45 protein-coding genes and 3 tRNA genes (1 of these 48 running past the window's edge) are annotated in these 57671 nt (G+C 66.6%); 29 read left to right on the top strand and 19 right to left on the bottom strand.

Going from position 1 to position 57671, the window contains the following annotated elements; translation table 11 throughout:
* The 13 genes from dnaA (at position 1) to ACEL92_RS00065 (ending at position 22608) form a co-directional block, all read left to right on the top strand.
* Positions 1–1533, top strand: a complete 1533-nt coding sequence (gene dnaA / locus ACEL92_RS00005) for a chromosomal replication initiator protein DnaA (RefSeq protein WP_374023646.1) — start codon at positions 1–3, stop codon at positions 1531–1533.
* A 536-nt stretch (positions 1534–2069) separates the two neighbouring features.
* Entirely contained in the window at positions 2070–3269 is a 1200-nt protein-coding gene (gene dnaN / locus ACEL92_RS00010; protein WP_374023647.1) for a DNA polymerase III subunit beta, read from the top strand.
* Positions 3270–4427 carry a DNA replication/repair protein RecF gene (gene recF / locus ACEL92_RS00015; protein WP_374023648.1) on the top strand — a complete coding sequence of 386 codons (1158 nt, stop codon included), beginning with the start codon at positions 3270–3272 and terminating at the stop codon, positions 4425–4427.
* Entirely contained in the window at positions 4424–4984 is a 561-nt protein-coding gene (locus ACEL92_RS00020) for a DUF721 family protein (protein ID WP_374023649.1), read from the top strand. Before recF ends, ACEL92_RS00020 begins: the two co-directional genes overlap by 4 nt.
* 257 nt (positions 4985–5241) lie before the next feature.
* Positions 5242–7275, top strand: a complete 2034-nt coding sequence (gene gyrB / locus ACEL92_RS00025) for a DNA topoisomerase (ATP-hydrolyzing) subunit B (RefSeq protein WP_374023650.1) — start codon at positions 5242–5244, stop codon at positions 7273–7275.
* 38 nt (positions 7276–7313) lie between these two features.
* Positions 7314–11090, top strand: coding sequence for an intein-containing DNA gyrase subunit A (gene gyrA / locus ACEL92_RS00030; protein WP_374023651.1), 3777 nt, complete (start codon positions 7314–7316; stop codon positions 11088–11090).
* Positions 11091–11196: 106 nt separating this feature from the next.
* A complete protein-coding gene (locus ACEL92_RS00035; RefSeq protein ID WP_374023652.1) occupies positions 11197–12102 on the top strand; it encodes a DUF3566 domain-containing protein in 906 nt (301 codons plus the stop codon).
* 59 nt (positions 12103–12161) lie between these two features.
* Positions 12162–12235, top strand: a tRNA-Ile gene (locus tag ACEL92_RS00040).
* Between the two features lie 151 nt (positions 12236–12386).
* Positions 12387–12459, top strand: a tRNA-Ala gene (locus ACEL92_RS00045).
* Between the two features lie 352 nt (positions 12460–12811).
* On the top strand, positions 12812–19180 hold the full coding sequence (gene pks2, locus ACEL92_RS00050) for a sulfolipid-1 biosynthesis phthioceranic/hydroxyphthioceranic acid synthase (RefSeq protein WP_374023653.1): 6369 nt from the start codon (positions 12812–12814) through the stop codon (positions 19178–19180).
* Positions 19181–19248: 68 nt separating this feature from the next.
* Complete coding sequence (locus tag ACEL92_RS00055) at positions 19249–20637, top strand: acyltransferase (RefSeq protein ID WP_374023654.1); 1389 nt, start codon at positions 19249–19251, stop codon at positions 20635–20637.
* Between the two features lie 16 nt (positions 20638–20653).
* On the top strand, positions 20654–21910 hold the full coding sequence (locus tag ACEL92_RS00060) for a glycosyltransferase (RefSeq protein WP_374023655.1): 1257 nt from the start codon (positions 20654–20656) through the stop codon (positions 21908–21910).
* Positions 21911–21921: 11 nt separating this feature from the next.
* Positions 21922–22608 carry a GAP family protein gene (locus ACEL92_RS00065; protein WP_374023656.1) on the top strand — a complete coding sequence of 229 codons (687 nt, stop codon included), beginning with the start codon at positions 21922–21924 and terminating at the stop codon, positions 22606–22608.
* 14 nt (positions 22609–22622) lie between these two features.
* Here ACEL92_RS00065 and ACEL92_RS00070 read toward each other — a convergent pair whose 3' ends face one another.
* Positions 22623–23672 carry a rhamnan synthesis F family protein gene (locus ACEL92_RS00070; protein WP_374023657.1) on the bottom strand — a complete coding sequence of 350 codons (1050 nt, stop codon included), beginning with the start codon at positions 23670–23672 and terminating at the stop codon, positions 22623–22625.
* A gap of 57 nt (positions 23673–23729) precedes the next feature.
* Positions 23730–25457 carry an AMP-binding protein gene (locus ACEL92_RS00075; protein ID WP_374023658.1) on the bottom strand — a complete coding sequence of 576 codons (1728 nt, stop codon included), beginning with the start codon at positions 25455–25457 and terminating at the stop codon, positions 23730–23732.
* Here ACEL92_RS00075 and ACEL92_RS00080 point away from each other — a divergent pair.
* Together ACEL92_RS00080 and ACEL92_RS00085 are read left to right on the top strand one after the other, a co-directional pair.
* On the top strand, positions 25456–26343 hold the full coding sequence (locus tag ACEL92_RS00080) for a phthiotriol/phenolphthiotriol dimycocerosates methyltransferase (RefSeq protein WP_374023659.1): 888 nt from the start codon (positions 25456–25458) through the stop codon (positions 26341–26343). The genes ACEL92_RS00075 and ACEL92_RS00080 overlap by 2 nt on opposite strands.
* Positions 26344–26468: 125 nt before the next feature.
* On the top strand, positions 26469–29642 hold the full coding sequence (locus ACEL92_RS00085; RefSeq protein ID WP_374023660.1) for an AAA family ATPase: 3174 nt from the start codon (positions 26469–26471) through the stop codon (positions 29640–29642).
* A gap of 35 nt (positions 29643–29677) precedes the next feature.
* Here ACEL92_RS00085 and cwsA read toward each other — a convergent pair whose 3' ends face one another.
* On the bottom strand, positions 29678–30112 hold the full coding sequence (cwsA, locus tag ACEL92_RS00090) for a cell wall synthesis protein CwsA (protein ID WP_374023661.1): 435 nt from the start codon (positions 30110–30112) through the stop codon (positions 29678–29680).
* Positions 30113–30242: 130 nt separating this feature from the next.
* On the opposite strand from cwsA, the gene ACEL92_RS00095 reads away from it, so the two are divergent.
* Complete coding sequence (locus tag ACEL92_RS00095; RefSeq protein ID WP_374023662.1) at positions 30243–30791, top strand: peptidylprolyl isomerase; 549 nt, start codon at positions 30243–30245, stop codon at positions 30789–30791.
* A 22-nt stretch (positions 30792–30813) separates the two neighbouring features.
* Here the strand turns inward: ACEL92_RS00095 and ACEL92_RS00100 are convergent, their stop codons facing one another.
* Both ACEL92_RS00100 and crgA read right to left on the bottom strand, forming a co-directional pair.
* Positions 30814–31239, bottom strand: coding sequence for a PH domain-containing protein (locus ACEL92_RS00100; protein WP_374023663.1), 426 nt, complete (start codon positions 31237–31239; stop codon positions 30814–30816).
* A 155-nt stretch (positions 31240–31394) separates the two neighbouring features.
* A complete protein-coding gene (gene crgA, locus ACEL92_RS00105; protein WP_025738162.1) occupies positions 31395–31676 on the bottom strand; it encodes a cell division protein CrgA in 282 nt (93 codons plus the stop codon).
* A 118-nt stretch (positions 31677–31794) separates the two neighbouring features.
* On the opposite strand from crgA, the gene ACEL92_RS00110 reads away from it, so the two are divergent.
* Together ACEL92_RS00110 and ACEL92_RS00115 are read left to right on the top strand one after the other, a co-directional pair.
* Positions 31795–32538, top strand: coding sequence for a DUF881 domain-containing protein (locus ACEL92_RS00110; protein WP_374023664.1), 744 nt, complete (start codon positions 31795–31797; stop codon positions 32536–32538).
* 26 nt (positions 32539–32564) lie between these two features.
* Positions 32565–33251 (top strand): aminodeoxychorismate/anthranilate synthase component II, encoded by a 687-nt coding sequence (locus tag ACEL92_RS00115; protein WP_374023665.1) that lies wholly within the window; start codon positions 32565–32567, stop codon positions 33249–33251.
* On the opposite strand, the gene pknB is transcribed toward ACEL92_RS00115, so the two are convergent.
* The 7 genes from pknB to ACEL92_RS00150 all read right to left on the bottom strand — a co-directional run bounded on the left by pknB (position 33229) and on the right by ACEL92_RS00150 (position 43078).
* Positions 33229–35103: a Stk1 family PASTA domain-containing Ser/Thr kinase gene (gene pknB / locus ACEL92_RS00120; RefSeq protein WP_374023666.1), complete on the bottom strand. Its 1875-nt coding sequence runs from the start codon at positions 35101–35103 to the stop codon at positions 33229–33231. The two genes, ACEL92_RS00115 and pknB, sit on opposite strands and share 23 nt — an antisense overlap.
* Positions 35100–36431, bottom strand: coding sequence for a serine/threonine-protein kinase (locus tag ACEL92_RS00125; protein WP_374023667.1), 1332 nt, complete (start codon positions 36429–36431; stop codon positions 35100–35102). The genes pknB and ACEL92_RS00125 overlap by 4 nt, the downstream gene beginning before the upstream one ends.
* Positions 36428–37906 (bottom strand): D,D-transpeptidase PbpA, encoded by a 1479-nt coding sequence (gene pbpA, locus ACEL92_RS00130; protein ID WP_374023668.1) that lies wholly within the window; start codon positions 37904–37906, stop codon positions 36428–36430. The genes ACEL92_RS00125 and pbpA overlap by 4 nt, the downstream gene beginning before the upstream one ends.
* Positions 37903–39312: an FtsW/RodA/SpoVE family cell cycle protein gene (locus tag ACEL92_RS00135; RefSeq protein ID WP_374023669.1), complete on the bottom strand. Its 1410-nt coding sequence runs from the start codon at positions 39310–39312 to the stop codon at positions 37903–37905. Before ACEL92_RS00135 ends, pbpA begins: the two co-directional genes overlap by 4 nt.
* Complete coding sequence (locus tag ACEL92_RS00140; protein ID WP_374023670.1) at positions 39309–40826, bottom strand: PP2C family serine/threonine-protein phosphatase; 1518 nt, start codon at positions 40824–40826, stop codon at positions 39309–39311. The genes ACEL92_RS00135 and ACEL92_RS00140 overlap by 4 nt, the downstream gene beginning before the upstream one ends.
* The gene (locus ACEL92_RS00145; RefSeq protein WP_046183038.1) at positions 40823–41290 is read right to left on the bottom strand and encodes an FHA domain-containing protein; all 468 of its coding nucleotides are present in this window, start codon (positions 41288–41290) and stop codon (positions 40823–40825) included. The genes ACEL92_RS00140 and ACEL92_RS00145 overlap by 4 nt, the downstream gene beginning before the upstream one ends.
* A 135-nt stretch (positions 41291–41425) precedes the next feature.
* Positions 41426–43078, bottom strand: coding sequence for an FhaA domain-containing protein (locus ACEL92_RS00150; protein WP_374023671.1), 1653 nt, complete (start codon positions 43076–43078; stop codon positions 41426–41428).
* 242 nt (positions 43079–43320) lie between these two features.
* Here ACEL92_RS00150 and ACEL92_RS00155 point away from each other — a divergent pair.
* From ACEL92_RS00155 to ACEL92_RS00165, 3 genes are all read left to right on the top strand, one after another.
* A tRNA-Leu gene (locus ACEL92_RS00155) sits at positions 43321–43403 on the top strand.
* A 212-nt stretch (positions 43404–43615) separates the two neighbouring features.
* Positions 43616–45559, top strand: a complete 1944-nt coding sequence (locus ACEL92_RS00160) for a TNT domain-containing protein (protein WP_374023672.1) — start codon at positions 43616–43618, stop codon at positions 45557–45559.
* A 2-nt stretch (positions 45560–45561) separates the two neighbouring features.
* Positions 45562–46041 carry a hypothetical protein gene (locus ACEL92_RS00165; RefSeq protein ID WP_374023673.1) on the top strand — a complete coding sequence of 160 codons (480 nt, stop codon included), beginning with the start codon at positions 45562–45564 and terminating at the stop codon, positions 46039–46041.
* Positions 46042–46153: 112 nt separating this feature from the next.
* Here ACEL92_RS00165 and ACEL92_RS00170 read toward each other — a convergent pair whose 3' ends face one another.
* The 4 genes from ACEL92_RS00170 to ACEL92_RS00185 form a co-directional block, all read right to left on the bottom strand.
* Positions 46154–46483, bottom strand: coding sequence for a GNAT family N-acetyltransferase (locus ACEL92_RS00170; RefSeq protein ID WP_374023674.1), 330 nt, complete (start codon positions 46481–46483; stop codon positions 46154–46156).
* Positions 46470–47453 (bottom strand): pirin family protein, encoded by a 984-nt coding sequence (locus ACEL92_RS00175; protein WP_374023675.1) that lies wholly within the window; start codon positions 47451–47453, stop codon positions 46470–46472. The genes ACEL92_RS00170 and ACEL92_RS00175 overlap by 14 nt, the downstream gene beginning before the upstream one ends.
* 27 nt (positions 47454–47480) lie before the next feature.
* Positions 47481–48863: an acyl-CoA dehydrogenase family protein gene (locus ACEL92_RS00180; protein ID WP_374023676.1), complete on the bottom strand. Its 1383-nt coding sequence runs from the start codon at positions 48861–48863 to the stop codon at positions 47481–47483.
* Between the two features lie 89 nt (positions 48864–48952).
* Positions 48953–49369 carry a WhiB family transcriptional regulator gene (locus ACEL92_RS00185; protein ID WP_374023677.1) on the bottom strand — a complete coding sequence of 139 codons (417 nt, stop codon included), beginning with the start codon at positions 49367–49369 and terminating at the stop codon, positions 48953–48955.
* 145 nt (positions 49370–49514) lie between these two features.
* Between ACEL92_RS00185 and ACEL92_RS00190 the strand changes: the two genes are divergently transcribed.
* The 6 genes from ACEL92_RS00190 (at position 49515) to ACEL92_RS00215 (ending at position 53665) form a co-directional block, all read left to right on the top strand.
* Positions 49515–50282: a helix-turn-helix domain-containing protein gene (locus ACEL92_RS00190; protein WP_374023678.1), complete on the top strand. Its 768-nt coding sequence runs from the start codon at positions 49515–49517 to the stop codon at positions 50280–50282.
* Positions 50279–51097 (top strand): C40 family peptidase, encoded by an 819-nt coding sequence (locus ACEL92_RS00195; RefSeq protein ID WP_374023679.1) that lies wholly within the window; start codon positions 50279–50281, stop codon positions 51095–51097. Before ACEL92_RS00190 ends, ACEL92_RS00195 begins: the two co-directional genes overlap by 4 nt.
* Before the next feature lie 16 nt (positions 51098–51113).
* Entirely contained in the window at positions 51114–51476 is a 363-nt protein-coding gene (locus tag ACEL92_RS00200) for a DUF4226 domain-containing protein (RefSeq protein ID WP_374023680.1), read from the top strand.
* A gap of 145 nt (positions 51477–51621) precedes the next feature.
* Positions 51622–52989 (top strand): DUF4226 domain-containing protein, encoded by a 1368-nt coding sequence (locus ACEL92_RS00205; RefSeq protein ID WP_374023681.1) that lies wholly within the window; start codon positions 51622–51624, stop codon positions 52987–52989.
* Positions 52990–53039: 50 nt separating this feature from the next.
* The gene (locus ACEL92_RS00210; RefSeq protein WP_374023682.1) at positions 53040–53357 is read left to right on the top strand and encodes an ESX-1 secretion-associated protein; all 318 of its coding nucleotides are present in this window, start codon (positions 53040–53042) and stop codon (positions 53355–53357) included.
* Positions 53354–53665 (top strand): DUF2694 family protein, encoded by a 312-nt coding sequence (locus ACEL92_RS00215; protein ID WP_374023683.1) that lies wholly within the window; start codon positions 53354–53356, stop codon positions 53663–53665. Before ACEL92_RS00210 ends, ACEL92_RS00215 begins: the two co-directional genes overlap by 4 nt.
* A 14-nt stretch (positions 53666–53679) precedes the next feature.
* Here the strand turns inward: ACEL92_RS00215 and ACEL92_RS00220 are convergent, their stop codons facing one another.
* Positions 53680–53823: a hypothetical protein gene (locus ACEL92_RS00220; protein WP_167374087.1), complete on the bottom strand. Its 144-nt coding sequence runs from the start codon at positions 53821–53823 to the stop codon at positions 53680–53682.
* 82 nt (positions 53824–53905) lie between these two features.
* On the opposite strand from ACEL92_RS00220, the gene ACEL92_RS00225 reads away from it, so the two are divergent.
* Both ACEL92_RS00225 and ACEL92_RS00230 read left to right on the top strand, forming a co-directional pair.
* A complete protein-coding gene (locus tag ACEL92_RS00225; protein WP_374023684.1) occupies positions 53906–55786 on the top strand; it encodes a DUF5631 domain-containing protein in 1881 nt (626 codons plus the stop codon).
* Positions 55787–55856: 70 nt separating this feature from the next.
* Positions 55857–56177: a DUF2710 family protein gene (locus ACEL92_RS00230; protein ID WP_374026412.1), complete on the top strand. Its 321-nt coding sequence runs from the start codon at positions 55857–55859 to the stop codon at positions 56175–56177.
* Between the two features lie 181 nt (positions 56178–56358).
* Here ACEL92_RS00230 and ACEL92_RS00235 read toward each other — a convergent pair whose 3' ends face one another.
* Positions 56359–57132, bottom strand: coding sequence for a TIGR03084 family metal-binding protein (locus tag ACEL92_RS00235; RefSeq protein WP_374023685.1), 774 nt, complete (start codon positions 57130–57132; stop codon positions 56359–56361).
* Positions 57132–57671, bottom strand: the 3' end of a protein-coding gene (locus ACEL92_RS00240; RefSeq protein ID WP_374023686.1) for an MFS transporter. Its footprint extends 780 nt past the window's final position; only the last 540 of its 1320 coding nucleotides appear in the window; the start codon falls outside the window, past its right edge; it ends in the stop codon at positions 57132–57134. The genes ACEL92_RS00235 and ACEL92_RS00240 overlap by 1 nt, the downstream gene beginning before the upstream one ends.

Consider the following 57671-nt stretch of genomic DNA (forward strand, 5'->3'; position numbering starts at 1 on the left):
TTGACCGATGACCCCGGTTCAGGTTTCACGACCGTATGGAACGCGGTCGTCTCGGAGCTCAACGGGGAATCCACCCCGGACGGCGTGGCCGCCAACCGCACCACCCTCATCACTCCTCTCACCCCGCAACAGCGGGCGTGGCTGAATCTGGTCCAGCCGCTGACCATCGTGGAGGGGTTCGCCCTGTTGTCGGTGCCCAGCAGTTTCGTCCAGAACGAGATCGAACGGCACCTCCGCGCCCCAATCACCGACGCCCTCAGCCGGCGCCTCGGGCAACAGATCCAGCTCGGAGTGCGCATCGCGCCCCCCGACGACGACACCGGCGAAACCCTTATTCCGCAAGCGGAACCGTACGCCCAACCCGAAGCACCGGCCGCGGACGACGACGTCATCGATGTCGACGAGGCTGACGAAAACGGCGAAGTCACCGACAGTGCCCAGCAGAGTTGGCCCAACTACTTCACCGAGCGCCCGCACCCCACCGATCCGGCCGTCGCCGGTGGCACGAGCCTGAACCGTCGCTACACCTTCGATACGTTCGTCATCGGGGCGTCCAATCGGTTCGCCCACGCAGCGGCCCTGGCGATCGCCGAAGCACCGGCGCGGGCGTACAACCCGTTGTTCATCTGGGGTGAGTCGGGTCTGGGCAAGACGCACCTGTTGCATGCCGCGGGGAACTACGCGCAGCGACTCTTCCCGGGGATGCGGGTGAAGTACGTATCCACCGAGGAGTTCACCAACGACTTCATCAACTCGCTCCGCGACGATCGCAAGGTCGCCTTCAAGCGCAGTTACCGCGACGTCGACGTGCTGCTGGTCGATGACATCCAGTTCATCGAGGGCAAGGAAGGTATTCAGGAGGAGTTCTTCCACACCTTCAACACGCTGCACAACGCCAACAAGCAGATCGTCATCTCCTCGGACCGGCCACCCAAGCAGCTGGCCACCCTCGAAGACCGCCTGCGGACCCGGTTCGAGTGGGGCTTGATCACCGACGTCCAGCCGCCCGAACTCGAGACCCGCATCGCCATCTTGCGCAAGAAGGCGCAAATGGAGCGGCTCGCGGTTCCCGACGACGTCCTCGAACTCATCGCCAGCAGCATCGAACGCAACATCCGCGAACTCGAGGGCGCCCTCATCCGGGTCACCGCGTTCGCCTCGCTGAACAAGACCCCGATCGACAAGGCGCTGGCCGAGATCGTCCTGCGCGACCTCATCGCCGACGCCAGCACGATGCAGATCAGCGCGGCGACGATTATGGCCGCCACGGCCGAGTACTTCGACACCACGGTGGAAGAACTCCGCGGACCCGGGAAAACGCGTGCACTGGCGCAGTCACGCCAGATCGCGATGTATCTATGCCGCGAGCTCACCGACCTCTCGCTGCCCAAGATCGGGCAGGCATTCGGCCGCGATCACACCACTGTCATGTACGCGCAGCGCAAGATCTTGTCCGAAATGGCCGAGCGGCGTGAGGTCTTCGATCACGTCAAAGAGCTCACGACCCGCATCCGCCAGCGCTCCAAGCGCTGACTCCAGCCTTCGCTGCGCACCCCTCGCGACATTTTTTCCAAAAAACTTCTCGCACGTCTGTCACACCCGCCACACCAAGGGGTTGTGCGCAGGACTGTGCACAACGCGATCAAACACCCGTGGACTACGCGGCGCCGCGTGCACAACCGCCAGCACTCCCCAAGGGCCCAACACCGGACTCACAGTTGTTCACCCCGTAATCCACAGGCCCATCGCCGCCCTAGCTGCGTCGCAGCGCGGCTGTCCCCAGAATGCACAGCCCTTATTACTAGTACTGAGATCTCTTCGTCGTTTCTTCTTTGAAATACAGCGCTGGGGAGGCTCGGACGAATACCCCGCACGGATCCGCCGGTGGCCGGGCTTGTCGGGGTTCTCGATTAGCTTTCAAGATGGCCCCGGACGATCTACGGTTGTTCTTCGACTGCCGTTGCGGTCGTCGATGGCATGACGTGCCAGTGGCGTTCGTAGCGGAGCCCGTGCTAGCGGACGCGGCTAGCTACTGGACTTTTGAAACTCTCGGTAGGTGAAGGGACGCTATGGACGCGGCGATGACAAGAGCTGGCCTCAGCGACTTGAAGTTTCGTTTGGTGCGGGAGTCCTTCGCCGACGCGGTGTCGTGGGTGGCGAAAAACCTGCCGACCCGGCCGGCGGTGCCGGTGCTCTCGGGAGTGTTGTTATCCGGGTCCGATGAGGGCCTGACGATCTCCGGGTTCGATTACGAAGTCTCCGCCGAAGCGCAGGTTGCAGCCGAAATCGCTTCTCCGGGAAGCGTTTTGGTGTCAGGAAGGTTGTTGTCGGACATCACCCGGGCATTGCCCAACAAGCCGGTCGACTTCTACGTCGACGGCAACCGGGTCGCGCTGAACTGCGGAAGTGCCAGGTTTTCGTTGCCGACCATGGCGGTCGAGGACTACCCGACGCTGCCGGGCCTGCCGGAAGAGACCGGGACGTTGCCCGCAGATCTTTTCGCGGAGGCCATCAGCCAGGTCGCGATCGCGGCCGGCCGGGATGACACGTTGCCGATGTTGACGGGGATCCGGGTCGAGATCTCGGGCAACACGGTGGTTTTGGCCGCCACCGACCGGTTCCGCCTGGCGGTGCGGGAGCTGACGTGGTCGGCGTCGTCGCCGGACATCGAAGCGGCGGTGCTGGTGCCGGCGAAGACGTTGGCCGAGGCGGCCCGGGCGGGTGCCGACGGTTCAGAGGTTCGGTTGTCGCTGGGTGCGGGCAGCGGCGTCGGCAAAGATGGGCTGCTCGGCATCAGCGGCAACGGCAAGCGGAGTACGACGCGGCTGTTGGACGCGGAGTTCCCGAAATTCCGTCAACTGTTGCCCGCCGAGCACACGGCGGTGGCGACCATCGATGTCGCCGAGCTGACCGAGGCGATCAAGCTGGTGGCGTTGGTCGCCGATCGGGGTGCGCAGGTGCGGATGGAGTTCTCCGAGGGCTCGCTGCGGTTGTCCGCAGGGGCCGATGACGTGGGACGCGCCGAAGAGGACCTTGCCGTCGATTTCGTGGGCGAGCCGTTGACGATCGCGTTCAACCCGACCTATCTGACCGACGGGCTGGCCGCGGTTCATTCCGAACGGGTGTCATTCGGTTTCACCACACCGGGCAAGCCGGCATTGCTGCGCCCGGCCTCCGCTGACGACAGTTCGCCCACCGGCAATGCTCCCTTCGCGGCGTTGCCGACGGATTACGTCTATCTGCTGATGCCAGTTCGGTTGCCCGGATAGGTGTACGTCCGGCATTTGGGACTGCGCGATTTCCGGTCCTGGGCGCACGTCGACCTCGAATTGGAGCCGGGCCGGACGGTGTTTGTCGGTTCGAACGGGTTCGGAAAAACGAATCTTGTTGAGGCGCTGTGGTTTTCGACAACATTGGGCTCGCATCGGGTGGGCACCGATACCCCCTTGATCAGGGCCGGTGCCGAGCGCGCGGTGGTGTCGACCATCGTCGTCAACGAGGGTCGAGAATGCGCGATCGATCTCGAAATCGCGGCCGGGCGCGCAAATAAGGCGCGGCTGAATCGTTCCCCGGTGCGCAGCACCCGGGAGGTGATCGGGGTTTTGCGTGCCGTGCTCTTTGCTCCCGAAGACCTGGCCCTGGTGCGGGGGGACCCCGCGGAGCGGCGGCGCTACCTCGACGATCTGGCGATTGTGCGGCGGCCGACGGTGGCCGGGGTACGGGCCGATTACGAAAAGGTGCTGCGCCAGCGTACGGCGCTGTTGAAGTCCGCCGCTGGAAGTCGGCACCGGGGTGACCGCGGCGCCCTGGACACCCTCGACGTGTGGGACAGCCGGCTGGCGCAACACGGCGCCGACTTGATGGCCGCGCGGATCGACCTGGTGAACCAGTTGGCGCCCGAGGTGGAGAAGGCCTACCAGCTGCTGGCGCCCGCCTCGCGGCCCGCGTCGATCGCCTACCGCACCAGCCTCGGCGCGCCCGCAGCGGCCGACGGAGCGGCCGGCGACCGTGATTTCCTCGAGGCCGCGTTGCTGGCGGCATTGGCCGAGCGCCGCGATGCCGAGTTGGAGCGCGGCATGTGTCTGGTGGGCCCGCATCGCGACGACCTCGAACTGTGGCTCGGTGACCAGCCCGCCAAAGGCTTTGCCAGCCATGGCGAATCATGGTCCTTCGCGATCGCGTTGCGGCTGGCTTCGTACGAATTGTTGCGGGCCGACGGCAGTGAACCCGTGCTGTTGCTCGATGACGTGTTCGCCGAATTGGACGTGGCCCGTCGCAGGGCGTTGGCGACGGTGGCCGAATCGGCGGAGCAGGTATTGGTCACCGCCGCGGTGGTCGAGGACATTCCCGCGGACTGGGCGGCCAGGCAGATACCGATCGATCTGCGCGACGACGACCTCGGGCGGGTCTCGGTGGTGAGGTCATGACGGACAGCGACGACCAGCACGATGCCACGGCCGGCGACCCGGGTGTGCTGCGTGGCATCGACTTGGTCAGGCGCACCCTCGAGGAAGCGCGCGCAGCGGCCCGTGCGCAAGGCAAAGATGCCGGACGGGGCCGCGCGGCCCCACCGCCGAACCGCCGTGTCGCGGGCCAGCGCCGAAGCTGGTCGGGGCCCGGACCCGACGCCCGCGATCCCCAACCCCTGGGCCGGCTCGCGCGGGACTTGGCCAGGAAGCGCGGCTGGTCGGCGCAGGTGGCCGAAGGCACCGTGCTCGGAAACTGGGCATCCGTGGTCGGCCACCAGATCGCCGACCACGCGACGCCGACCGCGTTGAGCGACGGGGTCCTCAGCGTGGCCGCCGAATCCACCGCCTGGGCCACGCAGTTGCGGATGATCCAGTCGCAACTGTTGGCCAAGATCGCCGCTGCTGTCGGCAACGGTGTGGTGACGCAGCTGAAAATCACCGGGCCGGTCGCGCCGTCGTGGCGCAAGGGGCCGCGCCACATCGCGGGAAGGGGCCCGCGGGACACCTACGGCTAGCCCCGCGGATAGGCGGCGAAAGAGCCCCGGATACGGATTCATCCACAGGCCGCTCAAAGCCGCTAGGACGACGCGAAGCGCCTTGATGCACGTCGGGACGCGGCGGGAATAGAGAAATCGCCCGCACGGCGCGGTTAGCCAGGTAGAAACGCGCCCAGAGAATCGGTGCGGACGGCTCATCACGGTAGACTGGCTGTATGCGGCTGATGCGGTGACTGGAACCGCCCGCAGGAAACCCCAAGGAGAGCATTCCGACCGTGGCTGCCCAGAAGAAGAAGGCGCAAGACGAATACGGCGCGTCAGCGATCACCGTACTCGAGGGGCTGGAGGCGGTCCGCAAACGCCCCGGCATGTACATCGGGTCCACGGGTGAGCGCGGTCTACACCACCTCATCTGGGAGGTGGTGGACAACTCGGTGGATGAGGCGATGGCCGGTTACGCCACCAGGGTCGATGTGCGGTTGCTCGACGACGGCAGCGTGGAGGTCGCCGACGACGGGCGCGGCATCCCAGTGGCCATGCACGCGACCGGCGCCCCCACCGTCGACGTCGTGATGACGCAGCTGCACGCCGGCGGCAAGTTCGGCGGCGAGAACAGTGGCTACACCGTCAGTGGTGGGTTGCACGGCGTCGGTGTGTCGGTGGTCAACGCGCTGTCCACCCGGCTGGAAGTCACCATCAAGCGCGACGGGCACGAGTGGTTTCAGTACTACGACCGAGCCGTGCCCGGCACCCTGAAGCAGGGCGAGGCGACCAAAAAGACCGGAACCACGATCAGGTTCTGGGCCGATCCGGAAATCTTCGAAACCACCGAGTACGACTTCGAAACCGTGGCCCGGCGTCTGCAGGAGATGGCGTTCTTGAATAAGGGCCTCACCATCAACCTGACCGACGAGCGGGTGGAGCAGGACGAGGTCGTCGACGAAGTGGTCAGCGACACCGCCGAGGCGCCCAAGTCCGCGGAGGAGAAGGCCGCGGAAAGTGCTGCCCCGCACAAGGTCAAGCACCGCACGTTCCACTACCCCGGTGGCTTGGTCGACTTCGTCAAGCACATCAACCGCACCAAAAGCCCAATCCAGCAGAGCGTCATCGACTTCGACGGAAAGGGCACCGGCCACGAGGTCGAAATCGCCATGCAGTGGAACGGCGGTTACTCGGAGTCGGTACACACCTTCGCCAACACCATCAACACCCACGAGGGCGGCACCCACGAAGAGGGCTTCCGCAGCGCCCTGACCTCGGTAGTGAACAAGTATGCTAAAGACAAGAAGCTGCTCAAGGAAAAGGACGCCAACCTCACCGGCGACGACATCCGGGAAGGCCTGGCGGCGGTCATCTCCGTCAAGGTCGCCGAGCCCCAGTTCGAGGGCCAGACCAAGACTAAGCTGGGCAACACCGAGGTCAAGTCGTTCGTGCAGAGGGTGTGCAACGAACAGCTGACACACTGGTTCGAGGCGAACCCCTCCGAGGCGAAAACCGTTGTAAACAAGGCGGTCTCGTCGGCGCAGGCGCGGATCGCGGCGCGCAAGGCCCGGGAGTTGGTGCGGCGCAAGAGCGCCACCGACCTCGGCGGGCTGCCCGGCAAGCTGGCCGACTGCCGCTCCACCGACCCACGGAAATCGGAACTCTATGTGGTCGAGGGCGATTCAGCAGGCGGCTCGGCCAAGAGCGGCCGCGACTCGATGTTCCAGGCCATCCTGCCGTTGCGCGGCAAGATCATCAACGTCGAGAAAGCCCGCATCGACCGCGTGCTGAAGAACACCGAAGTCCAGGCCATCATCACCGCGCTGGGCACCGGCATCCACGACGAGTTCGACATCGCCAAGCTGCGCTACCACAAAATCGTGCTGATGGCCGACGCCGACGTGGACGGCCAGCACATCTCCACGCTGCTGCTGACCCTGCTGTTCCGGTTCATGCGTCCGCTGATCGAAAACGGGCACGTCTTCCTGGCGCAGCCCCCGCTGTACAAACTGAAGTGGCAACGCAGCGACCCCGAGTTCGCCTACTCCGACCGCGAACGCGACGGGCTGCTCGAGGCCGGGCTGAAGGCCGGCAAGAAGATCAACAAAGAGGACGGCATCCAGCGCTACAAGGGTCTGGGTGAAATGGACGCCAAAGAGCTGTGGGAGACCACGATGGACCCCTCGGTGCGGGTGCTGCGCCAGGTCACCCTCGACGACGCCGCCGCGGCCGACGAGCTGTTCTCCATCCTGATGGGCGAAGACGTCGACGCCCGCCGCAGCTTCATCACCCGCAACGCCAAAGACGTTCGCTTCCTGGATGTCTGACGTCCTCGTCAGGCACGCCAACCCACAAAGGGGATTAGATGACTGACACCACGCTGCCGCCCGGCGACGAGGCCGGCGACCGCATCGAACCGGTTGACATTCAGCAGGAGATGCAGCGCAGCTACATCGATTACGCGATGAGCGTGATCGTCGGGCGCGCGCTGCCCGAGGTGCGCGACGGCCTCAAGCCGGTGCACCGCCGCGTGCTCTATGCGATGTATGACTCCGGGTTCCGCCCGGACCGCAGCCACGCCAAGTCGGCGCGCTCGGTCGCCGAGACGATGGGTAACTACCACCCGCACGGCGATGCTTCGATCTACGACACGTTGGTGCGCATGGCGCAGCCGTGGTCGCTGCGGTATCCGCTGGTCGACGGGCAGGGCAACTTCGGTTCGCCGGGCAACGATCCGCCGGCGGCCATGAGGTACTGCCTAACGGGTGACGCACTGGTGCGATTGCCCTTTGGGCAATCCGTACGGATCGGTGATGTCGTCCCGGCCGCCCGGGCCAACTCGGACAACAGGGTCGAGCTGAAGGTCCTCGATCGGCATGGCAACCCTGTGCTGGCCGATCGGCTGTTCCATTCGGGCGAGCATCAGACGTACACGGTCCGCACGGCCGAGGGCTATGAGGTCACCGGCACGTCGAACCACCCGTTACTGTGCCTCGTCGACGTCGGCGGTGTGCCCACGCTGTTGTGGAAGCTGATCGAAGAAATCCGCGCCGACGACCATGTCGTGTTGCAGCGGACTCCCCCGGTCGAATTCGGCCCCGCCGACTGGCACGACGTGATGGAAGCTCTCCTGCTGGGTGCGTTCATCAGTGAGGGCTTCGTCTCCGAGGCGCGGGCCGGATTCAACAACTGCGACCGGGACTACTTCAACATCGTCGTCGCCGCCTACGACGCGGTTGTCGGAGGACGGCGCTACATATCGTCGCGGACGATCGCTTCCGGCTCGATGTTGCACGAGCTCGACATTCAAAACCTGACGGAGCTGAAGAAGACGCGGCTCGCGGACCTGTGCGGACAACGGTCGGCGGCCAAGGTGATCCCGGACTGGCTGTGGCAGTCTCCGGCGGCGGTCAAGCGGGCGTTTCTGCAAGCCCTTTTCGAGGGGGATGGATCATGTTCCGCATTGCCGCGCAACACGATTCAAATCTCCTACTCGACGCGCAGCGAGAGACTGGCGGTCGATGTGCAGCAGATGCTGCTGGAGTTCGGAGTCGTCTCGAAGCGCTATCGGTTTGCTGTCGGAGAGCACAAGGTCGTCATCACCAACCGCGCCCAAGCCGAAATGTTTGCATCGCAGATCGGTTTCGGTGGGGCCAAGCAAGCCAAGCTGACGGGAATTCTTGCCGCGATGCCGGTATGCGCCGGCTGGGACGATGACCACGTCCCAGGACTCGCGACATTCATTCGCAAGCACTGCGGTAGCCGGTGGGTCGACAAGGATTGGCTGAATCGCCACAACGTGGACCGCATCCAGCGCTGGCGGACTGGCGCAAATGAAATCCTCTCGCGTATCGCCGATCCCGACGTTCGGGCCATCGCAACCGATCTGACGGACGGCCGGTTCTACTACGCGCGCGTGGCCTCAGTGAGTGAGGCCGGCGTACGACCGGTATACAGCCTGCGCGTCGACACCGACGACCACGCCTTCCTCACGAACGGCTTCGTCAGCCACAACACCGAAGCGCGACTGACGCCGCTGGCGATGGAGATGCTGCGTGAAATCGACGAGGAGACAGTCGATTTCATCCCCAACTACGACGGCCGGGTGCAGGAACCGACGGTGCTGCCCAGCCGGTTCCCCAACTTGCTGGCCAACGGCTCCGGCGGCATCGCGGTCGGCATGGCGACCAACATCCCGCCGCACAACTTGCGCGAGCTCGCCGAGGCCGTGTTCTGGTGCCTGGAGAACCACGAGGCCGACGAGGAAGCCACCCTGGCCGCCGTCATGGAGCGCGTCAAGGGCCCCGACTTCCCCACCGCCGGCCTGATCGTGGGCAGCCAGGGCATTGCCGACGCCTACAAGACCGGCCGCGGGTCGATCCGGATGCGCGGCGTGGTCGAGGTCGAAGAGGCCAGGGGCCGAACGTCTTTGGTGATCACCGAGCTGCCGTATCAGGTCAACCACGACAACTTCATCACCTCGATCGCCGAGCAGGTTCGCGACGGTCGGCTGGCCGGCATCTCCAACGTCGAGGACCAGGGCAGCGACCGCGTCGGGGTGCGCATCGTCGTCGAGATCAAGCGCGACGCGGTGGCCAAGGTGGTGCTGAACAACCTCTACAAGCACACTCAGCTGCAGACCAGCTTCGGCGCCAACATGTTGGCCATCGTCGACGGGGTGCCGCGCACGCTGCGGCTCGACCAGATGATCCGCCACTATGTGGCGCACCAACTCGACGTCATCGTCCGGCGCACCACCTATCGACTGCGCAAGGCCAACGAACGCGCCCACATCCTGCGCGGCCTGGTCAAAGCGCTCGATGCGCTGGACGAGGTCATCGCGTTGATCCGGGCGTCGGAAACCGTGGACATCGCCCGGGCCGGCCTGATCGAGCTGCTCGACATCGACGAGATCCAGGCGCAGGCGATCCTGGACATGCAGTTGCGTCGCCTGGCGGCCCTGGAACGTCAGCGCATCATCGACGACCTGGCCAAGATTGAGGCCGAGATCGCCGACCTGGAAGACATCCTGGCCAAGCCCGAGCGCCAGCGCGGCATCGTCCGCGACGAGCTCGCCGAGATCGTCGAGAAGCATGGCGACGACCGCCGCACCCGGATCATCGCCGCCGACGGTGACGTCGCCGACGAGGACCTGATCGCCCGCGAGGACGTCGTCGTCACCATCACCGAGACCGGCTACGCCAAGCGCACCAAGACCGACCTGTACCGCAGCCAGAAGCGCGGCGGCAAGGGTGTGCAAGGCGCCGGCCTGAAGCAGGACGACATCGTCAAGCACTTCTTCGTGAGCTCGACGCACGATTGGATCCTGTTCTTCACCACGCAGGGCCGGGTCTATCGCGCCAAGGCTTACGAGCTGCCGGAGGCGTCCCGGACGGCGCGCGGTCAGCACGTTGCGAACCTGCTGGCCTTCCAGCCCGAGGAGCGCATCGCCCAGGTCATCCAGATCCGCAGTTACGAGGACGCCCCGTACCTGGTGCTGGCAACCCGCAACGGCCTGGTCAAGAAGACCAAGCTGACCGACTTCGACTCGAACCGATCGGGTGGCATCGTCGCGATCAACCTGCGGGACAACGACGAGCTCGTCGGCGCGGTGCTGTGCTCGTCGGACGACGACCTCCTGCTGGTGTCGGCCAACGGCCAATCCATCCGGTTCTCGGCGACCGACGAGGCGCTGCGCCCAATGGGCCGCGCCACATCCGGCGTTCAGGGCATGCGGTTCAACACCGACGATTACCTGTTGTCGCTTAACGTGGTTCGCGAGGGCACGTACCTGTTGGTGGCGACGTCCGGCGGTTACGCCAAGCGCACCGCGATCGAGGAGTATCCGGTGCAGGGCCGCGGCGGCAAGGGTGTGCTGACGGTGATGTACGACCGGCGGCGCGGCAAGTTGGTGGGCGCGCTGATCGTCGACGACGACAGCGAGCTCTACGCCATCACGTCCGGGGGCGGGGTCATCCGCACCGCGGCGCGTCAGGTCCGCAAGGCGGGACGACAGACCAAGGGTGTGCGCCTGATGAACCTGGGCGAGGAGAACACGCTGCTGGCCATCGCGCGCAACGCCGAGGAGAACGCCGACGAAGTCGTCGAGGAAGCGGAAGGCGCCGCAGACGCAGACAGCTAGTCGCTGACAATGCGGACGGTTCGTCGAACGGCCGGGCAATTAGACTCGGCCCGACCAGACAAATGCGACGCCCCAGCGGCCGTGGCAGGAGAGCTAAGGAGTCGGGGTGACCTCACCGAACGAGCCGGGCGCCCCCAAACAGGGCGACGGCCTTAATGGGGATGGCTCGGCCGAGCGCACCGGCGCCCACCGCGCCACGCCGCCCGGCCGCGCTCCGGACGCCGGGGATGCACCGCCGTGGCAGCGTGGCGGCGGCCGGCCCCCGCAGGCGCCGCAGCGGCAGACCGAACACCCGACCGAGGCCCGCCCGTCAGGCCCGCCCGGGGGTGTCGAGTCCCGGCTGAACCGGTTCATCTCCGGCACCGCGGCGCCGGGCGCCGCTCCCCCACCGCCGGCCAAGACCCCGTCGCACGACAGCGACGCCCCGCAGGGGCGCGGTGACGGGCCGCCGGCGGAGGCTTACGCCAGCGAGTTGCCGGACCTGTCCGGCCCGGTACCGCGGGGACCGCAGCGCAAGACGTCACCCGACCGCACGCCGGAGTCGTCGAGCCTGTCGGGATCCGGCCGGTCGTCGGCCGCGGAGAACCGGGATGGGCGCGATGGTCGCGACACCCGCGAGAGCCGGACCCAGGTGTCACGGCGACCGCGCGGACCGGTGCGGGCCAGCATGCAGATCCGCCGGATCGATCCGTGGAGCACGCTGAAGGTCTCGCTGCTGCTCGCGGTCGCGTTGTTCTTCGTCTGGATGATCGCCGTCGCGTTCCTCTACCTCGTCCTCGGCGGGATGGGCGTGTGGTCGAAGCTGAACAGCAACGTCGGTGACCTGCTGAACAACACCAGCGGCAGCAGCGGCGAACTGGTCTCCAGCGGCACCATCTTCGGCGGTGCCGTGTTGATTGGCCTGGTCAACATCGTGTTGTTGACGGCGATGGCCACCATCGCCGCGTTCGTCTACAACCTGACCACGGATCTGATCGGCGGCATCGAGGTGACGTTGGCCGACCGCGACTAGCGTTTTTGGGGGTGGGGCGGCAATTGCGGTAATCTCGTCGCTCGGCCGTACGCGTGTACGGGCCTATAGCTCAGGCGGTTAGAGCGCTTCGCTGATAACGAAGAGGTCGGAGGTTCGAGTCCTCCTAGGCCCACAACCATGTGCCCATCAAGACGTTGCGTAAGACTCGCCCTGCCAATCACACTGATCGCTGTGGTGGCGGCGGTGGCGTGGTCGCGGCGCGGGGTCGAGGTCTGGCACGTGGCGGTGGCTGACCCCGCGGGACAGCCACCCGTTCACGTCGAGGGGCCTTAGCTCAGTTGGTAGAGCACCGCCTTTGCAAGGCGGGTGTCAGGGGTTCGATTCCCCTAGGCTCCACAAATCGCGGCGGGCCGACGTGCGTCCGATGCCAGGCAAGCCCACGTCTGATGTAACTCACGAACCAGTCCCAATCGGCGCCGGTTTTGCGTCCCGGATCGGTAGCGATCCCGCTAGTGTGTAAGCACTGATCACGGGTCCAGCAAACCTCAGCCGCCGCAAGGCGGCTGACCTGCTAAAAGCCCCCGTCCGACCACACACCCTCAATATCGACGCCGCAGTAGGCAGCCCGGCAACCGGCAGGTTACAGCCCGGCGGCAAGGCAGCCGACAGCATGACTGCGCCTTTGCTCTGAGGAGGAAACGGTTTTGTTCGGGCCAATACGCAATGGTGTGCGGGCAGAGGACGGGCCATGTCTTCGCACCCCGTAGTCACCCCCGTCGCGGTCATCGGCATGGCTTGCCGCCTGCCCGGCGGCATCGAATCTCCGGACCAGTTGTGGGAGGCGTTGCTGCGCGGCGACGACCTCGTCACCGAAATTCCACCTGACCGATGGGACGCCGACGAGTTCTACGATCCCCAACCGGGGGTCCCCGGTCGCTCCGTGTGCAAATGGGGCGCGTTCCTGGACGACGTGGCCGGCTTCGACCCCGAGTTCTTCGGCATCACCGATACCGAAGCGACCGCGATGGACCCGCAACACCGACTGCTGTTGGAAACGTCGTGGGAGGCAATGGAGCACGGCGGCCTGGCTCCGGAGACGCTGGCCGGCTCGCGCACCGGCGTCTTCATGGGTCTGATGCACGACGACTACCAATTCGTCCACGCCGAGGCCAACGCCCTGGAGGGCGCGTACGGCTACCTGGGCAACAGCTTCGCCATGGGCTCCGGGCGCGTTGCGTACACGATGGGGCTGCGCGGTCCAGCGATCACGGTGGATACTGCCTGCTCGTCTGGGCTTGCAGCGGTGCATATGGCGTGTCGCAGCTTGCATGACGGCGAAAGCGACATTGCGCTGGCGGGCGGCGCCTCGGTGTCGTTCGAACCGCGCAAATCCTGTTCGGGTTCCGCCATCGGGATGCTGTCCGCGACGGGACGCTGCCGGGCGTTCGACATCGCCGCCGACGGATTCGTGGCCGGCGAGGGCTCCGTCGTGCTGTTGCTCAAGCGGTTGCCGGATGCTGTGCGCGCCGGCGACCGAATACGGGCCGTGCTCCGCGGAACGGCCGCGAACCAGGACGGCCACACGGTGAACATCGTGACGCCTTCACGGGCCGCGCAGGTCGAGGCGTACCGGGCGGCGTTGGCGGCGGCGGGTGTGGACGCCCCCACCGTCGGGATGGTGGAAGCACACGGTCCCGGGACCCCGGTGGGTGATCCCGTCGAATACGCCAGCTTGGCGGAGGTGTACGGCGTCGACGGGCCGTGCGCACTTGCGTCGGTCAAGACGAACTTCGGGCATACCCAGTCGGCAGCCGGGGCCCTGGGGTTGATGAAGGCCGTGCTGGCGCTGCAGCACGGCGTGATCCCGCGCAATCTGCACTTCACCCAGCTGCCCGACGAAATGGCCCGAATCGAAACCAAGCTGTTTGTGCCGCAATCGAATACACCGTGGCCCGGCAACGGTCAGCACGGACCACGGCGAGCGGCGGTGTCGTCGTACGGGTTCTCGGGCACCAACGTGCACGCGATCGTGGAGCAAGCACCGGTCGCACCGGGTGCCGCGCCGACCACCCCGGCGATCGATCGCCCGCTGGTTTTCCCGCTGTCCGCCACGTCGGCCGGCGCGCTGCGGCACACCGCGGGGCGGCTCGCGGACTGGGTCGACAAGCACGCGCCGGGGCTCGCCGCGTCGGACGTCGCGTACACACTTGCCCGGCGCAGGGCGCATCGGACGGTGCGCACCTCGGTCATCGCCGGCACGCTCGCCGAGCTGACCGAGGGCCTGCGGGGGGTCGCCGCCGGTGACTTCCCCTACCAGCCGGCGGTTGGGCAGGACGACCGAGGACCGGTCTGGGTGTTCTCCGGCCAGGGGTCGCAGTGGGCGTCGATGGGCGCCGAGCTGCTCGTGACCGAACCGGTATTCGCCGCGACGGTCGCCGCGGTGGAGCCGCTGGTGGCGCGGGAGTCGGGATTTTCTGTCACTCAAGCGATTTCGGCACCCACAACCGTTACCGGGATCGACCGGATCCAGCCCGCCCTGTTCACGATGCAGGTCGCGCTGGCGGCCACGATGAGGGCCTACGGGGCGCGACCCGGGGCCGTGATCGGCCATTCGATGGGCGAGGCCGCGGCCGCGGTTGTGGCCGGGGCGTTGGCACTGGAGGACGGCGTACGCGTGATCTGCCGCCGCTCGCGGCTGATGGCGACAATCGCCGGTTCCGGCGCGATGGCGTCGGTGGAACTGCCGGCCGAGCAAGTCCTTTTGGAACTGATGGCTCGCGGCGTCGACGACGTCGTGCTGGCAGTGGTGGCCTCGCCACAGTCCACGGTAGTCGGCGGCGTCGCGCAGACCGTGCGAGATCTGGTTACCGCGTGGGAGCAACGCGAGGTCCCGGCGCGCGAGATCGCCGTCGACGTGGCCTCGCACTCCCCCCAGGTCGATCCGATCCTCGACGAGCTGTCCGACGTCCTTGCGGAGCTCGATCCCAGGACACCCGCCGTGCCCTTCTACTCCGCGACCGCCTTCGACCCGCGCGAGCAGCCCGTGTGTGACGCCTGGTACTGGGCGGACAATCTGCGCCACATGGTGCGCTTCGCCGCCGCCGTGCAGGCGGCGTTGGAGGACGGCTACCGGGTGTTCGCGGAGTTGGCCCCACATCCGCTACTCACTCATGCGGTCGAACAGACCGCGAGCAGCCTCGGTATGCCGCTGGCCGCCCTCGCCGCCATGCGCCGCGAGCAGGAGCTTCCCCACGGGCTGCGGGCTTTCCTGGCGGACCTGCACAGCGCCGGCGCGGCCGTCGACTTCTCCGTGCTCTACCCGGAGGGCCAACTGGTGGACGTTCCGCTCCCGGCATGGAGCCACCGCCCACTACTGCTGAACCGCGGCGGTCAGGATTCGCGGGCACGCGGCGCGTGGACCGTCCCTGTGCACCCACTGATGGGACCGCACGTTCGACTGGCCGAGGAACCCGAGCGCCACGTCTGGCAAGGCGAGGTCGGAACCGAGGCGCAGCCGTGGCTGGGCGACCACCGCATACACAACGTGGCCGTTCTTCCGGGGGCGGCGTACTGCGAAATGGCACTGGCCGCCGCTCGCACGATGTTCGGCGAGAAGTCCAAGGTCCACGACATCACTTTCGAGGCGACGCTGCTCCTGGGCGACGAGACCCCGGTCTGCGCGGATGCCTCGATGACCGCGCCCGGCGTCGCCGACTTCGTCGTGCAGAGCTTTCAGGAGAGCACGCCGACTCGGCGGGCGACGGCGGTGCTGCGGGCGGCGGGACGGGAGGACCGCCCACCGGCGTACGACGTCGCGGCGCTGCTCGCGACCCACTCATGCCGGCTGGATGGGGCCGAGTTGCGGAAGCAATTCGACGACCACGGGTTGCAGTACGGCGCGGCCTTCGCCGGACTCGCCGCCGCGCACATCGGGGACGAGAGGAGCGGCACGGTGCTGGCGGAGGTCGCGCTGCCCGGCGCCATCCGCTCGCAACACAGCGCTTACGGCGTGCACCCGGCCTTGCTCGACGCCTGCTTTCAGGCGGTTGCAGCGCACCCCGCGGCCCGAGTGGCGGGCAGCGCCGGTCTGCTGTTGCCGCTTCGCGTGCGCGGTATCCGGCTCTACGCCCCGACCCGCGGCGCGCGCTACTGCTACACGAAGGTGTCCACCGCCGACGGGGCCGGGATAGAGGCCGACCTCGAGGTGCTTGACGAACACGGGACAGTGCTGCTGGCCGTGAGCGGACTGCAAGTCAGCACAGGGGCCGGCGAGGGAGCCCATCGCGATCGCGTGCTGAACGAGCGACTGCTGACCATCGAGTGGACGCAGCGAACGCTGCCCGACGTGGAGCACATCGAGCGGGAATCACGCTTGCTCATCAGCACTTCCGCGACCGCGGACGTGATGGCGACCAGCCTGGCCGATGCGTTGAAATCCGAGGGAACCCACTGCGCCACCATGACCTGGCCGCAGCACGGCGATCACCGGGCCAACGCGGACCTGCTGGGCGCGCATCTTGGCGCTCGGGAGGTCGGCGGCGTGGTCGTCCTCACCGGCCCGAGAAACGGCAACCCCGATGAACAGTGCGCCCTGCGCGGCGGGGACTATGTGCGTCATCTGACGCGAATTGCCCGCAAGATCACGGAATTCGACCAAGAACCGCCGCGTCTCTTCGTCGTGACGCGCAATGCCCAGGCCGTTGCGCCCGGGGATGTGAACAACCTGGAACAGGCCGGGCTCCGTGGCCTGGTGCGAGCGATCAGCACCGAATATCCGTATCTGCGCGCCACCCTGATCGACATGGACGAGGACACGGACGCCGAGCAACTGGCCAGGCAACTGCTGGGTCCGTCCGACGAGGACGAGACGGCTTGGCGAAACGGCCAGTGGCACACCGCGCGCGTGACCCCCGTGCCGCTGCGGCCCGAGGACCGGAGAACGGCGGTGGCGGATCATCCCCGCGACAGGATGCGCATGCAGATCCGCACGCCTGGCGATCTGGAAACACTGGAATTGGCTGCGTTTCAACGAATTCCGCCGGGGCCGGGGCAGATCGAGGTCGCGGTCACCGCGTCCAGCGTCAACTTCTCCGACGTCCTGAGCGCCGCCGGCCAGCTCACCGGTGGCGACGGCGATGCACTGCAGTTGGGGGTGGACTTCGCCGGCATCGTCACCGCTGTCGGCCCCGACGTCGCCACCCATCGGGTCGGCGACCATGTCGGCGGGTTCTCCGCAACCGGTTGCTGGGCAACTTATGTCACCTGTGACGCCCGGCTGGCCGCGACGCTGCCGGCCGAACTCACCGATGACCAGGCGGCCGCGGTGACCACCCCGCACGCCATCGCCTGGTACGCGCTACACGATCAGGCCAGGATCGCCAACGGCGACCGGGTGTTGATCCACTCCGCGGCGGGCGGCGTGGGGCAGGCGGCGATCGCGATCGCTCGCGCTGTGGGAGCCGAAGTCTTCGCCACGGCCGGTAGCGAGCGGCGGCGTGAGCTGTTGCGCGACATGGGGATCGACCATGTCTATGACTCGCGTCGCATCGAGTTTGCGGAGCAGATCCGCCACGACACCGGTGGATACGGTGTGGACATTGTGCTCAACTCGCTATCGGGGGCGGCGCAACGCGCCGGCTTGGAGGTGTTGGCCGCCGGCGGACGATTTGTGGAAATCGGCAAGCGGGATGTCTCAGCGAACACCCGGCTGGAGCTCCCTCCATTTCATCGCAACCTCACGTTCCACTGGGTCGATCTGGCGCTGATGTCCCAGAGCCACCCGAAGCGGGTCGGCGCGCTGCTGAGCACGGTGTACCGCCTCGTCGCAGCGGGCGAGTTGCCGGTACCGGACACCTCTCACTTCGCGCTCCGTGATGCCGCCGCGGCTCTCGGCGCGAAGAGCGAGGCCGAGCACACCGGCAGGGTCCTGCTCGATGTGCCGCAGACCGGCCACAGCAACGTCGTGGTACCACCCGACCAGAGCCCGACCTTCCGCAACGACGGCTCCTACATCATCACCGGCGGCCTGGGTGGCATCGGGCTCTTCCTTACCGAAAAAATGGCCGCGGCCGGCTGTGGCCGCATCGTCCTGAGCTCCCGATCGCAGCCGAATGCCAAGGCGTTGGAGACGATCGAACTCATCCGGGCGATGGGCACCGACATCGAGGTGGAATGCGGCGACATCGCCGAATCCGGCACGGCGACGCGGTTGGTGGCCGCGGCGACTGCCACGGGCCTGCCATTGCGAGGGGTGTTGCACGCCGCCGCAGTCTTCGAAAACGCGATGCTCGCGACCACGAGCGACGAGCTCGTCGACCGCAACTGGGCGCCGAAGGTGTTCGGGGCGTGGAACTTGCACCAGGCGACGGCCGCTGTCCCCCTGGACTGGTTCTGCCTGTTCTCCTCGGCGGTGGCTCTTGTGGGCTCGCCTGGCCAATCGGCGTACGCCGCGGCAAACAGCTGGCTGGACGCGTTCGCGCGGTGGCGCCGAGCCCGGGGCCTTCCCGCCACGGCGATCGGGTGGGCGTTATGGGCCGAGGTCGGCCGCGCCGCCGAACTCAGGTCGGCGACCGGTGAAGACCTGGCTCTCGGGCAGGATGGCGAAGGCACCGCGATCGCCCACTGGCGCGACACCGCTTTCACCGCCGACGAGGGCGCCTACGCGTTTCAGGCACTCCTGGGGCACGAGCGCCCATACGCCGGGTACGCAGACCTGACCGGCACCCCATGGTTCGCCGCGTACGCGCAACGCAGCAGGTTCGCCGAATTGTTCCGCTCCAGGAGCCAAAGCACTTCCGACGCAAGCCAATTGCTGGCCGAGTTGAAGGTGCTGCCGCGGGAGGACTGGTCCGTGAGGCTGCGTCGCATGGTCTCCGACGCGGTCAGCCTGATTCTGCGGCGCACGATCGACCCGGATCACCCCCTTTCGGAGTATGGCCTCGACTCGATGGGCAACCTCGAGCTGCGCACCCGCATCGAAGCGGAAACAGGGGTACGCGTCACTACCAACGACATCACCACCATTCGGGGTCTGGCCGAGCTACTGTGTGAAACCCTCGCTGCCACCGCCGACCTCGGTACTGGCACAACCGGACTCAAGGGGGAAGGGTGTTCGTAGGTGCGGGGCCGGCGCAAGGGCTGTTCGTGGGAACGGTCAACGACTGGGCACCGGGGTCGGGTCGAATCGTGTCCTGGGAAGCGTCACCCGCCTCACTCGACAATGCCCGGCGCGCGCCGATAAGCGATGTGCCGCTGAGCGCCATGCAGGAAGCCCACCTGCGCGGCTTTTCCCGTTACGCCGCCAGGGGCCTCGACTACGCCCGGCTGGTCATCGGGTGCGGTGACGAACCCGGCCGGTGCGACGTTCGTGCTATGAGCTACGTCATCAACGCACACCTGCGCCGACACAAGACGTATCACAGTTGGTTCGCATACGAAGGCGCGGAACGCATTGTGCGCCATACCATCGAAGATCCCGCCGACATCGAATTCGTTCCGATCCGGCGTGACGCGATGACACCGACCGAGTGGCGTGAGTTCGTGCTGTCCACCCCCGATCCGGTGCAATGGGACTGCTTCAGGTTCGGCGTCATTCAGCGCGCGGACCGCTTCACGTTCTTCGCGATCATCGATCACCTGCACTGCGACCCCACGATCATCTCGGGGCTGTACACGGAGATCGTGATGAATTACCGCGTCCTGATTACCGGGGGCGCGCTCGGCGCTTCGCCCCCTCCTGCCAGCCACGACGATTTCTGCGTGCGAGAAAAGCAACACCTGGCCGGCCTGACGGCATCCTCCCCCGAGGTGCGGAAGTGGATCGAATTCGCCGAACGGAACGACGGAACGCTGCCGGATTTCCCCCTGCCGCTGGGCGACTTGTCGGTGCCGTCCGGCGGAGACCTGGTGGTGCAGCGGCTGATGGACCAGGAACAGACCGCCGCGTTCGAATCCCTCTGCATCCGCGCGGCCGCGCGTATCAGCGGCGGACTGTTCGCCTGTGTTGCTCTCGCACAATACGAGTTGACGGGCGCGACAACGTATTACGGGCTAGCGCCGATCGACAAACGCAGGACCCTGGCGGAATTCTCGACGATGGGCTGGTTCACCGGTGTGGTCCCCTTCACCGTCCCCGTCGATCCGGCATCTTTTGCAGAGACCGCGCGCGCCGCGCAGGCGTCCTTCGACTCGAATCTTGAGCTCGCCAATGTGTCGTTCAACGATGTGCTGAAGTTGGCGCCTTGGCTCAGGGCGTGGGGACCGAATTGCACCATGGTCAACTACATGGACGCCGGCCTCCCGCCTTTCTCTGCCACCGTCGCTTCACACATGAAGAGCGCGAACGTCAAAATCTACTGCGATCCAAGGGATCCCGCTCACCTGTATATCTCGGTGATCCGCCTGTTCGACGAGGTCTCGATATGGGTGAATTTCCCGAACAATCCGGTGGCCAGGGACTCCGTGACCCGGTTTCTGAGCGCCTTGACAGCGGTATTCAACCGCGTGTTGGAGGGCCGCGGTCCAAGTGCGGCGCGGACCGAAGTCACGGATCTTGCCTACGCGGACGACGACTGACGGGCCGGTGGCAGCGATGAAAATCGTTTTGGCGGCCCATGGAACTCGCGGTGATGTCGAGCCCTGCGCCGCTGTCGGCCTTGAGCTGATGCGCCGAGGACACGAAGTGCGTCTGGCGGTGCCGCCCAACTTGATTGGCTTCGCGGAGTCGGCCGGGCTTGCCGCTGTCGCGTACGGGCCGGATTCGCAGGAGCAGGTCAACGCGCTCGCCGATCTCCATCATCACGCATTCAAGCCGCGGAACCCGATCAACCTGGTGCGCGCGGGCAAGGAGCTCTTCATCGAGGGTTGGGCGCAGATGAGCACGACGCTGACTTCGGTGGCGGACGGGGCCGATCTGTTAATAACCGGCCAGACGTACCACGGGGTCGTCGCCAACGTGGCGGAGTACTACGACATTCCAGTGGCGGCACTGCACCACATGCCGATCTGCGTCAATGGCCAGCTGGGCCTTCCGTCGATACCATCGCCGGCCCCCCTGGTCCGGTCTGCGCTGAGGACGGCGTGGTGGGTGTACTCGCGCATCACCAGGGAGGTCGACGACGCGCAACGCCGTCAACTGGGCCTCCCGCGGGCCTCCGCCCCTGCGGCGCACCGGATGGCGCAGCGCGGATCGCTCGAAATCCAGGCCTACGACGAGGCGTGTTTTCCTGGCCTGGCGAAGGAGTGGAACGGCCGGCGCCCGTTCGTCGGCGCCCTGACGATGGATTTACCGACGCATGAGGACGGTGAGGTGGCTTCCTGGGCCACCGCGGGAACGCCTCCCCTCTACTTCGGGTTTGGCAGCACACCGGTCCGATCGGCCGCCGACACGGTCGCCATGATCGCCGCGGCCTGCGCCGAACTCGGCGAACGCGCCTTGGTCTATTCGGGCGCAGGCAGCCCACCCTGCACTCCGCGCTCCGACGACATAAAGCTGGTGGGCCCGCTGAATTACACGGTCACCCTGCCCCTCTGCCGCGCGATCGTTCACCACGGCGGCGGGGGCACCACGGCCGCCGCTCTGCGGGCCGGGATCCCCATGCTCATCCTCTGGGACGTGGCCGAGCAGCCGCTCTGGGCCGCGCAGGTCACCCGGATGCGAGTCGGTCGGGGCCAGCGCCTGGTGGGCACTACCGCCGAATCCCTCGTCAGGCGTCTCCGCGAAATCCTTACGCCGCAGTACGCCGGCCGCGCCCGCGAATTCGCCGGCCGAATGACCAAGCCCGCCGAAAGCGTCAGCGCGGCAGCCGACCTCCTAGAGGCGATCGCCAGCGGGGAGCGCGCCGCATGATGTGGGGAACGGTGCTGCCGATCGCCGTTTGGCTGTCGCTCGACCCGACGCGTCTGGTAATCGGCGGGATCTTGATGTCACGTCCACGGCCCCGGCACAACCTCCTTGCCTACTGGTGGGGCGGGCTGACAGCGGGATTAGCCCCAGCCGCCGGCGCCTTTGTGCTCCTGCGGGAATCGCCGCCGACGGTTATGGAAGATGCGAGGACCACGGTCATGCGCTTCACTGGCGCCTACTTCCAAATCGCGATCGGCGCGCTTGCGCTTGTGATCGCCACAGCAGTGTGGGCGTACCGCGGCGCACCGTCGTCCCCGGCCATGCCACCGTCCCGACCGACCGCGCCCGCCAGGCTCACGGCCCGGATTCGGCGCGCGTTGCAAGGCGGAAACCCGTGGGTGGCGTTCGGGGTCGGATTGGTGACGACCATGCCACTCGCCGATTATCTCGTGGTGCTCATCATCATCGTCTCCTCGAAGGCAGCCATCGGCGCTCAACTCGGCGCGGTCGTGATCTTCACCGTCGTGGTGCTCGCTCTCATCGAGGTCCCCCTCGTCAGCTACCTTGTCGCGCCGGCGCAGACCGCGCGCGCGATGGCCCAGCTGCAAAGGTGGTCCGCCGCGCACCGTCGGCGCCTGCTGATCGCCGCTCCCGCCCTCGCCGGGACGATGCTCTTGGCCGCGGGTTTCAGCAGCCTCTGAGCCGCCACCGTCGATCATGTCGAACCGGGCAGCCTCCGCCGCGATGATCCGAAGCCCCCGGCGTAAGTCCACGCGGCGACCGGCCGGGCATAGCCACTAACCAGGGAGGGCGCTCTCCGGCCGAGCCGGTCCACGTTCGATTGGATGAGCTGGAAGGGATAGTCGGTGTGTTGCTCGATAACGTCGCGCAGGTCCGCCATGGACGCTTGCCACGGCATGTCGTAGCGCGCCAGGTTCGTCTTGAGGAACGGAAAGCGGAAGTCCCTGATGAGGCCATCCCAAAAGTACAGGGTGCCGTTGTTGCGGCCGGACCGTTTACTGGCCCACGGAGGGGTGGATGAGCGGCCATAGGCGCGGTCGATCGCGGCGGCCGAGACGAAGGGGTTGAGGCTGAGCCCCGCCTTGCGAGCGCGCGCAGATATCCCGACCTCGTACCGCCAGATGACCGTGCCCTTGTGGACGACATACTGAAAACGGTTCCAGAAATCTTCGAGGAACGCGCGGGTCCGCGAGTTGAGATCCCAAGCGAGAAAGAAAGATTGGAGGTGGGGAATCAGCTGGGTGTTCTCGACCGCGCCGTACATGTCGGCGCCCTGGAACGACCCCCACATGTCTTCCAGGGGAAACAGGGGACCGAACACGCTGTCGTTGGCGACCAGAAACCGGTCGAACTGATCGAGCGACCACCCGCGGCCCGTGAGGATGCGCCACGCCAGGTGCCACGATCCGAAGTCGTAAGAAAGTGTCCGGCGGGTGTAGATGCCCGCACACAAGGGACGAATGGAGGCCACCGACTCCGGTGTGAGCGTTGGCGAGCCGGAGACGAACACGATGGCCGCGCCCTGGTCGTGTAACGCCTTCACGTAATAGGCGACGTATGGATCCACAACGCCCTGGGGGTCGAAGTGGGCAAACAGCGCAAGGATACGACGGCCGGGCGGAGGGTGCGCCGGAAGCTCCCGGTGCGTCTCGCACAGGAATCGGAAAGGGTTGCCGTCCAGGCGGTAACGCGCCGCGGCCGCCGCGCGCTCGGCCTCGTCCCGCAGTATGTGCGGAAGTTTCATCGCGGCCCCGTGGCGGACGGTGAGTGCTCAGTCGACGTAAAGCGGCCGGCCCCGGCGCTACCCATCCAACCGGGCGAACTGATTCTGTCGGTAGCGCTCGACACAGGCCGCCCTTCGGACCTTGCCGCTGGTGGTGATCGGGATCGAACCGGGCGCCACCACAACGAGATCGGCGATGCTCACACCATGGACGTCAGAAATTGCAGAGGTGACTTTACGTTTGACGACGTCGAATCCGTTCCCGTTCTGGTCCATGGAATCGGCCCGGTTCTTGAGCTCGATGATGGCGACGAGCTTTTCGGTTCCCTGGTCCGGAACCGAGATCGCCGCGCAGCGTCCGGGTGCGATGCTCTGGATCGTCCCCTCCAAGTCGTCGGGAGAGTGGTTGCGCCCATACACAATTAAAAGATCCTTGATACGGCCGATGATGAACAGCTCTCCGTCGGAGATGAAACCCAAATCCCCGGTTCTCAGCCACGGCCTTTCGGGAGTGTCGGCCGACCGGGCGACAAGCGTCGCGCCGAAGGTGTGCTCAGTGTCGCTTGGCTTCTGCCAGTATCCGGTGGCGACATTGCCCCCGTGCACCCAGATCTCTCCGGTCGTTCCCGCCGGACACTCAATACGGCTCTCGGGATCAACGATGCGAACCTTCGGGGACCGCGGCACACCGTAACTGACGAGCGCTGTGCCGCCAGCGCCTGCTCGACGTTTCGCGCGACCCGCGGTCAGCTCTTCGGAGTCGAAATGAACAACCTCCGGCCGTTGACCGGCTTCACGGGTCGAGACGTACAACGTAGCTTCTGCCAGTCCGTACGACGGCCGTAACACCTTGTCGCGAAGGTTGAATCGGCCGAACCGCTCGGCGAAGCGCTGCAGAGTCGCAGGCTGCACCCGCTCGCCACCGTTGAAGATGCACGATACGTCGCCAAGGTCGAGTCCGGCCAGGTCATCATCGGAGGTTTTTCGTGCGGCCAACTCGAAGGCGAAGTTAGGCGCTGCCGAATGTGCGCGACTGTTCCGCGCCAGCAATTGCATCCACCGGGCCGGCCGTTGCAGAAAGGAAACCGGATCCGTGAGCACACTACGGAATCCCGAAAGAACGGAAAAGATGATCCCTAGCTGCAAACCCATGTCGTGATACAGCGGCAACCAGGACACCATCGTGCTATCGGGTGGGGCAACTCCTCCGTGATCCCCGAAGAAGCCGGCATTCATGTGCTCGAAGTTGGCCAAGATGTTCCTGTGCGAGACCATAACCCCGGCGGGGGTGCGAGTCGACCCAGAGGTGTACTGCAAATACACTGTGTCCGGTGAACTTTCGGTCCTCGCGACCGGCGCCTTCTTCGAGTCGAGATCCAACAGATCAACCTCGACAAGTGACGGAGCGGTCTCAGCGCACTTCGACTCAAGGTAGCCCGCGATCTTCCCTGCGGTGGAGGATGTGGTCAGAACCGCGGAGGGCGACGCGTCGTGCAGCACCGAGCTAACGCGTTCGTCGCTGGCGGCACCGAGGGGAACCGCAATGAACCCTGCCTGTATCGCGCCGAGAAATGCGGTGACGTAATCGAGTCCCTGGGGCGCCAGTATCAGGGCGCGGTCGCCGGTTGACCCGTGCTGCCGAAGCTCTTGGGCAAGGTTAAGCGTCCGTCGATACAGTTGCGACCACGTCAAATTGTCTTCGACGCCGGATGGGTCGTGCTCATAATTCATAAAGGTGAATGCCGTCCGATTCGGCTGCAGACTGGCGCGTTCGCGCAGCAGTGCCGGAATGGGAGACTTGAGCATGGGCGTCAGGTTACCTCGGCCGTTATCACCACGCCGGTATTGCGGCAAAGACGATGGACGGCTGCAACGAACGCCGATCGAAAGCATCATCGATCGGCTGAATCGCAATCCGCTCGCGTTGAAGCTTCTGAATTTGCGTTTCAAATACGGCTACCGCTTCCTCAGCCGCCTGCTCATACGGGACGACGTGTTGTTCCTGAACTACGGATATGAAGAGGATCCGCCGATGGCCCTCGAGCTGACGGCGGCTGATGAGGCTGACCGCTTTCCCATTCAGCTCTACCACCGCACGGCCACGCAGACCGACCTCGCGGGCAAGGACGTGCTGGAGGTGAGCTGTGGCCACGGCGGCGGCGCGTCGTACCTGATGCGGACCCTGCGCCCCGCTTCCTACACGGGCCTGGATCTGAACACCGTCGGAATCGAATTCTGCCGAAAGAGGCACACCCTGCCGGGGCTGGGCTTCGTGCAGGGCGACGCGCAACACCTGCCCTTCCCGGATCAGTCCTTCGACGCGGTGATCAATGTCGAAGCCGCGATCAACTACCAAGATGCCCCCAAATTCTTCGCCGAGGTGCAACGTGTGCTGCGCCCGGGCGGGCGGTTCTTGTACGCCGACATCCGCTACGCCGACGAGATCGACGCCTGGGAGGCGGACCTGGCCAACATTCCCATGCGCCTGGTGTCGGAACGGGTGATCAACGCGGAGGTCATGCGCGGGCTCGCGCAAAACCGGTTCGTCGACCAGATCACTCGTCGTCTGCCGAACATCGCGCTGTTGCGCCGCATTGCCGATGACTATGCCGGTGGGCCGGGCTCATTGATCCACCGCCGGCTCGCCAACGGCGAAGCTTCCTACCGGTTGTTCTGCTTTGCCAAGGACTGACGTGTGGTCGACGCCAAAGCTTCGTGCCGCGGGCGCCGGTGATCGCTGACACTCCCTCGTCGAGTACCAACGGCTTATCCTTTGAGGGGCCAGCAAACGCTGGGATGTGATTGGCGGAGGGTCGTATGACGGCCGTAGCAACGTGCCAGGCATGCGGCACCGAACTCCTCGAGGATGCGCGGTTCTGCCATGGTTGCGGCGCGCCCATCCCCGAGCTCGCCGCACATGCGGAGTACAAACAAGTATCGGTGCTGTTCGCCGACGTGGTGCATTCCATGGACATCGCCGCGACTGTCGGCGCCGAGCGGCTGCGCGAAATCATGGCCGAGCTGGTCGACCGCTGTAGCGACGTGGTGCATCGCTATGGGGGCACGGTGGACAAGTTCACCGGCGACGGGATCATGGCGGTGTTCGGGGCGCCGGTCACGCTCGAGGACCACGCTTTTCGCGCCTGCCTAGCGGCCTTGGGCGTTCAAAACGAGATCAAGCGGCTTGCTACCGATGTCCGACAGCACGACGGCGTGGAACTGCAGTTGCGGGTGGGACTCAATTCGGGGCAGGTGATCGCGGGCGAGGTCGGATCGGGCCCGTTGGGCTACACCGCAATCGGCGAGCAAGTCGGGATGGCGCAACGGATGGAATCGGTGGCACCGCCGGGCGGGGTGATGCTCAGCGAATCCACCGCCCGATTGGTCGCGCCCGCCGCCGTGTTGGGCGACGTCGAGGAAGTGCAAGTCAAGGGCAGCGCTGTCCCAGTCCTGGCCCGCCGCCTACTCAGCTTGACTGGCGGCCCGCAACGAAGTGGCGACTTGCGAGGCGCCTTGGTCGGTCGAGAGCTGGAAGTGGCAACCATCGCCGGCCTCCTCGATCGATCGATGAGCGGGCGGGGGTGTGTGGTCTGCGTGGCCGGGCCTCCGGGCATCGGCAAGACGCGACTCGCCGATGAGGCCATCGCATTGGCGCTGCGTCGTGGCGTCGAGGTGGTAACAGTTTTTTGCGAATCACATACCAGCGACGTCCCCTTTGTCGCGGCAGCAGGACTGCTGCGCGCAGGACTCCGCATAACCGAACTCGACGACGAGGCGGCGCGGGCACAGGTGCGTGCACGCATCCCCGACGCCCCCGACGATGATGTGCTGCTGCTCTACGACCTGGTGGGCATTCAAGAGCCGGACACACCGCCTCCGACGATCCATCCCGACGCACGGCGACGGCGGCTGACCGCACTGATCAACTCGATCTCGTTGGCCCGCACCCAACCGGTGCTTTACGTCATCGAGGATGCGCACTGGATCGATGAGGTCAGCGACTCGATGATCGCGGAGTTCCTCACCGTAGTCCCGCGGACCCCGTCCATGGTGCTCATCACCTACCGGCCCGAGTACAGCGGTCAGCTCGCGAATGTGCCTGGGGCGCAGACTGTTTCGCTCTCGCCGCTGAGTGAGTCGGAAGCCGCGGTGCTGCTCGACGAATTATTGGGTCCTGATCCGTCAGTCGCCGGTATCAAGGCGCTCGTCTCCGAACGGGCCGGCGGGAACCCGTTCTTCGCCCAGGAGATCGTGCGCGAGCTTGCCGAGCGCGGTGTGCTCGAGGGCGACCGCGGTGGTTTCACCTGTGGCACGGACCTAGCCGAGGTCACTGTTCCGGCGACGCTGCAGGCCACGATCGCCGCGCGCATCGACCGGTTGGATCTCGAGGCCAAGCAGACGCTGAACGCCGCGGCGGTGATCGGCTCGCGGTTCACGCCTGAACTACTGAGCGCGGTGGGCAACTCCCCCGCGCTTGACGCACTCCTGAAGGCAGCGCTCATCGATCAGGTTCGATTCACGCCCAGCGCCGAATTCACTTTTCACCACCCGCTGATCCGCAGCGTGGCGTATGAATCACAACTTCGGTCCGATCGAGCGAAGATGCACCGGCGGCTGGCGGGCGCCATCGAGGCGCGTGAGCCGGAAGCCGCCGACCAGAATGCGGCGTTGATCGCCGAACATCTCGAAGCGGCGGGCGACTTGCGGGGCGCCTATGGATGGCACATGCGCGCGGCAACGTGGGCGAGATACCGTGACATCGCAGCCGCGCGGCTGGGTTGGGAAAGTGCCTTACGGCTCGCCGACGCAATGGACACTGATGACCCGGACCGGGCAGCCATGCGCATCGCCCCGCGCACCATGTTGTGCGGGATCGCCTGGCGGGTGCATGTCAACAACATCTGGGACCGCTTCGATGAGCTGCGGAGATTGTGCAGCGCCGCAGGGGATAAGGCGTCACTGGCCATTGCGATGGCGGGGCTGGTCGTTGATCACGCGTTCCAGGACAGGGTGCGCGAGGCGTCGCGGCTGGCTTCGGAGGCCATCGCCCTCATCGAGTCCATCGGCGACCCCGACATGACGGTAGGGCTGTCCTTCACTTTGATCAGGGCCAAGATCGCGACCGGCGAATGGGCTGAGATGCACCGATTGTCACAGAGAGTGATCGACCTGGCGGACGGTGACCCGACAAAGGGCAACTTCCTCTTCGGGTCTCCCCTGGCGCTCGCATTCGCCCAACGAGGTACCGCACGATGGGCTCTGGGCCTTCCCGGATGGCGAGACGACCTGCAGCGCGGCCTGGCCATGGCGCATGGCGCCGACTCCCTTTCCTACGTCACGGTCGTCAGCTACGTGTACACGACCGGAATACCGGCCGGCGCGCTGCGACCCGACGATTCCACGGTGCGCGAGATCGAGGATGCGCTGACGATGGCACAACCGTCCGGCGACAACCTCCAATTGGCTGTCGCCTGGCTGACCCTGGGGCTCGCGCTGGTGCACCGTCACGCGGACGACGAGCGTGATCGCGGACAGCAGCTTCTGGCCGAGGTTCGCGAAGTGTTTCGGCAACGGGGGCACTTCTTGTGCGATCTACCGATGCTCGATGTCTACGAGGCCCGTGAGATGGCGCGCCGCCAGAATCACGACGAGGCGATACCGCTGATGCGCGGCGCGGTCGACCATCTCATGCTCGGGGGACAAGGGCTTTCGTGGGGTTTGTTGACGACAGGGGTCTTGGTGGAGACACTGCTCGACCGCGGGACCCAAAGTGACATCACCGAAGCCGAGGCCGCGATTGAGCGGTTGGCGGCTGTGCCGGCCGATGAAGGCCTTGCGATGCGTGAGACATGGCTGCAGCGGATGCGCGCCGCGCTGGCGCGCGCTCAAGGCGATGTCGACGCCTACGAGCACTTCAGGAATCGCTACCGCGACTTGGCGAGAACGCTTGGATTCGAAGGACATATCGCGTGGGGCGACGCCATGCCCTAAGTGTGCCGTGCCGCGTTGCTGACTAGGGAAGCCTACTAGGGACGCGGTTGCACGTCGACGCTGGGGGGCCGCGACTGGGGATCTTGAGGCTTCGCGCGCACTGAGCGGCGGACAATGCTGAACGCGACCGCACCGCCGGCGAGCACGGCGACGGCCGCTCCCGCGAACACCCACGGACGCTTGGTGCGGCGCTGGGCGCGCCGCGCGTCCTGCAGGGCCTGAGGCAGGTTCGAAACAACCTCCTGCGCGGCGGCCAGTTCCTGCGCGAAGGTTTCTTGGGCAGCGGCGAGGTCCTTGGCCAGGCGCCCCTCCTGATATTTGCGACGGATCTGCGCTGCGGTCGACTGCGCCGACTGGACACTCAGCCCGACGACTCCCCGCGTCACGTCCACGGGGCCCACTGTCGAATAGGTCAGCCCGCGAGCGAGTCGCTCGCGCGGGGTCAGCCGGGATTCCGCCTTCGCGCTCATCTGCCGCCTTCCTCATGCGTCCTGAACAGACTGCCAGCATAGGGACACCAGCGGAACTGCTGTGCGCGCGCCACGTTTTCGGTCGCGGCTCGCCTCCGGGCGACACCGGGTGCGGGCATCTCCACGCGGAGTGGCAGACTCTCATGCCGTGACCAACAGCCCCCTTCAGACCGCTACCGCCACGCTGCACACCAACCGCGGCGACATCAAAGTCGCTCTATTCGGAAACCACGCCCCCAAGACCGTCGCCAACTTCGTCGGCCTTGCGCAGGGCACCAAGGAGTACTCGACCCAGAACGCATCGGGTGGCTCCTCCGGTCCGTTCTACGATGGCGCGGTCTTTCACCGGGTGATCCAGGGCTTCATGATCCAGGGCGGCGACCCGACCGGAACGGGTCGTGGTGGCCCGGGCTACAAGTTCGCCGACGAGTTCCACCCCGAGCTGCAGTTCGACAAGCCGTACCTGCTGGCGATGGCGAACGCGGGCCCCGGCACCAACGGCTCGCAGTTCTTCATCACGGTCGGCAAGACTCCGCACTTGAACCGCCGGCACACCATCTTCGGCGAGGTGACGGATCCCGAGTCGCAGCGGGTTGTCGAGGCGATCTCGACGACGTCCACCGACAGCAACGACCGCCCCACCGAACCGGTCGTCATCGAGTCGATCACGATCTGCTGAGCCGGGGCGCTTCCCGGTCAGGTCACCGCGGGTTTCGGCCCGCGTAGCCGGCGGCCGTCAGGGCGTCGAGGACCTCCAGGGGATCGGTCCCGAGGTCCCACCGAGAGAAGAGGACCAGGCCGTCGTCGGCCGTTTCGACCTCAAGCAGCCTCACCTTGCGTCCGTAGCGGCGGAACTCGGTAATGCGGATGATCTTGATGTCCGACGGCCGTAATAACTGCGTCCGGAGCCATCCCCGGAGCGCCAGGCCCTCGGCGGTAATTGCCAGCTTGGGCCGCGCGCGCCACGTCGCGCCCGCAAACAAGATCAGACCCGCTGCGGCAATCCCGGTCAGAATGCGCCCGGGCGGGTCTGTGACCACGGTCACAGAGGCGATAGCCATCAGAACGCCGGCGGCGCCACAACCAGCGATTCCTGCGAGGCGGGGCTCCCATTGTGTTTGCTGCATGCGCCGCTCAAGCCCTCCCACCACGGACTATGAAGTTATCCACAGACGCTATCAACAGTGGGGATAAATCACACGCGTGTGATTGGGTGGTCGCGATGTTGCTGGCGCAGTAAAGGGGCAGCCCAAAAATAAATTCATTCCGCAGCCGGCGTCGCTCAGTGCCAGCGCATCGTCAGCAACAAACCGGTGATCATGAAAGCGAACGCGATGGCGTAGTTCCACGGCCCCAGTTGCGCCATCCAGTTGAGCGCGGTCGGCGCCTGGCTTCCGACGGCCGCCAGCTGGAACACCATCAGCCAGACCAGTCCGATCAACATGAGACCGACGAACAAGGCGACGAACCACACGCTCGATGGTCCGACCTTGACCTTCACCGGCGTACGGCTGACCGCGCTGACGGTGAAGTCATTCTTCTTGCGGACCTTGGACTTGGGCATGATTACCTCAACAACACGGTGAGCGGGACGGGGTGCAACGATAACGACCGCAGCTGCACGCACAGCTTGGCTACGAGACTAACTCACCTGGCACGCCGACCAGGAAATTGGAGAGCAAATGAGCGACGCAGGCCGGTCACCCTGGCGCTTCGGCGTCCCGGTGGTGTGCCTGCTGGCCGGACTGCTGCTCGCCGCCACGCACGGGGTGTCCGGCGGCGCCGAGATCCGCCGCAGTGACGCGCCCCGGCTGGTCGATCTGGTCCGAGAGGCCCAGGCGTCGGTGAATCATCTCAACGCCCAACGCGACGCGCTGTCCGGCAAGATCGACGCCGCTCACGGACGCTCCTCGGATCTGGCCCTGGCGGCGATGCTGCGACGCTCAGCCGAGCTCGCCGCCGAGGCCGGCATGAACCCGGTGCACGGCCCGGGGCTGACCGTCACCCTGGAGGACGCGCCGCGCGACGCCAACGGCCGTTTCCCGCGGGATGCGTCGCCCGACGACCTGGTGGTGCACCAGCAGGACATCGAGGCGGTGCTCAACGCCTTGTGGAGCGCCGGCGCCGAGGCGATCCAGATGCAGGACCAGCGCATCATCGCCACCTCGGTGCCCCGCTGCGTCGGCAACACGCTCCTGCTCAACGGCCGGACCTACAGCCCCCCCTACACGATCACCGCGATCGGAAACGCGGCCGCCATGCAGGCCGCCCTCGCCGCCGCTCCCCTGGTCACCCTGTACCGCCAATACGTGGTCCGATTCGGGCTCGGCTACCGAGAAGAGGTCAAGCCGGACGTGCAGGTCGTCGGCCACACGGAGCCGGATCGGCTGCATTTCGCGCAGCCCATGGGAACCATCGGCTACTGATTTTCGCCGGACGGTAACCTGGCACGGTGCGGATCCTGGTCGTCGACAACTACGACAGCTTCGTGTTCAACCTGGTGCAGTACCTCGGCCAGCTTGGCGTCGAGGCCGAGGTATGGCGCAACGACGACGCCAGGTTGTCCGACGAGGCCGCCATCGCCCGGCGGTTCGACGGTGTGCTGCTCAGCCCCGGCCCAGGCACCCCGGAACGCGCGGGTGCGTCCATTGGACTGGTGAGCGCATGCGCCGCCGAGCGCACCCCGCTACTCGGAGTCTGCCTCGGCCATCAAGCCATCGGTGTCGCCTTCGGTGCCAGCGTGGACCGCGCCCCCGAACTGCTGCACGGCAAGACCAGCAGCGTCTTTCACACGAATGCCGGTGTCCTGCAAGGACTTCCGGATCCCTTCACGGCGACCCGCTACCACTCGCTGACCATACTTCCCGAGTCGCTTCCACCGGTGCTGGAGGTAACCGCGCGCACCCGCGGCGGCGTCATCATGGGTGTGCGGCACCGTGAGTTGCCGATTCACGGGGTCCAGTTCCATCCGGAGTCGATCCTGACCGAGGGCGGACACCGCATGCTGGCGAACTGGCTGGTCTACTGCGGATGGGCCCGCAACGACACGCTGGTGCGCCGGCTGGAGAACGAGGTCCGGGTGGCGGTGCAGCCCTACCTTCCGGCCGATCCGGCGGCTACTGGCCGAACTTCAGCGTGATGATCCCGTCCCGGTTGCACCCGGTGCCGGCCGGCGGATTCTGATACACCACCCGGTGGGACTGGGAGCCGCCCGCGTCCACGTCGGGACCCTTGTCCAGCACGCCGGTCCAGCCCAGCGCCCGCAGCCGAGGCTCGGCGTCCGTCCAGAACATCCCGCTCAGGTCGGGCATTACGAACTGGTTGCCCTTGGACACCTGCAACTCGATCACCGAATCCACCGGAACCGTCTGCCCCTTGGGCGGATTCGTGCCGATCACCTCCCCGGCGGGCCGCGTGCTGTCCACCTGCGCCTGGGTGATCTTGGTAAAGCCGTAGACGGTGAGGTTCTTCTGCGCGACGTCGACGGTTTGGCCGCCGACGTCGGGCACCTGCTTGGTCTCTGGACCTGAGCCGACGATCACGGTGATCACGTTGGTGATCGCGGACGTCTGGTTGGCCGGCGGGTTGGTGCCGATCACCTTGCCCAGCAACTCGGGGCTCGACGGCGAGTTGGCCTGCTTGAATTTGCTGAATCCGGCGGCTTTGAGCTTGCTCACCGCGTCGGAGTAGCTCAGCGAGGAGACGTCGGGCACCTCGCGCTGCTCGGGACCCGTCGACACGTTGATCGTGATCTCGTCACCCGCGCTCACCGACGCGTTGGCGCCGGGATCGGTGCTGATGACGTGGTCGGGCGGGATCGTCGAGTCGGGCTTTTGCAAGGTACGCGTCTTGAAGCCGTGATTCTGCAGCGCCGCAATGGCGTCGGCGGACACTTGGCCGCGCATGTCGGGCACCTGGACATCGCGCGTGGTGCCGCCGAAGGTGTTGAAGGCGATGACGACGACGATCGTCAGCACCGCAAGGGCGGCGACAGCGACGATCCAGCGACCGACCGACCCGCCGTCTCCGTCGTCGATGCGACGGAGAGGTTGCCGGGGCAGTGGATCCGTGCGCGGTCCGGGCTGGTTAGCGCCGGCGGCGATCAGACCGCTGCGGTCGGCGTCGGTGAGTACCTTCGGCGCCTCGGGCGGCTCGCCGTTGTGTACGCGCACCAGGTCGGCGCGCATCTCGGCCGCGGTCTGGTAGCGGTTGTCCGGGTTCTTGGCCAACGCCTTCAGCACGACGGCATCGAGGTCGGCGGAGATGCCCTCGTGCCGCTGCGACGGTGGAATAGGGTCCTCGCGCACGTGCTGGTAAGCGACCGCGACGGGCGAATCTCCGGTGAAAGGCGGTTCACCCGTAAGGATTTCGTAGAGCACACAGCCCAGCGAGTAGACATCGGACCGGGCGTCGACGGTGTCGCCGCGGGCCTGCTCGGGAGAGAGGTATTGGGCCGTCCCGATCACGGCCGCGGTCTGGGTGACGCTGTTGCCGCTGTCGGCGATCGCCCGCGCAATGCCGAAGTCCATCACCTTGACCGCGTTGGTGTTGCTGATCATGATGTTCGCCGGCTTGACGTCGCGATGGATGATGCCGTTCTGATGGCTGAAGTTCAGTGCCTGGCACGCGTCGGCGATGATCTCGATCGCTCGCCGCGGGGGCAGCGGGCCGTCGGTGTGCACGATGTCGCGCAGGGTCACGCCGTCGACGTACTCCATGACGATGTAGGGCAGCGGACCGGTCGGGGTCTCCGCCTCGCCGGTGTCATACACCGCGACGATCGACGGGTGGTTGAGCGCGGCGGCGTTTTGGGCCTCGCGGCGGAACCGTAGATAGAAGCTGGGATCGCGGGCGAGGTCCGCGCGCAGCACTTTGACCGCCACATCGCGGTGCAACCGGACGTCGCGGGCCAGGTGAACCTCGGACATACCCCCGAAGCCGAGGATCTCGCCCAGTTCATAACGGTCAGACAGGTGCTGAGGGGTGGTCATCTTGGTATCTCGTGTCGGGCCGGTGACGCGCTGGGCGTTAGTGGGTCACCCCACCCGTGTTCGGCCGGCCCGCGTTGCAGTCCAGAATTACTTATCGTCCCGCGATCCGTCCAATTCAGCCGCAGCGCGGGGCCGGACGCGGAACCGCTCGGGGTGTTGGTCGTCGGCGGCGGCGCCGGCGGACTCCCGGTGTCGGTGACCGTCGGGGGCGGCGGCTGTTGCTGGGTATCGGCGCGCGAATTGATGACGATGAGCACCGCGATGATGATCGCCAGCGCGCCGAGCACTCCGGCGGCCCACAACAACGCGCGCTGGCCCGACGAGAAGGTTCGCCGGGCCGGGGGTGGGCGGTGGCCCCCGGTGGCGGGCCGGGATCGGCGCGGCGCCGCGGTCCGGGTGCTGGACACGGCGGCCGCCCTGGTCGTCGGGCTCGACGGAATGGCCGCCGGCGAGGCCCGCCCGGGCGGCGGTGACTGGCTGGGCCGGGGTGGACGACGGCCGGCCCGTACGGCCGCCACGGCATCGGCGAACGGCCCGCCGCTGCGATACCGCATCGCCGGGTTCTTGACCAGCGTGATCTCGATGAGTTCCCGCACGTTGGGCGGCAGCTCCGCCGGCAGCGGCGGCGGGGGTTCCTTGATGTGCTTCATCGCCACCGTCAGCGCACCGTCACCGGTGAACGGCCGCTTGCCCGACACGACCTCGTAGCCGACGACCCCGAGCGAGTACACGTCGCTGGCGGGGGTCGCGTCGTGGCCCAGGGCCTGTTCGGGGGCGATGTACTGGGCGGTGCCCATCACCATCCCTGTCTGCGTGACGGGTGCGGCGTCAACGGCCTTGGCGATACCGAAGTCGGTGATCTTCACCTGTCCCGTCGGCGTGATCAGGATGTTGCCGGGCTTGACGTCGCGGTGCACCAGGCCCGCCGCGTGCGCGACCTGCAGCGCCCGGCCGGTCTGCTCGAGCATGTCCAGCGCGTGCCGCAACGACAGCCGGCCCGTGCGCTTGAGCACCGAGTTCAGCGGCTCACCGTTGACCAGCTCCATCACCAGGTAGGCGGTGCGGCCCTCCCCGTCCAGCTGACTTTCGCCGTAGTCATGGACCTGGGCGATGCCGGGGTGGTTGAGCATCGCGGTGGTGCGCGCCTCGGCGCGGAACCGTTCGATGAACTCCGGATCCTGGGAAAACTCCTGCTTGAGCACCTTGACCGCGACGCGCCGGCCGAGCCGGCTGTCCACCGCCTCCCACACTTGGCCCATGCCGCCGGTGGCGATCAGGCGCTGCAGGCGATATCTGCCAGACAGCGTCACACCAACTCGCGGGCTCATGGTCCTCCCTGTAGCGCGGCTTGGATCACAGCCCGTCCGATCGGCGCGGCGAGTGCACCTCCCGTCGCGGACAGGCGGTCGCCGCCATTCTCCACCAACACTGCCACGGCGACTCTCGGCGTCTGCGCGGGCGCGAAGGCGATGTACCACGCGTGCGGCGGCGTATTACGCGGATCGGTGCCGTGCTCTGCGGTACCAGTCTTCGATGCGATCTGCACGCCGGGAATGGCCCCTTTCTGCTGTGCGACCTTCTCGGCGCCGACCATCAGCTCTGTTAGCTTAGCGGCGACCTGGGGCGACACCGCGCGGCGCTGCTGATAGGGAACGGTGGTGCTGATGTTGGCCAGATCGGGACCCTTGAGGCTGTCGATCAGGTAGGGCTGCATCTGCACCCCGCCGTTTGCGACGGTCGCGGCGATCTCGGCGTTCTCCAGCGGCGTCAGCGCGACGTCCTTCTGACCGATGCTGGACATGCCCAGCGCGGCGGCGTCCGGGATGATCCCGATCGTTGATTCGGCGACCTGCAGCGGGATGACGCTCGGGGTGGTGTCCATTCCGAACGCCCGCGCCATGCTGCGCAACGCATCGGCGCCGGTGTGCATGCCGAGCTGGACGAACGCGGTGTTGCAGGACAGGGCGAACGCCTGCTTGAGCGACACCGTGGCCTCGCTGCCGCAGGGCTGGCCGCCATAGTTCTCCAACGTGGCGGTGCTGTCAGGCAGCGCAATCGAGGACGCCGCGGTCAACTGCTCGGCGTCGGTCGCGCCGGCCTGCAATGCCGCCGCGGTGGTGACCACCTTGAACGTGGAGCCGGGCGGGTAGGTCTCCGAGATGGCACGGTTGGTCAGCGGATTGTCGGGGTCGTCACGAAGCCGCTGCCATGCCTGCGCCTGCACCGCGGGATCATGCGAAGACAACAGATTGGGGTCATAGGACGGCGACGACACCATGGCCAGGATCTTGCCGGTGGACGGCTCGAGGGCGACGACGGCGCCCTTGCACGGCGGCCCGCCACAACCCTGCTGCATCGCGTCCCACCCGGCCTGTTGGACGCGCGGCCGGATGGTGGTGTCGACGTTGCCGCCGCGTGGATCGCGGCCGGTGAAGAAGTCGGCCAGGCGGCGGCCGAACAGCCGCTCGTCGGAGCCGTTCAACAGCGGGTCCTCGGCGCGTTCCAAGCCGGTGCTCGAATAACGCAGGGAGTAGAAGCCGGTGATCGGCGCGTACACCGACGGGTTGGGGTACACGCGCAGGAAGCGGAAGCGGCTGTCGGTGGCCACGGAGTAGGCCAGAAGTTGGCCCCCGGCGACGATTTGGCCGCGTTGGCGCGAATACTCGTCGAGCAGCACCCGCTGGTTGCGCGGGTCGGCGCGCAAGGAGTCGGCGGCGAACACCTGCGTCATCGTGGCGTTGAGCAGCAGCAGCACGATCAACGCCATGACGGCGATCGAGATGCGGCGCAGAGAGGTGTTCATACCTTCTCGATCACCTCGGTGTTGGCGGCCGCAATCGGCGCGTCCTTGCGCTCGCGGCCCCGCAATGGGTGCCGGGCGCTGTTGGATATCCGAGCGAGGATGGCCAGCAGCACGTAGTTCGCCAGCAGCGACGACCCGCCGTAGGACATCCACGGTGTGGTGAGCCCGGTGAGCGGAATCAGCTGTGTCACACCGCCCACGACGATGAACAATTGGATGGCCAGGGTGGACGCCAGCCCCGCGGCCAACAGCTTGCCGAAGCTGTCCCGGGTGGCGATGGCGGTGCGCATCCCGCGGACGATGACGATGGTGTAGAGCATCAAGATGCTGGCGAGCCCGACGAGGCCCAGCTCCTCGCCGAACGCGGCGATGATGAAGTCCGTCGACGCGGCCGGCACGGTGTCGGGTTGGCCGTTGCCCAGCCCGGTGCCGAAGATGCCGCCGGTGGCAAAACTGAACAGCGACTGCACGATCTGGTAACCGCTGCCGTCGGGGTCGGAGAACGGGTCCCACCACATTTGCACGCGCACCCGGACGTGCGCGAAGACGAAATACGCGATGACGCTGCCGACCGCGAACAGCACGAGGCCGATCACCACCCAGCTGAACCGCTGTGTCGCAAGGTAAAGCACCACCAGAAACGACGCATAGAGCAGCAGCGAGGTACCGAGGTCCTTCTCGAACGCCATCACGCCCACCGAGAGCACCCAGGCGGCCAACAGCGGCGCAAGGTCACGCGGGCGCGGCAGCGTCAGGCCCATGAAATGCTTACCGACGCTGGTGAACAGGCCCCGCTTGGCGATCAACACGGCGGAGAAGAAGATCAGTAGCAAGATCTTTGAGAATTCGGCGGGCTGAATTGAGAAGCCGGGGAAGCGAATCCAGATCTTCGCGCCATTCTGTTCGGACAGCGATGCCGGCAGCAATGCGGGAATCACCAACAGCACCAGGCCGGTGATTCCGCAGATGTAGCCGTACCGCGCAAGCTGCCGGTGGTCTTTCAGAAACGTGACCACGAGCGCGAACGTGACCACCCCGACCAGAGTCCACATCATCTGCTGGGTGGCGCTGGGGTGATGACGGCCGCTGAGCTGATTGTTCACCAGATCGAGCCGATGGATCATCACCAGCCCAAGTCCGTTGAGCAGCGCCACAATTGGCAAGAGCAGCGGATCGGTATAGGGAGCGAACCGTCTGATAGCCAGGTGCGCCGACCCGAACACGAGCAGAAATATCAGCCCGTAGCTGATCACGTTCCAGCGCAATACGCGGTCCTGGTTCGCCTCGACAATCAACAACGCGGCGACGGTGATCGCTGCGGCGAAGCACAGCAGCAGCAGCTCGGCGTTGCGACGGGTGGGCAGCGGAGGCGTGACCGCGACGGGCGGCTGGAGTTGCGTCGTCATGCCACCGTCCGGCAGTCGATGCCCGGTTGAAGTGGAGGCGCTGGAAGCGCGGTGACCGTCTGCGATGTGGTGGTGGGGCCCGCCGGCGACGAGGGCGCGGGGCCGCCTGTGGCGCTGGTAGGAGCTGGGGCGCTGGAGCCGGGAGAGGTGGTGGTTGGTGGCGTGGTCGGTGCTGGCGATGTCGCGACACTGGATTCGGGGGTGCCGCTCCCGGGGGCGGGCTGCCCCGGCGGCGACGTGGCGCGCGGGGACGGGCAGGTGGGCAGCAGGTACTCGGCGAGCAACTGTCTTAGCTGTGACTCGGCCTGGTCCAGGCTGCCGCCCGGCAGTCCGGTCTGCACCTGGACCTGCCCGGGACGGCGCAGGTCCCGCAACGTCATCAGTTGACAATTGGAATGATCGGATTGCCCATAGCTGATCAGAGAGAGTTCGTTGCGGGCGGTCAGGCAGCCCATCAGATACGGCTGCTGAAGGGGCACGCCCAACAAAGAACCTTGGATTCCGCGGACGATCGAAACTCGGCCGTCGTATTCGGTGACGTAATAATTGCGCTGGATCACCCACCAACCGATGGCCAGGCCCGACAGCACGAACAGCACCGCGAGCGTGACCACAAAGAACATCCGCCGCCGGGGCCACCGCGGCCGGGTAGGTGTTTCCGGTTGTGGCGCAACACGTTTGGCCGCCTCTTCCCGCGGCCTGATCGCCGAGGCGCGGCCCGCGGAGGTGTTGGGCAATGTCATCTGGTCGTCGTCCCCGGAGACCGCGCCGGCCAGGATCGGCTGGGTCTGGCCGTAGTCGTAGTCGACGACGTCGGCCACCACCACGGTCACGTTGTCGGGCCCACCGCCGCGCAGGGCCAGCTCGATCAGGCGGTAGGCGGCTTCGGCGACGTCGGGTATCTGCAGCGCCTCGAGGATGGTCTCGTCGCTGACCGGGTCGCTGAGCCCGTCCGAGCAGAGCAGGTAGCGGTCACCGGCGCGCGCCTCGCGCATGGTCAACGTGGGCTCGACCTCGTGACCGGTCAGCGCGCGCATGATCAGTGACCGCTGCGGGTGACTGTGTGCCTCTTCCCGGGTGATCCGGCCTTCGTCAACCAGCGTTTGGACGAACGTGTCGTCCTTCGTGATCTGCGTCAGCTCACCGTCGCGCAGCAGATAGCCACGCGAGTCACCGATGTGCACCAACCCAATTCGGTCGCCCGCGAACAGGATGGCGGTGAGCGTGGTGCCCATTCCCTCGAGCTCGGGCTCGGCCTCCACCTGTGCCGCGATGGCGGCGTTGCCGGCACGCACCGCAGCGTCGAGCTTGGCCAGCAGGTCGCCGCCGGGTTCGTCGTCGTCCAGGTGAGCCAGTGCGGCGATCACCAATTGGGAGGCCACCTCGCCGGCGGCGTGACCGCCCATGCCGTCGGCCAGGGCGAGGAGTCGCGCACCGGCGTATACGGAGTCTTCGTTGTTGGAGCGCACCAGGCCGCGGTCGCTGCGCGCGGCGTATCGCAGGACCAGGGTCACGGGCGCAACTCGATCGCCGTTTTGCCGATCCGAATCGGCGTCCCTATCGGAACTCGTACCGCAGTCGTCACCTTTGCCCTGTCAAGGTAAGTGCCGTTGGTCGATCCTAGATCCTCGACGTACCATTCCGAGCCGCGCTGCGATAGGCGGGCGTGCCGCGTCGAGGCGTAGTCGTCGGTCAGCACCAGCGTCGAGTCGTCAGCCCTTCCGATCAACACCGGCTGCCCGCTGAGTGTGATGCGCGCCCCCGCCAACGCGCCCTCGGTCACCACCAGGTAGCGCGCGGCGTGCCGGCGTTGCCGCGAGGGCAGCAGGGTGCTGCGCAGCGCCAACCCCCGGCGCACCATGACAGCACCCGTGGGCGCGTAGATATCCGTCCGCAGAATCCGCAACACGGACCAGATGAATACCCATAACAACATTAAAAATCCGGCGCGCGTCAGCTGCAGTACGAGTCCCTGCATCTGGCGTCCTTTCCGTCCTGGCCCCGAAATCCAGCGTCCCCTTGGCGCCCGTGACCCCGCGCACATCGGCAACGTCACGATACTTGGACGGCGGTCGACGCGGGGCGAAGCACGGCAGCGTTGAGCCCAGCGGGTTTAGTGGATCCGGACGATGATCTCCGAATGACCCAGGCGGATCACGTCCCCGTCCGCCAACTGCCACTCCTGCACCGGTGCGTTGTTGACGGTGGTGCCGTTGGTGGAGTTCAGGTCCGACAGGAGCGCCACCTGCCCGTCCCAGCGGATCTCGAGGTGACGTCGTGAGACCCCGGTGTCGGGCAGTCGGAATTGCGCGTCCTGTCCACGGCCGACGATGTTGGACCCCTCACGCAGCTGATAAGTACGGCCGCTGCCGTCATCGAGCTGCAGGGTGACCGTCGTTCCGGCCGCGCCGTAACCGCCGTAACCGCCGTAGCCGCCGGCCTGCTGACCGTAGTCTGCCGGCTGCCCGTAGTCGGCGGGCTGGCCGTACTCGCTCGGCTGCGCGTACTCGGCCTGCTGGCCGTAGTCGTAGTCGCGGTGCGCGGTCTCGGGGTATCCCCCGGCCTGACCGGGGTATCCCCCGGCCGGCACGTTCTCGGCGTATTGCGTGTAGTCGCCGGCCCCGTACTCCTGGCGGCCGTACCCACCGCCCTGCTGGTAGCCCTGCTCGTACCCGCCCTGCTCGTACCCGCCGCCTTGTTCATATCCGGCGCCCTGCTCCGGGTAGGCCGGCCGTTGCTCGGGCGGAGCGTAGCCCTCGTCCTGGCGGGCCGCCCCGCGGCCGTAATCGCCGTAACCGCCATAGCCCTGCTGGCCGCCACCGGGCGGAGCGGCGTAGCCGCCACCCTGACGGTAGCCCTGGTCGTAGCCCTGGCCGCCGTAGCCGGCGGGCGCGGGAGGACGCTGCTCATACTGCGGCGGGGCGCCGGCCTGGCCCTGGTCGGGGTAGCCGCCGGGGCCTTGGTAGCCGCGCTGGTCGGGGTAACCGCCCTGATCCGGGTAGCCGCGCTGGTCGGGGTAGCCGCCGGGGCTTTGGTAGCCGCGCTGGTCGGGGTAACCGCCCTGGCCTGGGTAGCCGCCCTGATCCGGGTAGCCGCCCTGCTCGGGGTGGCGCGGGGGCGGGTAGCCCTGCTGCGGCGGATAGCCGCTCTGCTCGGGCGGGTACCCCGCGCGCGGGTCAGGCCCGCCCTGCGGCTGGTCGCCGGCGCGCGCGTCGTCTTGCGGGCGCGCGTAGCGCTCGTCGTAGTACTCGTCGCCAGGCCGCCCAGGCCCCGGAGGGCGGTAGCTCGAATCGTCAGTCATTGGTCCTACTCCTCGTTCTGCGCCGAACGCATTATTTGATTGTGGCCGGACGGGGTCGTGGACCGTCGGGCGGGGCTGCACATCGGGATTGACAGCACCGCGGGCGCGGTACTGCCCAGTACGCAAATCCGACGACTGCTCGAACTGGACGACCACATCACCATACGTTTGCCACCCCTGTTCATGGATGTAGTCGACCAAGTACCTAGCGAAAGCGCCCGACGTGAGATCAGGGTCGGCGCCCACCTTCTCGAAGTCGTGCCTACCGAGGGTAATGATGTATTCGTTGGGGGCCAAAAGCCGATTGCCGTGAAGCTTCTGGACCCCGTCGCGGGCTTCGCGGCGCAACAGCGCCTCGACCTCCTGCGGAACGATCGATCCGCCGAAGACCCGGGCGAACGCGTTGTCGACGGTGGCCTCAAGCTTGCGCTCGATCCGCGCGGCCAACCCGCGTTGGCTACTCATGGTCCGCCGCTCGCATGCACTTGCCGCACCATGCCGCTTGCGCGCGGCAAACGATTCGGCCCGTGTCCCTCACCCCAGCATGTTATCGGGACAGCGCGACGGCGCGGCACCGTCGAAACTCTGAGAACTTCGTCGGCCCTGCTCAGACGCGTTGTCCCCCAGCGTCCCACGCTCTCCACGCCCGACCAGGCGGGTTGGGGGATGCGGCTATTAGAGTGGTATGGTCCATCGGTTGTTTTTCCGGGCGAGTGGCGGAATGGCAGACGCGCTGGCTTCAGGTGCCAGTGTCCTTCGGGACGTGGGGGTTCAAGTCCCCCTTCGCCCACATTTGAGCGGTTCGACGAATCGCTGGCGCTGAGGTCACGGACTCGAGGAGTTCGTGACCTTCGTGCTTTCCGCCATGTTGCGCCGGGCTCAGCACGCTTGGTCGCCGCAGTGAATTGACGTCTGCAATCGCATTAGTAGCGTAATTGCCAGCTCAGGAGGGGTGGCAATGGTCGTCGCGGCGTGTGACGCTGCGCAGCTACGGGTGATGCGATGCAGCTGCGCTACATAAGCGTTGCGGCGCTGATCGCCGAGGCCGGCGGTGACCCCTGGGCGATCAACAAAAGCCTGCAATCCGGGAGCCCCGGGCAGATCTCCTCGCTGGCGGAGGTGTTCCACCGTGCCGGCCGATGCACCGCTGAGGCGCAGCACGCTTTCGAGCAAGCCCGCAGCCGCTTCAACGCTGCATGGAACCGTCGGGATGGCGGCCATCCGATCAATGACTCCGTCGAAGTGCAGCGGGTGACCCAGTCGCTGGGTGTTCAGTCCCTGCAGTTGCCCAAAATCGGCGTAGACCTGGAAAACATCGCAGCTTCCTTGGCTGAGGCGCAGAAGGCCGCCGAGGCGGAGATCGCGACACTCGAGGCGCAGTTGCAAACGCTCGACGGCTTGATCGGCCAAGCCGTCGCAATGGAGCAAGCCGGCAACCTCAGCGCGGAGGACCGGCACACCCTCGATGCCCTCATCCGCAATTGTGAGAGGGACGCCATCGACGACACCAAAGCCGCGGTGGCACAGCTCAATTCGATACGCAACGGCTACTCCGACGGCCTACGGAATGCGCTGACCAACCTACGAGCCGACGGATACGATCCCGCGGCCCTTCACGATGTCGATGCCGACGGTTCGCCGAAGCCCACAGAGGCCCAGCTACAAGCGCTGGCCGACCTCCGCCGGATCACCGACCAAGCGGTGTTGGATCAGATGGGCAAGGTGCGCGCCGCGCAGGATGCGCTGAACAAGGCGATGGCCGACCTTTACTCCCATGGCCCGGGGTCACCCGAGGGCGAGGCCGCCAGTGCCAGCCTGCCCAAGCTGAAGGCGGACCTCGCTCACGCGCTCGACGACCTGGGCAAGATCCCCGATTACAGGGACGTCGACCCCGCGTCGATCACGATCGCTCCCGACGGCCGTTTCATGTTCACCCACACCGTGGACGGGCAGCCGGTGCAGGTCTACGGCCAACTCAAGAACGGCGCCGGCGAATTCTTCGATCAGGCCACGGGCACGTCTTACACCTTCAGCGGCGGCAAGTTGACCGGCATGCGCACGCTTGATCCCGGGAAGGTGGAAGCCACCCCGGAACCGTTGTGGAGCGCCATCACCACCGCGGTCGGCGGCGGCTATGTGTTGAAGGCGGGCGGTCAGGTGGCCTGGCAGGGACTCAAGACGCTTTTCAGTCGCGAAGCAATAGAGGGCTTGACCGGCGACAATTTCTTTCCTCGCGCCTTGACCGGTGCGGAGGAGCGCGCGGCAAGTGCCGGAGCGGACCTGAATCCACACGGTTCACCCACTCCGGGCGTAAGCGGGGAACCGGTGCCGGGCACCCACCCCGGTCCCGCGCCCGTCGTCGAGCACGGGCCGCACCCAGGGGGCGGTGGCGGCGGTGAGCCTCCGGATGCCGGACCGCCAGCGGGGCCGCATGTGCCGGTGGCGCCGCACGGCCCACGGGCCCCAGTGGCCCCCGATGCGCCGCCGCCTCCGCCCCTGCCTCCGGAGCACGAGTTGTTCAACGGCTACCACCCGGCGGAACCGGGCCCGGAGTTCACTCATCCCGACGGAAGCCTGTCCTATCCCGACGACACGCTGGCAACCAAACCATATGCGGTTCCGGGGACAGTAATTCCCGACGCGCATCTTGAACCGGGGACGATTCTCGGACGTTTCGGCAGCCCTTATGGCGCTTACTTGGCGCCCGAAGGCACACCTTTCGCTGAGCTATCACTCCCATCAGAGAGCGCGGTGAAGCCTTACTATGAATACGCGGTGGGAGACCCATCTCACCTACCTCCAGGCTGGCACATCGAGCAGTCTGAAGTGGCTCCGTGGTTCCATCAGCCAGGTGGCGGCCAACAATTCCGGATCATCAAACCAGACGGCACAAATGGTACGGTGTTTGAACTCGAACGCTATGGAGTATTGGTACGGGTACGGTGAAAATGGCAGATTTCTCTCGATTATCGAACAATTGGTCCGTGTGGGCGCCCAAATCGGGTTTGACCAACGTCACGACCTCCCTTAGTTGTGGCGACTGCGACATCCTCTTCAAGTCGGACGACTACTCCGTGCATCTTCGGGATGGCGATGGAGGTTGGGTTGTCGACGTAGTGGACGACCGCGGGCAAAGGCGGAACGATGTGGCGAAGTTTTCGACGTTTGAACTGGTCGAGAAGTATCTCATATGGGATTGGGTAACTGCTGCTCGTTCGGACCTTGCTTCGGGCGCTCTGGGCGCCAGCCTCTATAAGCTCGGATACGCACCCGGTGTTCAAGTCACTGAGTTGGAAAAGGGCAATGTCGAATTATGCCTGAACGGGGCGTGTGCGACATTAGTAGTCGGTGACGCGACGATCTTTAGTCACATCATGAAATGGTCGGTGGAAGACATTCTCAGCATTGCCACTGGGGGCAGCTCTTAGAGCTATTTTCAATGTCGAAGCTAGGATACCGCGAGCCTTTCCCCTTGGATTGTAAGACGCGACGGTACCGGATCGGACCCGCATGGCAATAACCCGTAGTGTTTCGGACCGACTACGACTGCACCCACCGCAGAATGTCCGGCGTCACGGCATCGGTGATGTCGTCGTACTCGGGGTGTTTCTTCAGCACGGTCCCGATCATCGAGCACACCGGAACAATGCGCTTGCCCTCGCCGCGCGCTTCGTTCAGCGCCTCTTGGACGAGGATCGTCGCCAGGCCCCGTCCGCCGTACGCCGGGTCGATTTCGGTGTGGTAGAAGACGCGCTGGTCGCCGCGGTCGGCGAAGTCGGCGAGGCCGACCTGCTTACCTTCGACCGCAATCGTGTAGCGGCCGTCCTCGAGGCTGACGGTGGCCTCTGCTCCGGTCTTATCGGTGGCCATTGGTGCTTTCCTTTCGTTTGGGATTCGGTCGAGGCCGCAGCCGAGTGGTCGGCAACGGCGGGGCGGGCAGCCGGGTGAGCGAACCCCGGTAGTTGTGGACGGCGCCGAAGCGGTCGTCGCCGGCCTCCCACAGTTGGCGGTACGCCGCGATGTCGTCGTGACTTCGTCCCACGAAGTTCCACCACATCACCAGTTCTTCGGTGAACGGAGTCCCGCCGAGCAGGAGTACCCGCGCCGGCCCGTCTCCCTCGTTGCGCAGGAGCAGCGAGGAGCGGCCGGGGTTCAGGTAGGCCAACTCAGCGACGGCCACAGGGGCTCCCTCAACACGGACTGTCCCCAGGTCGCAGAGCACACCATGCTCGAAGGCAGGATCGACATCGAGGTCCAGGTGAGCCCCGGCGTCGAGATCGACCTGGGCGCCCAGCAACGGAGTGAAGGTATGCACCGCGGACCGGCTGCCGGCCAGGTCCCCGAGGAACACGCGCACCGTCGCCCCCGGAAGCGGTACCGGCTGCGGCGCGTAGTGGTCGAAGGCGCGATCGGTGGCGCGATCCGAATTGGGCAGCGCCACCCAGAGCTGGACACCGTGCAAGGCCGCCGCCGACGGAACCGATACCTCCGAGTGGCAGATACCGGCGCCGGCGGTCATGAGGTTCAACTCGCCGGGACGTATCGCCGCCTGCACGCCAGCGCTGTCGTTGTGCTCCACTTCCCCACTGAACAACCAGCTGACGGTTTGTAGTCCGGTGTGCGGATGCGGCGGGACGTCCATGCGCGCGGACGCGGGACCGTAATGGTCGACGAAGCACCAGGCGCCGATCAGCGATCGTTGCCGTTGCGGCAGCGTGCGTCGTACGCGCATCGCCCGCGGACCGCCCAACGGAACCTCGCGAGGCCGCAGCACCTCGGTGCCCGCGCTCGGCACTGCAGCGCAGGCAACTTCGATCGGCGCCGGTTCAAGGTTGCTCATCGTCCACACCGACCGTACCCAGATTCGTCACTTACGTGGCGGTCGGAGCACCTTCATGGCCAGCCGCATCACGGGCTCGGGCACCCGGTCCTGCATGGACAACGCGGTGTCGGCGGCGCGGGAGCGCAGCGGGGTGCCCCGCCCGAAGACGCGGTTCAGCGGGCCGCCGGACGGTTCGAGCACCACGTGCAACGGCGGGGTGCCGACGCTGGCTCCCAGCGCATTGGCGATGACCATCCGCTGGATCTCGCTGGTGCCCTCAAAGATGGTGTAGAGCTTGGCATCCCGATACCACTTCTCCACCGGGTGATCGGTGATGTAGCCCCAGCCACCCATGGTCTGAATCGCGCGTTCGGTGGCCTTGACGGCCACCTCGCTGGCGGCCATCTTCGACATCGACCCTTCCCCGCGCTCGAAGGGCACGTTGTTGGCGGCCATCCACGATGCCCGCCAGGTCAGCAACCGCGCCGCGTCGATCTGGGTGGCCAGCTCCGCCAGCGGGAAGGCGATGCCCTGGTTATCGATGATTGGCCCGCCGAATGCCTCGCGCTCGGTGGCGTATGCCGTCGCGTATTCCAGCGCCGCCCGCGCGATGCCGATCGCCTGCGCGGCGACCATGGGCCGGGTCTGTTCGAAGGTGCCCAGGGTGGCAGAGCCCGAACGCTTTCCACCCGCCACGACTTCACGCGCCTTGGCGAGCTTGTGCTCCAGCTTCTCTTCTCCGCCTAGCAGATTCGCGCCTGGGACGCGGACGCCCTCGAACAGCAGCTCGGCGGTGTGTGACGCGCGGCAGCCCAGCTTGTCCAACTTACGAACCAGCTTGAGCCCGGGCGTGCCACCGGGCACCACGAACAGCGCTTGACCGCGATGGCCGAGTTCCTCGTCGACGACGGCGTTGACCACATGGACGTTGGCGATTCCGCCGTTGCCGATCCACATCTTGTGGCCGTCGATGATCCAGTCGTCACCGTCGCGGCGCGCGCGGGTGCGCAGGTTCCGTACGTCGCTGCCACCTTCGGGCTCCGAGATCGCCAGCGCTGCGAGCTTGAGATCGCCCGGGGTTCCGAAGCATTCGGGTGCCCATTCCAACATCTGTTCCGGGGACGCGGCCTGTCCGATCGCCGACAGGGCCAACGCCGGCATCACGATCGCCAGGCCGATCCCGGCGCAGCCCCAGAACAGCTCTTCCATGAACATCGGCAACGACAGGCCGGTCGGGTCGCCGATCAGATCGCGGTAAAACAGCGGGCTGTAGAAGCCGCGCTGGGCTGCCTCCTCCAGGACCGGCCACGGGAACTCTTGCCGCTGGTCGTAGTGGAGCGCCACCGGCCGGACCACTTCTTCGGCGAACTCATGGGCCCGCCGGGCCAGGTCATGCTGCGCTGCGGTCGGGGTCAGGTCGAAAGTCATGGATCCCGCCTTCGGGTCGACAGACTCGGTCGTGCCGAATCTCTACCCCGTTGGCTACGCCAGCAAACGGCCCTGAGCAGGACGGAGCTTCACGCGGCCGAGCGCGGCCCAACCTCTGCGAGTGGCAGGTGCAGCACCACCGCGGTCACCGCGACCGCCTCGTGCTCGTGATTGGCGAGCAGGGCCGCATTTTCCGGCAGCTGGCGGGAGTTGATCTCTCCGGACGCGATGCGCCGCAGGACGTCGTGGGCCTGGGCCAACTGTTCGCGCTTGCGGTACTGGCCCCCGGGGAGCTTGACCCCCGCCCAGACTCCGTACTCCTCGCGGTGCGCGATGGCGTGTTGGGCGCACCGTCGCTGCTGCGCCAACGGGCATCGGCGCAGGCACTGGATGCGCGCCTCGACGGCCGACCGCTCGTACGCGCGGGCCTTCGCCGCGCCGTCGCCACCATCATCGTCGGGATAGCCGAACCACAGTTCCGGGTTGGCAGCGCAGGGGTGTCCCATGTCGGTCTCCTTGGTCGAGCGGCGAAACGTAGGCAAAAGCGTATACACAAACCGGGCCACTCCGCAAGAGAAACGTGACAAGAACGTATATACATAGCGATACGGTACCCGCTGTGTAATATCCGGCCTATGGCCGGAGCGTGCGGTGAGCCGTGAATCGGCCGGCGCGGCTATCCGCGCCCTGCGAGAATCACGAGACTGGTCACTCGCTGACCTTGCCGCCGCGACCGGTGTCAGCATCATGGGGCTGAGCTTCCTGGAGCGCGGCGCCCGCAAGCCGCACAAAAGCACAGTTCAAAAGGTTGAGAACGGCCTCGGCCTGCCGCCGGGCACTTATTCCCGACTGCTTGTGGCGGCCGATCCTGACGCGGAACTGGCCCGGCTGATGGCCGCCCAGCCACCCTCTCCCCTCCCCGCCAGGCGCAGTGGACCGGTGGTCGTGGACCGGCACAGCGACACGGAAGTGCTGGAAGGATATGCCGAAGCTCAGCTCGAAGCCCTCAAATCGGTCATCGATCGACTGCCTGCGACAACATCAAACGAATATGAGACGTATATTCTGTCTGTGATCGCTCAGTGCGTGAAGGCAGAGATGCTGGCCGCCGGCTCCTGGCGGGTCGCGGTGAACGCCGGCGCGGACTCCACGGGCCGGCTGATGGAGCACCTCCAAGCCCTTGAGGCGACGCGGACCGCCTTGCTGAAACGGATGCCGACCAGCCTCAGTGCCCAATTCGACCGGGCGTGCGCGCAGTCGACTTTGCCGGAGGCCATCATCGCCACGCTGGTCGGTGTCGACGTCGACGAGATGTGGGACATCCGCAACCGTGGGGTCATCCCGCCGGGGGCGCTCCCCCGGATACGCGCATTCGTCGACGCCGTCGAGTCGCGCGAACGCGGCGAGGGGGCGTCGTGAACCAAAGCGAAATCGAGTTGCTGAGCCGGGCTCATGACATGTTCGCCGGGGGCACGCGGCGGCCGCCGCTCGATGCGGGCACCGCGCACTACCGCAACCTGTTTCTGGACGCTGCCGGACCGAACGCGGTATTGGCCCACGGCGGCTACCGACTGGCCGCGGAGCGCGGCCGGCAGCGGCTCGCGGCCGCCGCGGCGACGGACGCCGCAATGACGGGCGTCATCATCGGGGCCGACCGGGACCGGGCCCAGGCCCGCGAACTGACCCGAAACGTCCTCGACGAAGCCCGCGCCGAGCCCGCCGTCGTTCCGGCAACCCCCATGGCCCAGCGCGAAGCGATGCGCCGCCGCGCGGCGCGACTGCGGGCGCAGCACGCCCACGTCGTGTCGGCTCGGCTTCGCGCCCGCCGACACGTCGCCAAACTGCGGGGGTTGCGTTACCAACTGTGGCGCCGCCGCACCGCCGGCGTGGCTCTGCCCGGGCGCGCCGCGATCGCGGTGCGCGCCGCACTGTCGCGCCTGGGCCGCCCTTATGTGTGGGGCGCAACGGGTCCCGATCAGTTCGATTGCTCGGGGCTAGTCCAATGGAGCTACGCACAGGCCGGAATTCACTTGGACCGCACCACATATCAACAAATCAACGATGGGATACCGGTGCCCCGCTCGCAGGTCAGGCCTGGCGATCTCGTCTTCCCGCACGCCGGGCACGTCCAGCTGGCCATCGGCAACAATCTGGTAGTCGAAGCGCCCTACTCGGGTGCCGTGGTGCGGATCAGCCGGCTGGGGCCCAACGTCGCTATTCGCCGACCGCTATGACGAAGGGGGTGAGCCGATGACGGAACAAGGCGGACCTTCGGTAGCCGCGATACAGGCGCGGCAGTCGGTGCTCGCCGGCCAGCACGGAACCGTAGCCGAAGCCGACCGGGTGTTGGCGGAGGTGCTCTCCAGCGCGCATGCCGCGATGCGCGAGGGCGCCCGGCGACTGGATGTTATCGCCGAGCAGCTCGACCACGCGACGGTGCATCAGGCGCACCTTGCCGTCGATACGCCCATGGGCGCGCGCGAGTTCCAACGCTTCCTGCTGGCCAAACAGCGCGAGATCACTTCCGTCGTCGAGGACGCGCGCGAACTCAGCCGAGCGAAAAGAGCTGTGCTGGAAGCGCTTCGGGACCAGTACACCGCTGAGAGCGGCTAGCGGAGCGCGGTCGCAATGTCGTCCACAGCCCCGCGGCACCGTGAATTGTCGACGGTGAAACGCCTGGGTACGGTCGTCGAGCATGGAGAGGTCGCAACCCATCCCGAACGGGTCTGGCGCGGGCGCGACGGCGGTCGCCTAGCTGATGACGGCGCACGAGGAGCTTCTTGCCGCGGTGAGAGATGTCCGAGACCGCACCGGTGACCCGGACGCATGGCAGACGGGCCTGTCACCCAGTGAGCTGGCTGCAGTGATCACGCCGACGACACGCCCCGAACAACTCCAGGCGATCGCTGGCAAGATTCGCCAACAACTCGCGGTGCCACCGGATCGAGAACGGGGTGAGGCAGCGGAGGCCATCGCGCACGCGGAAGCCGCCCTCGCCCACCAGAATTCGGCGAGCTCTCAACTGGACATGCAAGTGATCACGGCCATCCTGAACGCTCACCTCAATGCCGTCGAAGGCAGCCAGGCGCTGTCCAGGTTGCAACAAGACACCGAAGCCGCGGTCCGAACGCGATCGGACCTCGACACCCCCGCCGGAGCCCGCGACTTCCAGCGCTTCCTGATCGGCAAACTCCGAGACATTCGCGCGGTGGTTCTCAACGCGCGACTCGACGACACGTCGAAGTCAGCACTCATGGCTGCATGGACATCGCTCTACGACGCATCCAAGAGTCCCGACGAACGCGCATCGGCCCATGCGGTTGGCACCGACGCGGAAACCGCAGCGCCGACAGAGGACTCGGACTGGGATCCGTTGCTGGACTCGTTGTTCTCCGACGACCCGGATCTGGCGACCGATGACCTATCGGGCCCGGGTGCGCCGGAGGCCCAGACCGCTCCGGCGGCGCCCATGGCTCCCATGCTGCCGACGATGCCCAGCCTGGCGCCAGGGCTGCCGAGTTTCGGCGCGACACCGGCCGGCCTGCCACTTCCCGGACTCGGCGGTGAGGATCGAACCGATCCGGGGCTGCGAGGGCTCGATGACGAAGGCCCGTTAGACCCTTCCGCGCACCCGGATTCGAAGATTGAGCCTTCGTCGGATGATCGGGGCGACCAAAACGCGGACAGCGGTCAGGATGCGGCGGCGGTCGAGGACGAAGCGACGCCAGCCGGCCCCACCACGGTGACCCTGCCCGACGGCGAGACGGTGACGGCCGCCAACCCGCAATTTGCGGCGGCGATTAAAGCCGCGGTCGGCGGAGCGGCCATACCGGATGCGTTCCAACAACAGGGAATAACGATTCCGCCTCCGGGCTCCGCGGTCACCAGCCCGATCGAGCCGGCGCACGTCAGCCCGGCGGACATCGGAATCTTCGTCGACCGCCACGCGCTTGCCCTCGGTCCCGGTAAGGCCCTTGTCGATGGCCAAATTCAGGACATCGCCGCCGTGACCGGGCCAAGCTTTCTAGGCTGGGAGCATCCGCCGGCGCCGGCCGCAGCCGTGACCTCGCCGACGAGACCCGATACACCGACACCCACGCGGCCGGCGAGCGCGTCGACCACCTGACAATAATGATCTCGCCGGTCTGGCCGGCGGCCGTGAACAGGAGGCAGCGGATGGCAGATTCGATCCATGTGGTACCCGCACACTTGCGTCAAGCCGCTGCGCGCCACCAGGAGACTTCCGACTACCTGCGGACCGTCCCTTCGTCGCATGAGGCGATTCAGGAGAGCCTGGATTCGCTCGGGCCGATCTTCGGTGAACTTCGCGACGCCGGACGGGAACTGCTCGAGCTCAGGCGCCAGTGTTACGAGCAGCAGGCCGCGGACCACGCCGACCTGGCGGACAAACTGACAGCATCGGCGACGATGTGGGAACAGCACGAGCAGGATGCGGCCCGGAACTTCGGCGGCATCGCTGACCGCGGTCGATGACGGAGGCGAACCCCGCATTCGACACCGTTCATCCGAGTGGACACATCCTCGTCCGCTCCTGCCGCGGCGGCTACATGCACAGCGTTGCGCTGAGCGAAGAGGCGATGGAGACCGACGCCGAGACGCTGGCCCGAGGCATTCTGCTGACCGCCGACGTCTCGTGCCTCAAGGCATTGCTGGAGATTCGCGACGAGATCGTGGCGGCCGGACACACCCCCTCGGCTGAGGTTCCGACGCCCCGCGACCTCGACGTGGCGATCGAGAAGCTACTGGCACACAAACTGCGGCGCCGCAGCAGGGCGATCTAGTAGGCCCAGAGCGCCTACAGCAGCCACGTCTTGGCCGCCTCGGGATCTGGAGCGATATCGGTGGGCGGCTCTACGGGGTTGGGGCCGAACAACTCTCGCGCGCGGGCGAGCAAGGCACGCACTTCGTCGAGTTGCTGCTGCAGCGCAGATTCAGCCATGGCCCCACGCTACCTAGGCCGTCACACCTGCACAATTCACTCACCGAATAAGCCATTCATCAGATACCGGTACGCTTAACCGGTGGCGATCTTCGGTCGGATGACGGCGCGTCAGCGCCTCCGGAGAGCTACCCGGGAATCACTGGCGATGCCGGCTTTCAGCTCTCCCATCGATTGCACCCCATGGGTGATCGGTGGGCTTTGGCCTGCCGAGCTTTCGACGGTTTCCGCCGAAAACGCCGCGCTTGCAGAGTATCTCAAAGCCGACCTGCAGCGGATCGCCGACGGCGCGAACGAGCAGCTGAGGATGATCAAGCGTGCCGGCTTGGCTGACTTGCCTCGCCAGGCGGAAGAAGCCCGCGTCATCGATGAGGCGCGCGGCCGGGCCGTGCGGCGAGTCGAGTCGACGATGCGCCAGCTGCGCGCCGCGGAACGCGGCGTGCCCGCCGGATATCCGCGCCGGCAGCTAGCCGAACCGCCCGCACCGAACATGGAGCAGACCCGAATCATTCCTGCGGCCAGCCGCGCCAGACCTTCCGAAGCCCCCACCAGGACGGCGCGTAAGCCGCGCTGGCGGGTCGACAAGCCGGCGCCCGTCGTGCCACACCCCGAGGTGGCTGCGGAGGTCACCAGTGTCCCAGAAACGCCGGACATGGAGCAGACCCAAGTCATCCCGACCGTGACGGCATTGGAGCACGTCATCGAAGCGCCGGCCGAGAACGTGGAACTCGATCGGCACCAGTCGGTCCCCGACGGTCGCCAGCGGGTGGAGGCGCAGGAGCAGGCTGAGCCGAAGTGGGCTCCCGGCACCGACGCCGCCGTGACCGCGAATGAGGAGACGCAGGTCATCCCCGCGATCACCGAATTCGCACCGGTCGTCGACCAGCCGGTCGGGCGCGCGCCTGCGGCGGACTGGGATCCCCAACCCCTCCCGGACGAGCCGGACCGCCGCCATTTCGGTGAGGACCAAGCGGCGCTCGGTTCGACGGAACAGACGCAGGGCATCCCGGCGTTGAGCCAGGTCGAGCCGGTCATCGAGCCGCCGGTCGACATCACTCCGGCAGCCGATTGGGAGCCCGGGGGCAGCGGCCGCCACCACGTCGACGTAGGTGAGACCACGCCGGAAGCGGCGCAGCCGACCCTCGAGCCGGTGCTCGCCGACGCCGCACCGTCGGATTCGATCGAGGAAACCCAAATCATCCCCGTGGTCGCCGAGGCCGAGCCGGTCGACGAGACGGCGGACAGCGGTCGTCATCACGCTGTCGCCGCCGAGCCCGATGCCGCGCGGGATGAACCTGAGCCCGCCAGCCCACCCCGCGAAAAGAGCGTCACCGCAACGGCTTTCAACGCCGAACGGTTGAATCGTCTCCTCGAGTTCGTGGTCCGCCAGGAGCCGCGGCTGAATTGGGCGGTCGGCGACATGCCTGACGGCACCACCGTGTTGGTGACCGATTTGGCCCACGGCTGGATACCGGCGGGCATCAACCTTCCGGCGGGTGTGCGGCTGTTGGAACCCGAGCGTCGCACCGGCAGGGTCGCGGCGCTGATCGGCGACGCCGCGCGATTGGTGACCTACGCCCCGGGTGATTCGCTGCGCCGCTCGGCGGACTTCAGCACGACGAAATCGTCAGTGGAAGCGCGGGAACTGCCCGCCATCGAGGACTTGGGCAAGGTGCTGAGCCAGACCACGCGCCGGTTCGACGGACTCCCCCGCATCGTGCAACGGCTGGCGGACGCCGCCGCGGCGGAAGCCGTCATCATCGACCAGGAGGTCGACGTGCTGCGGGTGCACCTTGACACGGCCCGCTACCAACTCTTGGTCCAATACCCGTCCGTGAACCCGGCCCTGCTGCTCAAGTGTCTGTTGATGGCCGCAACCGAAGGCATCGCAAGCGGAGACCCGGTTTCGGCGAACTATCACCTCGCCTGGTATCAGAAACTCGCCGCCGAACCGGGCGCATAGGGTCACCGCGACGTGCTTCCGCAACCTGTGAGTTTGAATTGACGCTGGTTGGAGGGGTCGACATACTGTGATCGTGTCGGATTCGGGCGGTCGCGCGAATCTCAGCGACAAGGACCTCGTCGAGTCAGTTCTTCGCGAATTGAGTGAGGCGGCCGACAAGTGGGAAGCCCTGGTAGCCCAAGCTGAGGCCGTCACCTACAGCGTCGATCTCGGTGATATCTACGCGGTGGCCAATTCTGACGGCCGGCTGCTCAAGCTGACTCTGCACCCCGGCGTGATGACCGGATATGCGCACGGGGAGCTGGCCGACCGGCTGAATCTCGCGATCTCGGCGCTACGCGAAGAGGCCGAGGCCGAGAACCGGGCGAGTTACGGCGGCCCGCTTCACTAATCGCGCGCACGCGCGCTCATCGACCGACGCGTGGTCGGAGGGGCGCCGGATCTCTTCGCGCGCACGCGCGCTCATCGACCGACGCGTGGTCGGAGGGGCGCCGGATCTCTTCGCGCGCACGCGCGCTCATCGACCGACGCGTGGTCGGAGGGGCGCCGGATCTCTTCGCGCGCACGCGCGCTCATCGACCGACGCCGGGCGGGCCCGCGAACGCTTGCGCGATCTCCAGCCAACGCTGCGCGTCGGGCCCATCCGCGGTGATGTCGAGGGCGCTGAGCGGGCGCCGCTGCGTGACCAGAAAGCAGAAGTCTTCGGCAGAACCGGTGACCCGCTGCGTCGCGTCCACCGGTCCCCAGGTCCAGGTGTCGCCACCGGGGCCGCGCAGCTCGACCAGGAAGGGCTCGGCCGGGGCGGGCAGGTTGTTGACGGAGAAGGCGTAGTCGCGGGTGCGCACTCCCAGGTGAGCGATCGACCGCAGCCGATCGGTGGCGGCCCGTTTGATACCGAGCGCGTCGGCAACGTCCAGCCCGTGAGCCCACGTCTCCATCAGCCGCGCGGTAGCCATCGAGGCCGCGCTCATCGGCGGCCCGAACCAGGGAAGTTTGCGACCGACGGGTACCAACAACAGCTCCTCATGCAGTCGCCCACGGGTCGCCCGCCAGTCGGCGAGCAGTTCGGCCGGCGGCAGGGCGGCCAATTCCTCGGCGCCCGCGTCGACGAAGCCCGTCGGGTCGGCCGCCGCGGCCTTGAGCGCGTCGGCGAACCCGGCCTCGTCGGTGACCGAGGTCAGCGCGACCCGGTCGGTCCACAACAGGTGGCCGACCTGATGGGCGATCGACCACCCCGGCGCGGCCGTCGGGTCGGCCCAGCGGTCGGCCGGCAGCGGCGCGACGAGGGCATCCAGGTCGTCGCTCTCGGCGCGAAGGTCAGCAACGATCGATTCGGGACCTGCCATCATTTCCTCCGCTCGTCGGCCGCCACCGCCGGAAAACGATTATTCGCCTGGTCGCCGCGCCGACCCAGGAAACTGTGCAGGGCCAGTCCGGCCAGGTAGAGGCCCGAGCCGAACAAGGCGAATGCCGGCGCGTGCCCGTCGGCGGGAATCAGCGCCGCGGCCACCGTAATGGACGCGATGAACGCGACCCAGAACAGCGCGTCCTGCACCGCGAACACGTGGCCGCGCAGGGCGTCGTCGACGTCCATCTGCATCGCGGAATCCGCGCACAGTTTGACCGTCTGCCCGGTCACGCCGAGAAAGAAGCCGCATATCGCCATCACCGGCACCAGCAACCCTGCGCCCGCAACTTCGATGACCGCCGACGCCGCAAGCGCGCCGTTCACCGTCGCGTAGCGCCCCCAGCGCCGGACCGCCGGCGGCGTCAGCACGTTGGCCAGGAACGCCCCGAGCCCGGCGGTTCCGAAAAACAGCAGCGCAGCACCCAATCCCCCAGCCTGCGGGTCTCTCATGTGGTGGACCAGCAGCAAGACCAGGAG

It is taken from the genome of Mycobacterium hainanense, assembly GCF_041890355.1.
GTDB classification, from domain to species: Bacteria; Actinomycetota; Actinomycetes; order Mycobacteriales; family Mycobacteriaceae; genus Mycobacterium; species Mycobacterium hainanense.

Bases quoted from the DNA above. Each gene is read 5' to 3' on its own strand.
- ACEL92_RS00150 (WP_374023671.1), bottom strand. From the start codon at position 43,078: ATGAGTAGCCAACGCGGGTTGGCCGCGCGGATCGAGCGCAAGCTTGAG.
- ACEL92_RS00220 (WP_167374087.1), bottom strand. From the start codon at position 53,823: ATGGCTGAATCTGCGCTGCAGCAGCAACTCGACGAAGTGCGTGCCTTG.
- pks2 (WP_374023653.1), top strand. From the start codon at position 12,812: ATGTCTTCGCACCCCGTAGTCACCCCCGTCGCGGTCATCGGCATGGCT.
- ACEL92_RS00060 (WP_374023655.1), top strand. From the start codon at position 20,654: ATGAAAATCGTTTTGGCGGCCCATGGAACTCGCGGTGATGTCGAGCCC.
- pknB (WP_374023666.1), bottom strand. From the start codon at position 35,103: ATGACCACCCCTCAGCACCTGTCTGACCGTTATGAACTGGGCGAGATC.
- pbpA (WP_374023668.1), bottom strand. From the start codon at position 37,906: ATGAACACCTCTCTGCGCCGCATCTCGATCGCCGTCATGGCGTTGATC.
- gyrA (WP_374023651.1), top strand. From the start codon at position 7,314: ATGACTGACACCACGCTGCCGCCCGGCGACGAGGCCGGCGACCGCATC.
- ACEL92_RS00205 (WP_374023681.1), top strand. From the start codon at position 51,622: ATGACGGCGCACGAGGAGCTTCTTGCCGCGGTGAGAGATGTCCGAGAC.
- ACEL92_RS00020 (WP_374023649.1), top strand. From the start codon at position 4,424: ATGACGGACAGCGACGACCAGCACGATGCCACGGCCGGCGACCCGGGT.
- cwsA (WP_374023661.1), bottom strand. From the start codon at position 30,112: ATGAGCGCGAAGGCGGAATCCCGGCTGACCCCGCGCGAGCGACTCGCT.
- ACEL92_RS00175 (WP_374023675.1), bottom strand. From the start codon at position 47,453: ATGAGCAACCTTGAACCGGCGCCGATCGAAGTTGCCTGCGCTGCAGTG.
- ACEL92_RS00110 (WP_374023664.1), top strand. From the start codon at position 31,795: ATGAGCGACGCAGGCCGGTCACCCTGGCGCTTCGGCGTCCCGGTGGTG.
- ACEL92_RS00200 (WP_374023680.1), top strand. From the start codon at position 51,114: ATGACGGAACAAGGCGGACCTTCGGTAGCCGCGATACAGGCGCGGCAG.
- ACEL92_RS00070 (WP_374023657.1), bottom strand. From the start codon at position 23,672: ATGAAACTTCCGCACATACTGCGGGACGAGGCCGAGCGCGCGGCGGCC.
- ACEL92_RS00135 (WP_374023669.1), bottom strand. From the start codon at position 39,312: ATGACGACGCAACTCCAGCCGCCCGTCGCGGTCACGCCTCCGCTGCCC.
- ACEL92_RS00160 (WP_374023672.1), top strand. From the start codon at position 43,616: ATGCAGCTGCGCTACATAAGCGTTGCGGCGCTGATCGCCGAGGCCGGC.
- ACEL92_RS00235 (WP_374023685.1), bottom strand. From the start codon at position 57,132: ATGGCAGGTCCCGAATCGATCGTTGCTGACCTTCGCGCCGAGAGCGAC.
- ACEL92_RS00210 (WP_374023682.1), top strand. From the start codon at position 53,040: ATGGCAGATTCGATCCATGTGGTACCCGCACACTTGCGTCAAGCCGCT.
- ACEL92_RS00125 (WP_374023667.1), bottom strand. From the start codon at position 36,431: ATGAGCCCGCGAGTTGGTGTGACGCTGTCTGGCAGATATCGCCTGCAG.
- ACEL92_RS00180 (WP_374023676.1), bottom strand. From the start codon at position 48,863: ATGACTTTCGACCTGACCCCGACCGCAGCGCAGCATGACCTGGCCCGG.
- ACEL92_RS00085 (WP_374023660.1), top strand. From the start codon at position 26,469: ATGACGGCCGTAGCAACGTGCCAGGCATGCGGCACCGAACTCCTCGAG.
- dnaN (WP_374023647.1), top strand. From the start codon at position 2,070: ATGGACGCGGCGATGACAAGAGCTGGCCTCAGCGACTTGAAGTTTCGT.
- ACEL92_RS00185 (WP_374023677.1), bottom strand. From the start codon at position 49,369: ATGGGACACCCCTGCGCTGCCAACCCGGAACTGTGGTTCGGCTATCCC.
- ACEL92_RS00165 (WP_374023673.1), top strand. From the start codon at position 45,562: ATGGCAGATTTCTCTCGATTATCGAACAATTGGTCCGTGTGGGCGCCC.
- ACEL92_RS00100 (WP_374023663.1), bottom strand. From the start codon at position 31,239: ATGCAGCAAACACAATGGGAGCCCCGCCTCGCAGGAATCGCTGGTTGT.
- ACEL92_RS00080 (WP_374023659.1), top strand. From the start codon at position 25,456: ATGGGCGTCAGGTTACCTCGGCCGTTATCACCACGCCGGTATTGCGGC.
- crgA (WP_025738162.1), bottom strand. From the start codon at position 31,676: ATGCCCAAGTCCAAGGTCCGCAAGAAGAATGACTTCACCGTCAGCGCG.
- ACEL92_RS00170 (WP_374023674.1), bottom strand. From the start codon at position 46,483: ATGGCCACCGATAAGACCGGAGCAGAGGCCACCGTCAGCCTCGAGGAC.
- ACEL92_RS00215 (WP_374023683.1), top strand. From the start codon at position 53,354: ATGACGGAGGCGAACCCCGCATTCGACACCGTTCATCCGAGTGGACAC.
- ACEL92_RS00075 (WP_374023658.1), bottom strand. From the start codon at position 25,457: ATGCTCAAGTCTCCCATTCCGGCACTGCTGCGCGAACGCGCCAGTCTG.
- ACEL92_RS00145 (WP_046183038.1), bottom strand. From the start codon at position 41,290: ATGCAGGGACTCGTACTGCAGCTGACGCGCGCCGGATTTTTAATGTTG.